At 60.0% G+C, this 56118-nt stretch carries 50 protein-coding genes, 1 tRNA gene, 2 rRNA genes and 1 pseudogene; 33 read left to right on the plus strand and 21 right to left on the minus strand.

Annotated elements, in window-relative coordinates; translation table 11 throughout:
* From GWQ29_RS13715 to GWQ29_RS13730, 4 genes are all read left to right on the plus strand, one after another.
* Positions 1–192: ribosomal RNA gene (locus GWQ29_RS13715) — 23S ribosomal RNA — on the plus strand; the annotation flags it as partial.
* A 128-nt stretch (positions 193–320) separates the two neighbouring features.
* Positions 321–435 (plus strand): 5S ribosomal RNA (gene rrf, locus GWQ29_RS13720).
* 97 nt (positions 436–532) lie between these two features.
* Positions 533–609 (plus strand) — tRNA-Asp (locus tag GWQ29_RS13725).
* Positions 610–1018: 409 nt separating this feature from the next.
* Positions 1019–1519, plus strand: coding sequence for an NUDIX domain-containing protein (locus GWQ29_RS13730; protein WP_275919643.1), 501 nt, complete (start codon positions 1019–1021; stop codon positions 1517–1519).
* Between the two features lie 57 nt (positions 1520–1576).
* Here GWQ29_RS13730 and GWQ29_RS13735 read toward each other — a convergent pair whose 3' ends face one another.
* Positions 1577–2866, minus strand: a complete 1290-nt coding sequence (locus GWQ29_RS13735) for an ATP-binding protein (RefSeq protein ID WP_275919644.1) — start codon at positions 2864–2866, stop codon at positions 1577–1579.
* Positions 2863–3543 carry a response regulator transcription factor gene (locus tag GWQ29_RS13740; RefSeq protein ID WP_125599806.1) on the minus strand — a complete coding sequence of 227 codons (681 nt, stop codon included), beginning with the start codon at positions 3541–3543 and terminating at the stop codon, positions 2863–2865. Before GWQ29_RS13740 ends, GWQ29_RS13735 begins: the two co-directional genes overlap by 4 nt.
* 149 nt (positions 3544–3692) lie before the next feature.
* On the opposite strand from GWQ29_RS13740, the gene GWQ29_RS13745 reads away from it, so the two are divergent.
* The 6 genes from GWQ29_RS13745 (at position 3693) to GWQ29_RS13770 (ending at position 13116) form a co-directional block, all read left to right on the plus strand.
* On the plus strand, positions 3693–4847 hold the full coding sequence (locus GWQ29_RS13745) for an efflux RND transporter periplasmic adaptor subunit (protein ID WP_275919645.1): 1155 nt from the start codon (positions 3693–3695) through the stop codon (positions 4845–4847).
* 2 nt (positions 4848–4849) lie between these two features.
* Positions 4850–6799 (plus strand): MacB family efflux pump subunit, encoded by a 1950-nt coding sequence (locus tag GWQ29_RS13750; protein ID WP_345893334.1) that lies wholly within the window; start codon positions 4850–4852, stop codon positions 6797–6799.
* Between the two features lie 280 nt (positions 6800–7079).
* Entirely contained in the window at positions 7080–9227 is a 2148-nt protein-coding gene (locus GWQ29_RS13755) for a prolyl oligopeptidase family serine peptidase (RefSeq protein ID WP_275919646.1), read from the plus strand.
* Positions 9228–9441: 214 nt separating this feature from the next.
* Positions 9442–11595 (plus strand): AsmA family protein, encoded by a 2154-nt coding sequence (locus tag GWQ29_RS13760; protein WP_275919647.1) that lies wholly within the window; start codon positions 9442–9444, stop codon positions 11593–11595.
* Between the two features lie 174 nt (positions 11596–11769).
* Positions 11770–12309 (plus strand): GNAT family N-acetyltransferase, encoded by a 540-nt coding sequence (locus GWQ29_RS13765; protein WP_275919648.1) that lies wholly within the window; start codon positions 11770–11772, stop codon positions 12307–12309.
* A 72-nt stretch (positions 12310–12381) separates the two neighbouring features.
* The gene (locus GWQ29_RS13770) at positions 12382–13116 is read left to right on the plus strand and encodes an SDR family oxidoreductase (protein WP_275919649.1); all 735 of its coding nucleotides are present in this window, start codon (positions 12382–12384) and stop codon (positions 13114–13116) included.
* Positions 13117–13176: 60 nt separating this feature from the next.
* On the opposite strand, the gene GWQ29_RS13775 is transcribed toward GWQ29_RS13770, so the two are convergent.
* Together GWQ29_RS13775 and GWQ29_RS13780 are read right to left on the minus strand one after the other, a co-directional pair.
* Positions 13177–14268 (minus strand): type I restriction endonuclease, encoded by a 1092-nt coding sequence (locus tag GWQ29_RS13775; protein ID WP_005318631.1) that lies wholly within the window; start codon positions 14266–14268, stop codon positions 13177–13179.
* Positions 14269–14541: 273 nt separating this feature from the next.
* Positions 14542–15010: pseudogene (locus tag GWQ29_RS13780) on the minus strand (hypothetical protein); the annotation flags it as partial.
* Positions 15011–15426: 416 nt separating this feature from the next.
* Here GWQ29_RS13780 and srlA point away from each other — a divergent pair.
* From srlA to GWQ29_RS13810, 6 genes are all read left to right on the plus strand, one after another.
* The gene (gene srlA, locus GWQ29_RS13785) at positions 15427–15984 is read left to right on the plus strand and encodes a glucitol/sorbitol-specific PTS transporter subunit IIC (protein ID WP_005318636.1); all 558 of its coding nucleotides are present in this window, start codon (positions 15427–15429) and stop codon (positions 15982–15984) included.
* Between the two features lie 20 nt (positions 15985–16004).
* Positions 16005–16994, plus strand: a complete 990-nt coding sequence (locus tag GWQ29_RS13790; RefSeq protein WP_219597837.1) for a PTS glucitol/sorbitol transporter subunit IIB — start codon at positions 16005–16007, stop codon at positions 16992–16994.
* A gap of 27 nt (positions 16995–17021) precedes the next feature.
* Complete coding sequence (locus tag GWQ29_RS13795) at positions 17022–17384, plus strand: PTS glucitol/sorbitol transporter subunit IIA (RefSeq protein WP_017413165.1); 363 nt, start codon at positions 17022–17024, stop codon at positions 17382–17384.
* Between the two features lie 81 nt (positions 17385–17465).
* Positions 17466–18245, plus strand: a complete 780-nt coding sequence (srlD, locus tag GWQ29_RS13800; protein WP_219597836.1) for a sorbitol-6-phosphate dehydrogenase — start codon at positions 17466–17468, stop codon at positions 18243–18245.
* Between the two features lie 82 nt (positions 18246–18327).
* Positions 18328–18684, plus strand: coding sequence for a transcriptional regulator GutM (locus tag GWQ29_RS13805; RefSeq protein ID WP_005318643.1), 357 nt, complete (start codon positions 18328–18330; stop codon positions 18682–18684).
* A gap of 88 nt (positions 18685–18772) precedes the next feature.
* The gene (locus GWQ29_RS13810) at positions 18773–19537 is read left to right on the plus strand and encodes a DNA-binding transcriptional repressor (protein ID WP_034523807.1); all 765 of its coding nucleotides are present in this window, start codon (positions 18773–18775) and stop codon (positions 19535–19537) included.
* 234 nt (positions 19538–19771) lie between these two features.
* Here GWQ29_RS13810 and glnE read toward each other — a convergent pair whose 3' ends face one another.
* The 6 genes from glnE to GWQ29_RS13840 all read right to left on the minus strand — a co-directional run bounded on the left by glnE (position 19772) and on the right by GWQ29_RS13840 (position 26843).
* Positions 19772–22654 carry a bifunctional [glutamate--ammonia ligase]-adenylyl-L-tyrosine phosphorylase/[glutamate--ammonia-ligase] adenylyltransferase gene (glnE, locus tag GWQ29_RS13815; protein WP_275919650.1) on the minus strand — a complete coding sequence of 961 codons (2883 nt, stop codon included), beginning with the start codon at positions 22652–22654 and terminating at the stop codon, positions 19772–19774.
* A 231-nt stretch (positions 22655–22885) separates the two neighbouring features.
* Positions 22886–23332: a GNAT family N-acetyltransferase gene (locus GWQ29_RS13820; protein ID WP_275907241.1), complete on the minus strand. Its 447-nt coding sequence runs from the start codon at positions 23330–23332 to the stop codon at positions 22886–22888.
* Between the two features lie 71 nt (positions 23333–23403).
* Positions 23404–24558: a chromate efflux transporter gene (chrA, locus tag GWQ29_RS13825; protein WP_275919651.1), complete on the minus strand. Its 1155-nt coding sequence runs from the start codon at positions 24556–24558 to the stop codon at positions 23404–23406.
* 98 nt (positions 24559–24656) lie between these two features.
* Complete coding sequence (locus GWQ29_RS13830; RefSeq protein WP_017411818.1) at positions 24657–25100, minus strand: NUDIX hydrolase; 444 nt, start codon at positions 25098–25100, stop codon at positions 24657–24659.
* Positions 25101–25395: 295 nt separating this feature from the next.
* A complete protein-coding gene (locus GWQ29_RS13835) occupies positions 25396–26400 on the minus strand; it encodes an NADP-dependent oxidoreductase (protein ID WP_275919652.1) in 1005 nt (334 codons plus the stop codon).
* Positions 26397–26843 carry an organic hydroperoxide resistance protein gene (locus GWQ29_RS13840; protein WP_275919653.1) on the minus strand — a complete coding sequence of 149 codons (447 nt, stop codon included), beginning with the start codon at positions 26841–26843 and terminating at the stop codon, positions 26397–26399. The genes GWQ29_RS13835 and GWQ29_RS13840 overlap by 4 nt, the downstream gene beginning before the upstream one ends.
* Positions 26844–26986: 143 nt before the next feature.
* Here GWQ29_RS13840 and GWQ29_RS13845 point away from each other — a divergent pair, with 143 nt between their 5' ends.
* The 3 genes from GWQ29_RS13845 to GWQ29_RS13855 all read left to right on the plus strand — a co-directional run bounded on the left by GWQ29_RS13845 (position 26987) and on the right by GWQ29_RS13855 (position 28138).
* Positions 26987–27412, plus strand: a complete 426-nt coding sequence (locus GWQ29_RS13845; protein WP_005318661.1) for a MarR family transcriptional regulator — start codon at positions 26987–26989, stop codon at positions 27410–27412.
* A 35-nt stretch (positions 27413–27447) separates the two neighbouring features.
* A complete protein-coding gene (locus tag GWQ29_RS13850; RefSeq protein ID WP_131730039.1) occupies positions 27448–27675 on the plus strand; it encodes a hypothetical protein in 228 nt (75 codons plus the stop codon).
* 145 nt (positions 27676–27820) lie between these two features.
* Complete coding sequence (locus tag GWQ29_RS13855; RefSeq protein WP_005318663.1) at positions 27821–28138, plus strand: hypothetical protein; 318 nt, start codon at positions 27821–27823, stop codon at positions 28136–28138.
* Between the two features lie 167 nt (positions 28139–28305).
* On the opposite strand, the gene GWQ29_RS13860 is transcribed toward GWQ29_RS13855, so the two are convergent.
* Positions 28306–28782 (minus strand): Lrp/AsnC family transcriptional regulator, encoded by a 477-nt coding sequence (locus GWQ29_RS13860; protein WP_005318665.1) that lies wholly within the window; start codon positions 28780–28782, stop codon positions 28306–28308.
* A gap of 308 nt (positions 28783–29090) precedes the next feature.
* Positions 29091–29714 carry a metalloregulator ArsR/SmtB family transcription factor gene (locus GWQ29_RS13865; protein ID WP_265463129.1) on the minus strand — a complete coding sequence of 208 codons (624 nt, stop codon included), beginning with the start codon at positions 29712–29714 and terminating at the stop codon, positions 29091–29093.
* 270 nt (positions 29715–29984) lie between these two features.
* Here GWQ29_RS13865 and GWQ29_RS13870 point away from each other — a divergent pair, with 270 nt between their 5' ends.
* Both GWQ29_RS13870 and GWQ29_RS13875 read left to right on the plus strand, forming a co-directional pair.
* Complete coding sequence (locus GWQ29_RS13870; protein ID WP_275910214.1) at positions 29985–31223, plus strand: MFS transporter; 1239 nt, start codon at positions 29985–29987, stop codon at positions 31221–31223.
* Between the two features lie 140 nt (positions 31224–31363).
* Positions 31364–32182 carry a Cof-type HAD-IIB family hydrolase gene (locus tag GWQ29_RS13875; RefSeq protein WP_275919654.1) on the plus strand — a complete coding sequence of 273 codons (819 nt, stop codon included), beginning with the start codon at positions 31364–31366 and terminating at the stop codon, positions 32180–32182.
* 143 nt (positions 32183–32325) lie between these two features.
* Here the strand turns inward: GWQ29_RS13875 and GWQ29_RS13880 are convergent, their stop codons facing one another.
* The gene (locus GWQ29_RS13880; protein WP_005318675.1) at positions 32326–32889 is read right to left on the minus strand and encodes a DUF2799 domain-containing protein; all 564 of its coding nucleotides are present in this window, start codon (positions 32887–32889) and stop codon (positions 32326–32328) included.
* Between the two features lie 205 nt (positions 32890–33094).
* Here GWQ29_RS13880 and GWQ29_RS13885 point away from each other — a divergent pair, with 205 nt between their 5' ends.
* Both GWQ29_RS13885 and GWQ29_RS13890 read left to right on the plus strand, forming a co-directional pair.
* Positions 33095–33934: a 2OG-Fe(II) oxygenase family protein gene (locus GWQ29_RS13885; RefSeq protein WP_275919655.1), complete on the plus strand. Its 840-nt coding sequence runs from the start codon at positions 33095–33097 to the stop codon at positions 33932–33934.
* A gap of 213 nt (positions 33935–34147) precedes the next feature.
* Positions 34148–35461, plus strand: coding sequence for a sodium-dependent transporter (locus tag GWQ29_RS13890; RefSeq protein ID WP_059112883.1), 1314 nt, complete (start codon positions 34148–34150; stop codon positions 35459–35461).
* Here GWQ29_RS13890 and GWQ29_RS13895 read toward each other — a convergent pair.
* On the minus strand, positions 35423–36190 hold the full coding sequence (locus GWQ29_RS13895; protein WP_275919656.1) for an ABC transporter substrate-binding protein: 768 nt from the start codon (positions 36188–36190) through the stop codon (positions 35423–35425). The two genes, GWQ29_RS13890 and GWQ29_RS13895, sit on opposite strands and share 39 nt — an antisense overlap.
* Positions 36191–36557: 367 nt before the next feature.
* Here GWQ29_RS13895 and GWQ29_RS13900 point away from each other — a divergent pair, with 367 nt between their 5' ends.
* Positions 36558–37871: a sodium-dependent transporter gene (locus tag GWQ29_RS13900; RefSeq protein ID WP_275919657.1), complete on the plus strand. Its 1314-nt coding sequence runs from the start codon at positions 36558–36560 to the stop codon at positions 37869–37871.
* 42 nt (positions 37872–37913) lie between these two features.
* On the opposite strand, the gene GWQ29_RS13905 is transcribed toward GWQ29_RS13900, so the two are convergent.
* From GWQ29_RS13905 to GWQ29_RS13925, 5 genes are all read right to left on the minus strand, one after another.
* Entirely contained in the window at positions 37914–39539 is a 1626-nt protein-coding gene (locus GWQ29_RS13905) for a hypothetical protein (RefSeq protein ID WP_275919658.1), read from the minus strand.
* A 112-nt stretch (positions 39540–39651) separates the two neighbouring features.
* Complete coding sequence (locus GWQ29_RS13910; protein WP_275919659.1) at positions 39652–40377, minus strand: DUF3142 domain-containing protein; 726 nt, start codon at positions 40375–40377, stop codon at positions 39652–39654.
* Positions 40347–42407 (minus strand): hypothetical protein, encoded by a 2061-nt coding sequence (locus tag GWQ29_RS13915; protein ID WP_275919660.1) that lies wholly within the window; start codon positions 42405–42407, stop codon positions 40347–40349. The genes GWQ29_RS13910 and GWQ29_RS13915 overlap by 31 nt, the downstream gene beginning before the upstream one ends.
* Before the next feature lie 111 nt (positions 42408–42518).
* A complete protein-coding gene (locus GWQ29_RS13920) occupies positions 42519–42983 on the minus strand; it encodes a hypothetical protein (RefSeq protein WP_275919661.1) in 465 nt (154 codons plus the stop codon).
* Positions 42984–43050: 67 nt separating this feature from the next.
* Positions 43051–44427 carry a PLP-dependent aminotransferase family protein gene (locus GWQ29_RS13925; protein ID WP_275919662.1) on the minus strand — a complete coding sequence of 459 codons (1377 nt, stop codon included), beginning with the start codon at positions 44425–44427 and terminating at the stop codon, positions 43051–43053.
* A gap of 116 nt (positions 44428–44543) precedes the next feature.
* Here GWQ29_RS13925 and GWQ29_RS13930 point away from each other — a divergent pair, with 116 nt between their 5' ends.
* From GWQ29_RS13930 to putP, 9 genes are all read left to right on the plus strand, one after another.
* Entirely contained in the window at positions 44544–45140 is a 597-nt protein-coding gene (locus GWQ29_RS13930; RefSeq protein WP_005318697.1) for a LysE family translocator, read from the plus strand.
* A 115-nt stretch (positions 45141–45255) separates the two neighbouring features.
* Positions 45256–45846: a LysE family translocator gene (locus GWQ29_RS13935; protein ID WP_059112876.1), complete on the plus strand. Its 591-nt coding sequence runs from the start codon at positions 45256–45258 to the stop codon at positions 45844–45846.
* 154 nt (positions 45847–46000) lie between these two features.
* On the plus strand, positions 46001–46699 hold the full coding sequence (locus tag GWQ29_RS13940) for an aspartate/glutamate racemase family protein (protein ID WP_275919663.1): 699 nt from the start codon (positions 46001–46003) through the stop codon (positions 46697–46699).
* A 122-nt stretch (positions 46700–46821) separates the two neighbouring features.
* On the plus strand, positions 46822–47928 hold the full coding sequence (locus GWQ29_RS13945) for a 1-acyl-sn-glycerol-3-phosphate acyltransferase (RefSeq protein WP_021139500.1): 1107 nt from the start codon (positions 46822–46824) through the stop codon (positions 47926–47928).
* Between the two features lie 302 nt (positions 47929–48230).
* Positions 48231–48701: a YhcH/YjgK/YiaL family protein gene (locus tag GWQ29_RS13950; RefSeq protein WP_275919664.1), complete on the plus strand. Its 471-nt coding sequence runs from the start codon at positions 48231–48233 to the stop codon at positions 48699–48701.
* Between the two features lie 216 nt (positions 48702–48917).
* Positions 48918–50117: an acetate kinase gene (locus GWQ29_RS13955; protein ID WP_275919665.1), complete on the plus strand. Its 1200-nt coding sequence runs from the start codon at positions 48918–48920 to the stop codon at positions 50115–50117.
* A gap of 133 nt (positions 50118–50250) precedes the next feature.
* Positions 50251–51501 (plus strand): mechanosensitive ion channel domain-containing protein, encoded by a 1251-nt coding sequence (locus GWQ29_RS13960; protein ID WP_265421977.1) that lies wholly within the window; start codon positions 50251–50253, stop codon positions 51499–51501.
* Positions 51502–51677: 176 nt separating this feature from the next.
* Positions 51678–52604, plus strand: a complete 927-nt coding sequence (locus GWQ29_RS13965) for a L,D-transpeptidase family protein (protein WP_275919666.1) — start codon at positions 51678–51680, stop codon at positions 52602–52604.
* A gap of 288 nt (positions 52605–52892) precedes the next feature.
* On the plus strand, positions 52893–54413 hold the full coding sequence (putP, locus tag GWQ29_RS13970) for a sodium/proline symporter PutP (RefSeq protein WP_265463115.1): 1521 nt from the start codon (positions 52893–52895) through the stop codon (positions 54411–54413).
* 45 nt (positions 54414–54458) lie between these two features.
* Here putP and GWQ29_RS13975 read toward each other — a convergent pair whose 3' ends face one another.
* Positions 54459–55061, minus strand: a complete 603-nt coding sequence (locus tag GWQ29_RS13975; RefSeq protein WP_275919667.1) for an NAD(P)H-dependent oxidoreductase — start codon at positions 55059–55061, stop codon at positions 54459–54461.
* Positions 55062–55197: 136 nt separating this feature from the next.
* Positions 55198–55575: a MerR family transcriptional regulator gene (locus GWQ29_RS13980; protein ID WP_275919668.1), complete on the minus strand. Its 378-nt coding sequence runs from the start codon at positions 55573–55575 to the stop codon at positions 55198–55200.
* Between the last annotated feature and the right edge of the window lie 543 nt (positions 55576–56118).

Raw genomic sequence — 56118 nt, forward strand, 5'->3', positions numbered from 1 at the left:
TGCCCGGTAGCTAAGTTCGGAATCGATAACCGCTGAAAGCATCTAAGCGGGAAGCGAGCCCTGAGATGAGTCATCCCTGACCCCTTGAGGGTCCTAAAGGGCCGTTGGAGACCACAACGTTGATAGGCGGGGTGTGTAAGTGCAGCGATGCATTGAGCTAACCCGTACTAATTACCCGTGAGGCTTAACCATACAACACCCAAGAAGTGTTCTGGGGCTTGTAACAGATACCAAGCGAACTACTAACTAATTCAGTGATAGTGATGAAGCCACGAGCGACATCATTACTCACGTCAGCTTTCTCAGATTGAAGTTATTTGCCTGGCGGCCATAGCGCCGTGGAACCACCTGATCCCATGCCGAACTCAGAAGTGAAACGCGGTAGCGCCGATGGTAGTGTGGCATTCGCCATGCGAGAGTAGGACACTGCCAGGCACCCAATTAGACAGTTGTGCAGACATTGCATGATTGGCCGAGAGGATGACACCTCATTGAAACGGCAGACAATTTAGCAAAAAGCTAACCAGACAGCGGAGCGGTAGTTCAGTTGGTTAGAATACCGGCCTGTCACGCCGGGGGTCGCGGGTTCGAGTCCCGTCCGCTCCGCCACTAATTTGAAGGCCTTCCCAATCGGGAAGGCCTTTTTGCTTTCTGGCATTTGCGAACGGGATAAGGAAACAAGGGGCAGCAGACAGGGCTGCGACTTGCCACTGGCAACTCGGTCCCTGCCTGCAGTCCCTTGTGCTTGAGCTGGACTGCGTCCATCTCCCCGTCCGCTCCGCCAGTAAATTGAGAAGCCCAGTCGAAAGACTGGGCTTTTTCTCGTGTATTTTTTGCCAATTTGCATCACAGCCAAGCTCCAACACAACAAGGCTTTCCCTCTTGGGAGGGCCTTTTGTATTTCGGCTCAGGGGCTCACTTGCTTGTAGTACCTGCCGAGCAGTGGGCTCTATGCAGGCTGATTTGAAGAGGTTTGCGGCATACAATGCACTTTGGTTTCAAATGGGAGGTGGCCTCTATGTTCTGCCCGCGCTGTGGTATCGAATCGCTGCAAAAACGCAGCGAGAAAGAGTTTGCCTGTGGTTGTGGTTTCCACTATTTCCAGAATGTGGCGTCGGCCGTGATGGTGGCGCTTTGCTGGCAGGATGAAGTGCTGGTTGCGGTGCGAGGGCGGGAGCCTGGCAAAGGACTGCTGGATCTGCCCGGTGGTTTCGTCGATCCCGGAGAGTCGCTGGAGGCCGCATTAGTTAGGGAGCTGAAAGAGGAACTGGGGCTGGATCTGGGGAGAGAGGCGCCTCGCTATCTCAGCTCCTTTGCCAACGTCTACCCCTATGACGATGTTGTCTATCACACCTGCGATACCGTCTTCATGCTGGAGCTGGCTCACAAGCCCGCCGTTACCGCGGCCGATGATGTGGCCGCTTGTGAGTGGCGAAAGTTGCGTGAGATCTACCTCACAGAGTTTGCCTTCCGATCCACGGGCGCAGCCATCGGCCAGCTGCAAAGGTTGCGGGGATGAGTGCCCGCCTCACCGCTCTCGAACGACGTGACCAGATGGCTGAGCTGGAATAAGGGGCTAGCCCGGCAGTGAGAGGGTGACTATCAAACCGCCGTTATCGCCATTTCTGGCCTCGACCCGGCCGCCCTGTGCCTGAATGGCTTTACGAGTGATGGCGAGTCCCAGCCCATAGCCCTTGCCTGCAGAAGGGGACCCGATCCGCACGAAGGGATCGAACATGCTGGAGAGCTTGGTCTCGTCCACCCCCATGCCCTGATCCGCCACCTCGATGGAGAACTCTCCCCCTTGCCTGTGCAGGGTCAGGGTGATGGATTGACCAGGGTGAGAGAAACGAAGGGCATTGCGCACCACATTGTCGAGCGCGCGGCGGATAAGCTCAGCCTGACCGCAGATGGTGTGGTCCACTGCCTCATCCACCTGTTGCCTTATCTCGACACCCATGTGCTGCGCCTCGTAGCGGGCATCGCTCACCACAGCCTCAACCAGGGCTTGCAGATCGTAATACTCCTCACAGTCCCGTTCGCCGTGGCTGGCGCGGGTGAGGGTGAGCAGTTCGCCGATCATCTTGTCCATGCGATGGGTTTCGAGCTGGATCCGCGCCAGGGATCCCTCGATCCTGGCCGGATCCTGTTGGGCCAGACCGATAGCCAGTTGCAGGCGTGCGAGGGGAGAGCGCAGCTCGTGGGAGACGTCGTGCAGCAGCTGTTCACGGCTCTCGACCAGCAGTTGCAACCGTTCGGCCATGGCATCGAAGTCACGGGCCGCCTCGCTGATCTCGTCGTGGCGTCGTCGCATCAGAGGATAGAGACGCACGCCCAGATCACCCTGGGCGAGACGCTCGAATCCCTGCCGAAACTGGTTCATGGGACGGGTCAGATGCCAGGCGAGCAGGGCGCTGAAGAAGAGACCGCCGAGGCCGCCTATCCACCACATGGGCAGAGGCATGTTGAGCCAGTCGTTGCGTCGCGGCGGCGGTGCCAGTTGTTGCTGCAGGCCGGACGTGTCGTAACCGAGCCAGTAACGCTGGCCATCGGCTCCTTTGACAGTGCGGGTAAGCAGATGGGGGAAAGGGGATTGGGCTGCTTCACTCTGCTGGATGTGCAAAAGCGGGCGTTCCCCTGCGGGCCAGCTGGTCGTCAGGGTGTTCAGGGCGGCGGGTCCCTTTTCTTGCAGCAGGGTCGCCGCCGAGTTCAGTTGCCGCCCGGCCAGCTGCCGCGCCATTCTCTCCTCTGGCGGCCCTTCATGGCTGTAGAGACTGAAAGCGACCCATAGCAGCTGGCTCATCATTATGATGGTGAACCAGAAGCCGAACAGTATCTTCCAGAACAGGTGGCCCTTGAGGATCATGTCAGCCGGTATCCTATGCTGCGCACCGTCTCTATGCCGATGGCCTCACCCGCCAGCGCCTGCAGCTTCTGGCGGATATTGCAGATGTGCACGTCGACGCTGCGATCATAGGGCTCGCGCGGGCGGCCCAGTCCGTGCAGGGATAGCTCATCCTTGCTGACTACCCGCTCCGGCGCCCGCAGCAGCAGTTCCAGCAGATTGAATTCCGTGGCGGTCAGCTCCAGTGGCTCGCCTTGCCAGTGACACTGGCGAGTGGCGGGGGAGAGGGTCAGTTCCGCCAGACGCAAACCGTCACTCTTGCCAGCTGGCGCCGGTGCAGGTTCGACTCGTCGCAGCACTGCCCTCAGCCTGGCGACCAGCTCTCTGGGGTAACAAGGCTTGGGCACATAGTCGTCGGCCCCCATCTCCAGTCCGATCACCCGGTCGATGTTGTCCCCCTTGGCGGTGAGCATGATGACGGGGATCTTGCTGTCGTGGCGGATCTGGCGCAGCACCTCGCTGCCGTTGATGTCGGGCAGCATGATGTCGAGCACCACGGCCACATAGTTGCCGGAAAGAGCGTGTTGCACACCGCTCTTGCCGGTCAGCACATGGGTGGTGACAAAGCCTTCGCCGCCCAGGTATTCACTCAGCATGGTGCCAAGCTCCAGGTCATCGTCTACCAGCAGGATCTTCATTGCTCTTCTCCCTCTCGAGTCGGCGCCATTTTCCCGTGTCTGCATGCGGCTGGCAGCTGCTTTTACGCAATCCTTACACTGCCCTGCAGGAGGCTTAACCGGGCATTGGGGTACATTGCGCTGGCTTGTTTCATCCAAGGATATCCCCGATGACCCGTACCCGTCTCTTCGTTGTCCGTCTGCTGCTGCCAGCTCTCTTGCTGATTGCGGTGGGCTGGTTTTTCAGCGCGACCGGTGCGGCGCCGGTGGCTTCCTATATCACAGCCACCGCCGAGCGGCGCGATCTGGAGCAGAGCGTGCTGGCTGACGGTACCCTGCAGGCCCAGAAGCTAGTGAGTGTGGGGGCGCAGGTCTCCGGCCAGATCAAGGTCTTGCACGTTGCGCTCGGGGATCAGGTTAAGCAGGGCGATCTGCTGGTCGAGATCGACGATCTCACCCAGCAGAACGCCCTCAAGGATGCCGAGGCCGCCCTCGACAATGTGCAGGCCCAGCTGGCCTCGCGTCGGGCGACCCTGCGCAACAATGGGCTGGTGTTCGAGCGTCAGCGCAAGGTGCTGGCTCGGGGGCTCGGTAGCCAGGCCGACTATGACAGCGCAGAGGCGACCCTGATCGCCACTCGCGCCGATATCCGGGCGCTGACCGCGCAGGCGGTGCAGGCCCGCATCGCCGTGGATACCGCCAGAGTCAATCTGGGCTATACCCGCATCGTCGCCCCCATGGCGGGCACCATAGTGGCCATTCCGGTGGAGCAGGGACAGACGGTCAATGCGGTGCAGAGTACCCCGACCATCGTCAAGGTGGCGCGGCTCGACACCATGACGGTGGAGGCCCAGATCTCGGAGGCGGACGTGATCAGGGTGAGCACGGGCCTGCCCATCTACTTCACCATACTGGGGGCGCCCGAGCACCGTTACGAGGCCAGGTTGCGCGCCATCGAGCCTGCGCCGGACTCCATCAATGATGACACCAGCAGTTCGACCACCACAGCCGTCTATTACAACGGCCTGTTCGAAGTGAGCAATCTGGAAGGCGCCCTGCGCATCGGCATGACGGCTCAGGTACACCTGGTGCTGGCAACCGAGCGCAATGCGCTGGTGATCCCGGCCATCGCCCTGAGCGGTGACAGGGTGCAGGTGGTGGATGGTGCGGGCAAGCTGCAGTGGCGTCAGGTGAAAGTGGGCCTCAACAACAAGGTGGATGCCCAGATCCTGAGCGGCCTCGAGGCGGGGGAATCCGTGGTGGTGAGCCAGTTGACGGCCCAGAGCCAGCAGAGCGGGCGCATGGGCCCGCCCATGGGGATGTGATCATGACCCAGCCACTGCTGCAACTGAGCGGGATCCAGCGTCACTTCGGCGAGGGGGATCAGCGGGTACAGGTGCTCAAGGGGATCGACCTGACCATAGAGAGGGGGGAGATGGTGGCCATCGTCGGTGCCTCCGGCTCCGGCAAATCGACCCTGCTCAACATTCTGGGTTGCCTCGACCAGCCGAGCGACGGTCACTACCGGGTTGCCGGTCAGGAGACCAGCAAGCAGGCCGCGGATCAACTGGCGGCGCTGCGCCGCGAGCATTTCGGTTTCATCTTCCAGCGCTACCACCTGCTGGGGGATCTCAGTGCCCGCGACAATGTGGCGTTGCCAGCCATTTATGCCGGTCTGGCTGCCGGTGAGCGACAGGCCAGGGCCGAGACGCTGCTGCGCAGGCTGGGGCTGGGTACGCGGCTCGACTACAAGCCGAGCCAGCTCTCCGGTGGCCAGCAGCAGCGGGTCAGCATAGCCCGTGCCCTCATCAATGGTGGTCAGGTGATACTGGCGGATGAACCGACTGGCGCGCTCGACAGCCACAGTGGCACAGAGGTGCTCGGCATACTGCATGCCTTGCATGAGCAGGGTCATACCCTGGTGATAGTGACCCATGACATGAGCATTGCCGAGCAGGCCGAGCGCATCATAGAGCTCAAGGACGGGGAAGTGGTGGCCGATCGCCGCCGCGTGCCGGCATCTGACTCCCAACCTTTCCAGAAGCCCCCCCGGCTTGGTCGCTCTGCATGGGGTGGCGGGCTGGACAGGTTTACCTCTGCCTTCAGGATGGCGCTGCGGGCCATGCAGGCCCAGCGGATGCGCACCTTCCTCACCATGCTCGGCATCATCATAGGTATCGCCTCCGTGGTTTCCGTGGTGGCGCTGGGGCGCGGCTCCCAGCAACAGGTGCTGGCCAACATCAATGCCATGGGCACCAGCACACTGGAGATCTTTCCCGGCAGCGGCTTCGGGGATAAGCGGGCCGAGGCGATACAGACCTTGCGGACCGAGGATACCGATGCCCTGGCCGGGCTCGATTATGTTCACAGCGTGACCCCCAGTCTGGCGACCAGCACCACGCTGCGCCGGGGCAGTCAGGCGGTCTCCGGCACGGTAAACGGGGTGGGGGATCAGTTCTTTCAGGTGCGCGGCTATCGGGTGTTGCAGGGCATGTTGTTCGATGCCGGCAGCGTGGCCAGTCTGGCGCAGGAGGTGGTGATAGACGAGAACAGCCGGGATCGACTGTTCGATGCGGGGGAATCACCCCTCGGGCAGGTGATCCTGCTGGGCAAGCTGCCGTGCCGGGTGATCGGTGTGGTGGCCCGCAATCAGAGCGGCTTTGGCAGCGACGAGAACCTCAATGTCTGGATCCCCCACACCACGGTCATGAAGCGGATGCTGGGTCAGAGCTATCTGCGCAGCATCAGCGTGCGGGTGCAGGATGAGGTTTCCCTGGCCGCCGCCGAGGATGGTCTCACCCGGCTGCTTCGCCAGCGCCATGGCAGCCAGGATTTCTTCGTGCTCAACACCGACAGCATCCGTCAGGCCATCACCAGCACCACTGCCACCATGACGCTGCTGGTTGCCATGATAGCGCTCATCTCCCTGGTGGTGGGCGGCATAGGGGTGATGAACATCATGCTGGTGTCGGTGACGGAGCGTACTCGCGAGATAGGTGTGCGGATGGCGGTAGGCGCCAGGGCCAGCGACATCATGCAGCAGTTTCTGATCGAGGCTGTGCTGGTCTGCCTGCTGGGGGGCGCCGCCGGAGTGCTGCTCTCCCTGCTGGTCGGCGTCTTGTTCGAGCACTTCAGCAGTCAGTTTGCCATGCGTTACTCTGCAAGCGCCGTGCTGGCTGCCTTCTTCTGCTCGAGCCTGATCGGCGTGCTGTTCGGTTTTTTCCCGGCTCGTCGGGCGGCGAGGATGGATCCCATCCATGCACTTGAGCGGGAGTAACCAGACTTTCGGCGCCTTCGTGCGCCAACTCATTCGCATCCGGGGGCGGGAGCTCATCCCTCTTCAACCCCCGGGTGCGGATTGGCCGGACGGCATGGACTGCCAGTCTGGCAAGCCTGAACTGTGTCATTGACGTGACACGCCCTGCTCTGCGCAGGTTTTTCAACCGGGCCCAGTGCCCGGTTTTTTTACGCCCTCCTTTACCGTATTGAGGGGGATGCGATGGACGCGGCTCTTTGTTAACCTGCCTGTTTCACCCGAACCGCAGGGAGCTGCATCGATGCGATCCATTGTCAGCCTGCTGGCTTTGTCACTGCTGTGTGCTTGCAGCAGCCACTCAACCCGAGAGGATGTCATGTCAGGGAAAGAGCGTCTTCACTACCCCGTCACCCGCCAGAGCGATCAGGTGGATCACTACTTCGGTCACGCCGTGGCCGATCCCTATCGCTGGCTGGAAGACGACCGCAGCGCGGAGACCGAGGCCTGGGTCAAGGCCCAGAACAGTGTCACCCGGGATTATCTGGCACGTATTCCGTTTCGCGATGCCATCAAGGACAAACTGGCCGCCTCCTGGAACTACGCCAAGGAGGGGGCGCCGTTTCGCGAGGGGCGCTACCACTACTTCTTCAAGAACGACGGCTTGCAGAACCAGAACGTGCTGTGGCGCCAGCAGGCGGGTAAACCCGCCGAGGTGTTCTTCGATCCCAATACCCTCAGCCCCGACGGCACCACGGCGCTGGATCAGCTGAGCTTCTCCCGGGACGGCCGCATCCTGGCCTATTCCTTGTCCCTGGCTGGCAGCGACTGGCGCGAGATCCACCTGATGGACGTGGAGAGCAAACAGCCCCTTGAGGCACCCCTCAAGGACGTGAAGTTCAGCGGCATCAGCTGGCTGGGCAACGAGGGCTTCTTCTACTCGAGCTACGACAAACCCGATGGCAGCGAGCTGTCGGCCAGGACGGATCAGCACAAGCTCTACTTCCACCGGCTCGGCACGGCGCAGCAGAATGACCGCCTGGTGTTCGGTGCCATCCCTGCCCAGCAGCACCGCTACGTGGGGGCAACCGTGAGCGAGGATGATCGCTACCTGCTCATCTCGGCGGCGGACTCCACCTCCGGCAACCGCCTCTATGTGAAGGACCTGAGCGAGGAGAACGCGCCGCTGCTGACGGTGCAGGGGGATCTGGATGCGGACGTGAGCCTGGTGGACAACAAGGGCAGCACGCTTTACTTGCTGACCAATCGGGATGCTCCCAACCGCCGGCTGGTGACTGTGGATGCGGGTAACCCCGGCCCCGCCCGCTGGCGTGACCTTATCCCCGAGCGCCAGCAGGTGCTGACGGTGCACAGCGGCAGCGGCTATCTGTTTGCCGAATACATGGTGGATGCCACCGCCCGGGTCGAGCAGTTCGACCATGACGGCACACGGATTCGTGAGGTGGCGCTGCCCGGTCTTGGCAGCGTCAGCGGCTTCAACGGCAAGCAGGATGATCCCGCGCTCTACTTCGGCTTCGAGAACTACGCCCAGCCGCCCACCCTCTACCAGTTCGAGCCAAAGAGCGGGGCCATCAGCCTCTATCGTGCCTCGGCGGCCCCCTTCAAGCCCGAGGAGTACGTATCAGAGCAGCGCTTCTACCAGAGCAAGGATGGCACCTGGGTACCGCTCATCATCAGCTACCGCAAGGGGCTGAAACTCGATGGCAGCAATCCCACCATCCTCTATGGCTATGGCGGTTTTGACGTGAGCCTGACCCCGAGCTTCAGCGTGGCGGTCGCCAACTGGCTGGATCTGGGAGGCGTCTATGCGGTGGCAAACCTGCGGGGCGGCGGCGAGTATGGTCAGGCCTGGCACCTGGCGGGCACCCAGATGAACAAGCAGAACGTGTTCGACGACTTTATCGCCGCGGCCGAATACCTGAAGGCTGAAGGCTATACCTCCAGCGACAGGCTGGCTGTGCGAGGTGGTTCCAACGGCGGTCTGCTGGTGGGGGCCGTCATGACCCAGCGGCCGGATCTGATGCGTGTTGCCTTGCCTGCGGTGGGGGTACTCGACATGCTGCGCTATCACACCTTTACCGCCGGGGCTGGCTGGGCCTACGACTACGGTACCAGCGCCGACAGCGAGGCCATGTTCGACTACCTGAAGGGCTACTCACCGCTGCACAATGTGCGGGCCGGTGTCAGCTACCCCTCTACCATGGTCACCACGGCGGATCACGACGACCGTGTGGTGCCAGCCCACTCCTTCAAGTTTGCCGCCACCTTGCAGGCCGACAACGCGGGGCCCAACCCCCAGTTCATTCGCATCGAGACCAATGCCGGGCATGGAGCAGGCACGCCGGTGGCCAAGCTGATCGAGCAGAGCGCGGACATCTACGCCTTCACCTTGTACGAGATGGGCTACCGGCAGTTGCCGCGTCTACCCTGACCCATGCGAGATGGGCTACTGGCCGTTGCCGACCAGACCATGACATCAGGGCCCTGCGGGGCCCTTTTCTTGTGGCCACTGAGCGACTCACGCCTTGTGCTCCCATGTCGCGACCATCCCTGTCTCGCCATTCTCCCGTTTTGTGTGGAGGGGGCCATCTACCCCGTCCCCGGTGGTATAGTCAGCCACAGGATCAGCATTCAAGGAGTCCATCGTGAAGAAGATCATTTACATCTTGCTGGGGCTGGCATTGGCCGCCCTGGTAGTCATCACAGCCCTGGTCAAGCTGATTGACCCCAATGAGTTCAAGCCACAACTGGTGGAGCAGGTACGCAAGAGTACAGGCCGCGAGCTGGTGATGGAGGGGGATATCGGCTGGCGTTTCTGGCCGAGTCTGGGTCTCTCCCTCGAGCGGGTGGCGCTTCGCAACCCGGCTGGTTTTGCCGAGCCGGATCTGGTGCGCTTCGAGCGGGGGGATGCCTCGGTCGCCGTGTTACCCCTGCTCTCCCATCGACTGGACATTGGCGAGGTGACCCTGACCGGTGCCCATCTGTTTATCCAGACCAGGGCCGATGGCAGCTCAAACCTGAACGATCTCATCAAGACGCCTGAGGCGGCGAAGGACAGCGAGCCCGCGCCAGGTGGCCAGAGCCAGCCCCCTGCGAGCAATGGCCAGACCTGGCAGATCACTTTGCAGGGAGTGGTGCTGGAGCAGGCCAGCGCTCTGGTGCAGGACGATCGCAACGGCACTCTCTCCCGGCTCGATCAGCTCGATCTTGCTCTCGGCCAGCTGACGCCGGGTCAGTGGGTGCCGGTGACCCTGGCCGCCAAGGGGGCGCAAGGCAAGCTTGCCTTCGATATCAAGGGGGAAGGAGAGGTCAAGCTGGCACAGGATGCGTTGGCCAGCGAGCTGAAAAACCTGAGTCTGAGCGGCAGCCTCAGCCAGCCGCAACAGCGGCTGGATAGCTTCTCGGTCAAGGCCGATCGGCTGGCACTGGGAGAGTGGAGCAGCCTCACCCTGAACCTGCAAGGCGCCCAGCTGGAAGGTGACCAACCGACTCTGGCCGGCTCGCTGGAGGGAACTCTCAAGGCGCGAGTAGACAAGGGTTTGCAACTGGTCGAAGTCTCGGATGCGAAGCTGGCGGCCAATCTGCAAGGTAAAGCACTGCCACGCCCGCAGATGAACCTCAAACTGGCTGGGTTTGCCCGCGCCGAGCTGGATCAGCAGAAGATCACCCTGAGCAAGCTGGTGATGAGCGCCGACGATGCCCTGCTCCGTGGTGAAGGGGCGGTGCGACTCGGTGCCGTGCCCAAGATTGAATTTGATCTCAAGGGCGACAAGCTGGATCTCGACAGCTGGCTCGGCGAACCGGCAACAGCCAAGGCAGCCGCTCCGGTGCAGCCCGCTGCGGCGAAAGTGGATGATAAAGGCGCAGTGCCCGCCAAGGCTGCCAAGGGGATCTCGACGGTAGAACCGGACCTGAGCGCGCTCAAGGCATTCGATCTTGCCGGGCGCTTGCAGCTTGATAGCCTGCGGTTGAAGGGGCTGGACTTGAGCACCGTCGATCTGCAACTTGCCCTGGCCGGTAGCCAGCTCACCCTCAAGCAATTCAGTGCCGGTGTGGCCGGTGGTCAGGTGACCGCCGAGGGTTCAATAGATGCGCGTCAGCAACCAGCCCGTTATCAGGTACACAAACGGGTGCAAGGGGTGAATGTGCGCCCGCTGCTGCAAACCCTGGCCCAGAGCGATCTGCTGGAAGGCAAGGGGGATCTCGAGGTGCAGGTGCAGGGCACTGGACTGTCTGAGCAGGCGCTGCGCGACAAGATGCAGGGCAAGGTGAGCCTCAAGTTGAGCGATGGTGCCCTGCATGGCATCAACCTGGCCGAGATGATCCGCGAGGCGCGAGCCACTCTGACCGGCAAGGGGACAGATCAGGTCAAGGAGGCACGCAAGACCGACTTCAGCGCCCTCACCGCCAGCTTCCAGTTGGCGAACGGCGTGGCGCGCAGCGACGATATCCAGCTGTTCGCCCCGGCCCTGCGAGTGCGGGGCCAGGGTCAGACGGCATTGGTGCCCCAAACCCTCGATTTTCTGTTCCTCACCTCCATAGTGGAGAGCAGCAAAGGCCAGGGGGGCAAGGGGGTGGATGAGCTGAAGGACATCACAATACCGGTACGCATCGGCGGCCACTGGCAGGCCCCTACCTATCGGCTGGATGTGAAAGAGTTGCTCACCAACAACAAGGTGCTGGAGGAGAAGGCCCGCAAGGAGGCCGAGCGCGGTCTCAAGAAGCTGTTGGGTGACAAGGCTGACAACGACGCTGTCAAAGGGGTGGCCGATCAGCTGCTCAAGGGGCTGTTCAAGTAGCAACTCCTTCCTGTTATTGCCATTCAGAGCCCGCCCCGTGCGGGCTCTTTGCTGCCGCTTGTCCATGCGTCGGAGGGCCGGCGGCAAGAGAGTCATGGCTGCTTCTGGTTAAAAATGGGGATGTACCCTTGTCCCAAAGGTGATATCACTGTTGTTTTGCCAAGGAGTAGATGAATGAGCCGAAGTGAAGTAGTGAGAGAGATATCCCATCCAGACTGGCCTCTGGTCTGGCAGATCTATGGCAGCAGCTTCCCGCACTACGAGCAACGCCAGCCGCAACATCAGCAGGTCAAGATGGCGGATCCTCACTTTCACTGTCAGCTCTTTTATCAAGGCGACTTGCTGCTCGGCTTTATCTTCTGGTGGGCCTGCGGCGAGCAGATCTATATCGAGCATCTGGCCATCAATCCGGCCCTGCGCGGCCAGAACCATGGCTCCCGCCTGCTTGCTGACTTCTGCGAGACGGCTGGGCGCTCCGTTATCCTGGAGATTGATCCGCCAGAGGATGAGATTGCCATCCGGCGGCTGCGCTTCTACCAGTCGCTGGGCTTTTGTCTCAACGACCATGACCATGTGCATCCGCCCTATCATCCTGACTATCAGGGGCACGAGCTGCGGGTGTTGAGCTACCCAGATCCCATCAACCTCTATGAGTACCAGCAGTTCAACCGGATGCTGGTGGCGCGGGTGATGGACCACGGCGTGACTGCCTGACCGGCATCCTGGTTGGCCTGCTATCGGACAGTATCGGAGACTGGCAATCAGGGCGAAGAACAAGGAGGTTCAATGAACAGGAATGTGCTGATCACGGGTGGCAGCCGTGGGATCGGGGCGGCCACTGCCCGCTATCTGGCGGGGCAGGGTTATCATATCTGCATCAACTATCGCCATGACCGGCAGGCTGCCGAGACGCTGGTGGCACAGATCCGGGCGCAACATCCGGTATCCTGCATAGCGGTGCAGGCGGATATCAGCGTCGAGGCCGAGGTGGTGCGCCTGTTCGAGGAGATGGACGAGCGGCTCGGGGTGATTACCCATCTGGTCAACAACGCCGGTATCTTGCAGCCACAGATGAAGGTGCTGGAGATGAGCGCCGAGCGTATCAACAAGACACTGACCACCAATGTGACCGGCTATTTTCTCTGCTGCCGTGAGGCGGTGCGCCGCATGACGGCGGGCTGCGCCATCGTCAATGTCTCCTCGGCTGCCGCTCGCCTCGGTTCGGCGGGTGAATACGTGGACTATGCCGCCTCCAAGGGGGCCATAGATGTGCTGACCAAAGGCTTGTCGCTGGAGGTGGCGGCGCAGGGGATCCGGGTCAACGGGGTACGCCCTGGCTTTATCTACACAGAGATGCATGCCGACGGCGGTGAACCCGACCGGGTGGAGAGGGTGAAAAACCAGATCCCGCTACAGCGGGGCGGTCAACCAGCCGAGGTGGCCGCCGCCATTGCCTGGCTGCTGTCGGACGAAGCTTCCTACGCCACCGGCACCTTTATCGATCTTGCCGGGGGGCGATAGGCATTTTGCGCAGACTTGGTTGAAGGAGGGGGGACGGAATTAATCCGCCCCCAATCAGGATTATTCGTAGACGGCAGTGGCCGTCAGTAGCTGGTCGGCAAAGGTAAATATTTCATCGATAGAGCTAATGGGATGCCTGGTTTCTTTTTTGTCGGCGTCAAACAAACCAATATATTTTTGCTTTGCATTGAAATGTAACCGGCATAGTGGCTTGCGGTTATTGTCATCGAGCAGTATGCCAAAGTAGCTTTGAGTATCTCTGGCTGCGATCCTGGTTACATCAAACTGTTGTCTCAAGATTGCTTTGACGACATTGAAACCTTCCATCTCTTCAATGGTGGTATCTACCTTTGATTTTTCCTCACTATTATCGACTTCATTGTTATCACTTGATAGGCCACTATCAAATGCAGGCTGGATAGCCGAGGAGCTAACTGTGCTACCAATTGCTGATTTTAACCGTGCATTGATGCTGTCATTGAGAAACTGACTGAGGGCTTTCTTGGTTATATCGGTAAAGGACTGCTTGACCCTTGCGGTAAGCACACCATCATAGATCCTGGATGCAAAGAACTTAACAAAGTCCTCTTCTGGCGAACCAAACTGCTCAGCCAGTAGTCTCTTGATTTGACTGAGATATTTTAGCTCTCCTGCTGCATCGACAACCGACTCTACATCAAAGGAGGTCTTGGTCAGCTTCAATACCTCAGGCACTATGTGTTCATCAATGTCTTCTAAATCGAGCGTTAGAAATGGTTTCTCGTCCATCTTGTTTGGTGCATCAAGGTCGGTATAAAACTCATATTGAGCACCATTGGTCAGGATGCCGATGCGGGCATTAGTGACAGAAAAATAACGAAAGAGTTGTCCCGAGTGCTTGGTTGACAGTTTCTCACTGTACTTTTTGCACTCAACCAGAATCTGAATCTGTCCATCCTTAAGAATGGCATAGTCAACTTTTTCCCCCTTTTTGATACCAGTATCTGCGGTGAATTCTGGAATTACTTCGGTGGGGTCGAATACATCATACCCCAGTACGCGGTTGAGAAATGGCATTACAAACGCATTCTTGGTTGCCTCTTCGGTCGTGATCATCGACGACTGTTGAGCAATCTTTTTGGCTAGGCTCTGTAACTGTTCTGAAAAATCCATTTTTATCTCCACATGGACACTGGGTGTTGGCATGGCTGAATTGACATTCCACTTTCACCATTTCGGGCTAGAAATCGGGTGATAACGTAGACATAGTTGATCTCCACTTATATTCAGAAAAGTGTCATACGATGCCAAGTTGTGAATGCTTGAAACAGGATCCAGCTCACCGCTATTGAGTATTATGTGAAGGAAACTCGGGTTCCGGGCTGATATTCATAATGAAAAGGGGCGCTGAAGCGCCCCTTTTCATTGATCCAGCCGAGCCTTGTTTCACTCCCCCAACAGCCGTTGCCAGACCGCCAGCACATGGCTCCGTTTGGTCAGCAACTGGTTGTCACCCACCTTGCGGGAGGTCTCCGGGAGATTGCGGTGATGACCCGGGTGGCGGATCTCCAGATAGGCGTGTGTCAGCCCTTTCGCCTGCTCCTGGGGTATGCCCCCCATGACAAACTCGGTCATGGGACGGGCTCGTACCAGCAGCCTGCTGGTACTGCTCACTGGCGCAGGTAGAACGGGCGTCTGTCGATGGGCTTGTGCCCGTCTTTGTCGATGTCGGGGTTGCTGCCGTGCAAGAACACCAGACCCGAGCCGTAGCCGAGCGCGATACCGCCGATCTTGCCATAAGCCACCACGGCGAAACCGCGTTGGTCTCTCACAGCCACTTCGGGCGAGCGTTTGCTCATCTTGGTCCAGCGGCCTGATTGGCCACCAGGGCATCAGCCGTGGCGCTCTCATACAGGGTTTGCAGGCTTCACTGCTCAGCTTGAAGCCCAATAAGTGCCCCCGTTTTTCAGTGAATTGCCATGTAGTTGAACGATGGGAGCTAGCTTTGATTTTCAATATGAAAAAATCGATAGATGTAGAATTGTTACTGTAACGATTCAGCTTGTTGTGTTTTACAATTTTTGAGATTGTCAGCCTTGGCTTGTTCGCCACAGGTGGCATAGTTAGCGAAATTCAAGGGTAAAAACGGAAAAAGTGCTACTGAAATCACACATTGAAAATCATTTTGTGAAAATCGCCTTTCATTGTGAAAGTATTGGGTTGCTGGGGTCGCACGCTATCAAGGAAGCAGCCAAACCCCCGTCACACAGCTGAAGTCATCCACATTCTGTGTGCCCTTATCAACCACTGGAGTTACTTGAGGACTACACCATGGATATCATTATTCATGCAGCGGAATGGTTCATTGGACTGTTCCATAAAGGAGGTGAGGTATTTGTCGGCATGATGACTGGCATTCTTCCCTTGCTCATATCCCTGATGATCGCAATGAATGCCTTGATTGCATTCATTGGTCAGGAACGAGTGGAACGCTTGGCCGCAAAAAGCGCTGGCAATCCCATTTCCAGATATTTGATACTGCCGGTCATTGGTACATTTGTTTTTATGAACCCGATGACCCTCAGTTTGGGGCGTTTTCTGCCTGAACGATATAAGCCATCTTATTATGCAGCAGCCTCCTACAGTTGCCATTCGATGAATGGTCTATTTCCTCATGTTAATCCTGGTGAGCTGTTCGTTTATCTGGGTATCGCAAGTGGGCTGACTCAGCTTGGTTTGCCATTGGCACCTTTGGCCATGAGTTATTTATTGGTTGGCATGATAAGTAATTTCTTCCGCGGCTGGGTAACAGATTTGACGACGGCATTTGTTGAGCGTCAGCAAGGGATTTATCTTAGTGGCGAAGTCAATATTAAAGTCACTGCTTAAGTTAACTCAGGAGTTTCATCATGGATAATGTACTCTATATAACAAAAGGCGCTTCGGGTTGGGGTGGTCCACTGATTGTGCCGATCAAGCCTGGCAATAAAATTCTGTATATCACGGCAGGTACCCGCCCCGATATTGTTGACAGAATGGTAGAGTTGTCCGGTATGGAGGCAGTGGATGGCTTCAAGTCTTCTGTACCCGAGGAAGAGATCGCAGTCGTCATCATCGATTGTGGTGGTACGCTGCGTTGTGGTCTCTATCCTAAAAAGAAAATTCCTACTGTGAATATTCATTCAACCGGCAAAAGCGGCCCAATGGCACAGTTTATCGTTGAGGATATTTATGTTTCAGGAGTCACGCCTGATAATATCAGGTTGCAAAATGCCAACGGGGATGTGTCTACAGAGGCAGCCCCACAGACTTTGGTTCAGAATGCAGACAAACCTCAATACGACAGTAGCAAAAAACTGAGTGAGCAAAGTGACAGCTTGCTTGCAAAAATAGGGATTGGCATGGGCGGGGTCATGGCAACCTTCTTTCAGGCTGGTCGGGAAACCATCAACACTGTCATCAACTCCATTATTCCCTTCATGGCATTTGTATCAATGTTGATTGGGGTAATACTGGCTTCTGGAATCGGTGATGTGATAGCGCATGCACTTATTCCGCTAGCTCAGAATCCGGTTGGTCTAATCATACTGGCACTTATTTGCTCTTTTCCGTTCCTCTCTCCCTTTCTTGGGCCTGGGGCCGTTATTGCACAAGTCATTGGTGTCTTGGTAGGAACCCAGATCGGTTTGGGTAACATACCGCCTCATCTGGCATTGCCCGCTCTGTTTGCTATCAACGCCCAGGCTGCTTGTGACTTCATACCGGTTGGGCTAAGCCTGGCAGAGGCAAAACCAGACACGGTACAGGTAGGTGTCCCATCGGTACTTTATTCCCGTTTTCTAACGGGAGCACCTACGGTTGCTTTTGCCTGGTTTATTTCATTTTTCATTTATCAGTAATCACGCTTGTAGAGAAGGACATAGACAATGCTCTATCGGACGCAAGTAACTCAAATTGGGGAATTCGCAACAGAATCACTCAATGAAAATATGATGATTATCTTCAATGATAATGCACCAAAGGATGTCGCTGACTATTGCTTCATTCATCCAGATGCCGAGTTGAATGGTGAAATTCTGGTAGGTGGACAATTTTTATTAGGCGCAATCAGCTATCCCATTACGGCGGTTGGCTGTGTAGTAAGCCACAACCTTGATGCATTGGGTCATATTACCATTCGATTTGATGGCGCTTCAGAAGCTGAATATCCGGGGACTGTCCATGTCAATGGCACATGCCCAAAGGCTCTGGAGATTGGCACAGAAATCATATTTACATCGAATCACTGAAAACTCACACCCCCTCTACACATTATTGAGTTTGGTCGCTCTGATGTAGAGGAGGGTGAGATACAACCTTGGGAGAATAACATGTCTAAAGTAGCGCTGATAGTTGGTAGCGGTAAAAGCCTGGGAGCTTTTCTGGCCAAAGGGTTGGCTGATGATGGCTATTGTGTGGTCGTCGCCGATCTGGATGGCGAGGCTGCCCGGAAAACAGCGGATGAAGTGGCTCATGACCATGGTGCAGAAAATGTCATGTCGATTCAGGCCAATGCCATTCAGGAAGAAGATGTCATCCGTATGGTAAACGCCATTGATGAGCGCTTCGGTCGTATCGATCTGCTGGTATACAATGCGGGAACGGCTACCGCTGCCAAGATCGACAGCTTTCCTCTCGCTGATTGGCATCGCTCACTGGATATCAACCTGACAGGTTATTTCCTTTGTGCAAAAGAAGTGGCGCGGATCATGATACGGGAGTCTCACGGTGGTCGTATCATCCAGATAAACTCCAAATCTGGCAAAGTGGGTTCCAAGCATAACTCGGCTTATTCAGCTGCAAAGTTTGGTGGTATAGGGCTGACGCAATCTCTGGCTCTGGATCTGGCAGAGCACAACATCACAGTGCATTCACTGATGTTGGGAAATTTGCTCAAGAGTCCCATGTTCCAATCGCTAAAACCCCAGTATGCGGTAAAGCTCGGCATTCCAGAGGATCAAGTGGAACAGGCTTATATCGATAAAGTTCCCCTCAAACGTGGCTGTGACTTTCAAGATGTACTCAATGTGTTGAAATTCTATGCCAGCGACAATGCTTCTTACTGTACTGGCCAGTCCATCAATATTACTGGTGGTCAGGTCATGTTTTAAGTCCATCATGGCTTGTCACCAGATATTTCGGCAGTGCATGAGGCACTGCCGTTTCACTTTGTTTTCGTCAGTGAGGTAACTAATGGATACGGTAAATGCCTTGATTTTTGTTGCATTGACTGCATGGATTTTGCAAATGGTCTTGGGATTTTTCCAATTAAAATCATTCAACCGTATGTTGCAGGAGCTGAGCCGAAAAGGAGTGGTCAGGATAGGCCGGACAGCTTCCCGTTGGCGGCCACGCACCCTGGTGGTACTCGTCCATGATGCAGAAGGCGTGATCCTTGATGCTCGCCTGATGAAAGGGATCAGCACCTTTACACGCCCCAAGCCACTAACCGCGTTATTGCACGCCAGTTTGCCCCTGAGTGAGCAGGATGTGACTGGGTTATCTCCCTCCATTCGGGAGGCGATAGCGTGCGCTTTATCAACTAAGTGACGTTTTTCCTGTACATTTGTTTTCATTTTGAAAAAATGGAGGTAGATTCCTGAACTGGTCAGACTTTTAATCACTGTGAGAATCCTGAATGTCTATAGAAACTCGACGCGATATGCTGGTTCGTTATCTACGTGAAAATGGCAGAACGTCAGTGAAGGAGCTGGCTGACTATTTCAACATCACAGGAGCCACAGTTCGTAGCGATCTTCGCTTTCTGGAGCAGGCACAGCTGGTGATGAGGCGGTATGGCGGGGCGGAGGCATTCAATGGTGCCGCTCTGGAAGACCGTACCATGGACGAGAAAACCACGCTCAATTTGAACATCAAGCAGCGTATCGGGGCCAAGGCTGCCAGCCTTGTGCAAAATGGTGAGTCCATCGTGCTCGACAGTGGCAGTACCACCTTGCAGATGGTGCCCTGGCTGGCTGAACATGTCGGGCTCAAGCTGATGACCAACAGCCTGCACATCATGAATGAAGCGGCTGCCCTTGAGAGTTCCCTGACATTGCTGATGCCTGGCGGCACCTATCGCAAACGCTCCGCTTCCTTTCATGGCAAGTCGGCCGAGCAGGCTTTTCGGGACTTCACCTTCGACAAACTCTTTATCGGTGCCGATGGTTTTGATGTTGAACAGGGGATCACCACCTTCAACGAGGCATATCAGGTGAGTCAGGCCATGTGCCAGTCAGCGAAAAAGATCATAGTGGTGACCGACTCCTGCAAATTTGGCCAGCGAACCCCCAACGTAGTCGTGCCGATCGACAAGATAGACATCATCATTACCGACCCCGGGATTAGCGATGCGGACCGTCAGGCACTGGAACGACAGGGTATCGAGATCTTGCTGGTTTGACGCCAGATTCAGGGCAATGGCCTCCAGAATATGCCTGAGAGGCAGGTATAGTCTCTCAGGGACGGAATCATGATTCCATCTATTGGCCTGTGTGCGCTTCTGAAGAGATACCGCTTATGCTGCCGACTTTTATCGAGCTGGCCGCAGGGCGATAGGGCCAGATGCCACCGACCATTCCGGAAAGTAAAAGGGGCGCTGAAGCGCCCCTTTTCATTGCTCCGGCCAAGCCTTGCGTCACTTCCCCAACAGCAGTTGCCAGACCGCCAGCACATGGCCTCGCTCGGTCAGCAACTGGTCGTCCCCCACCTTGCGGGAGATCTCCGAGAGATTGAGGCGATGGCCGAGGTTGCGGATCTCCAGATAGGCCTGTTTCAGCCCTTCCGCCTGCTCCAGGGTGAGCACTCCCGCCATCACGCACTCATCGAAGATACGCACGTTATCGGACCAGCGGGTCAGGGCCTCGGGTTCGCCGTTGGCGTGAGCCAGCACCAGATACTGGGCGATGAACTCGATATCCACCATGCCGCCGGGAGATTGCTTGAGATCGAACTCCCCCTCGCCGGCCTTGAGCAGGTGATCCCGCATCTTGTGGCGCATCTCGCGCACCTCTTTTGCGAGGATGGCGAGGTCTCGCTCCTTGGCCAGCACGGCGCGGCGGATCCTCCCAAACTCGGCGATGACGGTCTCATCGCCGTAGATGGGGCGGGCCCGCACCAGTGCCTGATGCTCCCAAGTCCAGGCCTCGCTGCGCTGATACTGCTCATAGGCGGTCAGCGACGAGACCAGCAGGCCCGAGTCGCCTGAGGGACGCAGTCGCATGTCGATGTCATAGAGGATGCCTGACGGAGTGCGGGTGCTGAACAGGTGCAGGATCCGCTGGGCCAGGCGCAGGTAGAACTGGCGGCTGTCGATGGGTTTGCGCCCGTCTGTGTAGCTGTTGGGATCGCCGCCGTGCAGGAATACCAGATCGAGATCCGAGCCGTAGCCCAGTTCTATGCCGCCCAGCTTGCCATAGGCCACCACGGCGAAACCGCGCTGGCCGGTCACAGTCACTTCGGGCGGCACTCCGTAGCGTTCGCTCATCTGGGTCCAGGCCTGATTGACCACCTCTTCGGTGATTGCCTCCGCCAGCCAGGTGAGGTGGTCGCTCACCTTCATCAGCGGCAGGGCGCCGGCGATGTCGGCTGCCACTATGCGCAAGAGCTGCACCTGCTTGAACTGGCGCAATGCCTCCATCTGCTGCTCGACGTCCTCCTCGGGGATGCGCAGCAGGAACTGGCGCAACTGGGGCTTGTATTGATCGAGTGGAGTCGGGTGGTAGAGGTGCTGGGGATCCAGCAGTTCATCCAGCAGTATGGGGTAGCGGGCCAGCTGCTCGCTCACCAGATGGCTGGCATCGCACAGCCGCACCAGCTGGCGCAGGGCGGCGGGGTTCTCCGCCAGTAGCTGCAGATAGGCGCTGCGGGTGAAGATGCGGGTCAGCAGCTCGCACACTCGCTCGAACAGGCGGGCAGGCTCACGGCTTGCCACCACCAGTCGCAGCAACTCAGGCATCAGCCAGTCCAGGGCGATGCGCCCCTGCGGGCCCACCTGGCGGCGCTTGTACTCCTCCTTGAAGCGCAGCAGGGCGGTGCAGAGCGGAACCGGATCCTGGACGCCCTGAGTGACGAGCAATGTCTCCAGCTCGGCAGCATCGAGCTCGGTGCGCCAGAGATCAAGCCAGAGCTGCTCCAGATGGGCGGGGGCCTCCTTCTCTTCGCCTACCACGGCGGCGAACTCCTGATGAACGGCGGCCATTTCCTCATCCAGATGGGCCATAAAGGCGCCCCAGTCCGTAAAACCCAGGGCGGTGAGCAGCCGCAACCGATCCCGCTCCTCGGTGGGCAGGGTCTGGGTCTGCTGATCGCCGATTTCCTGCAGTATGTTCTCGACCCGGCGCAGGAAGCGGTAAGCCACCAGCAAGCGGTCGCAATGCTCTGCCTCAAGGGCGCCGCACTGGGCGATGGCGGCCAGCGCCTCGGGCAGGTGGCGCACCCGCAGCGCAGGCTCGCGACCGCCGCGAATAAGCTGCAGCGCCTGGGCGATAAACTCCACCTCGCGAATGCCGCCGACCCCCAGCTTGATGTTGCCCTCCAGCCCTTTGCGGCGCACCTCGGCGGCGATCATCGCCTTCATCTGGCGCAGGCCGTCGATGACGCCAAAGTCGATGTAGCGGCGAAACACGAAGGGGCGCAGCATTTCGGCCAGCGTGACCCCGTGCTCGCACTGGGGGCCCAGTACCCGCGCCTTGACCATGGCGTAGCGCTCCCAGTTGCGGCCGTGGTGCTGGTAATAGTCCTCCATGGCGGCAAAGGAGATGGCGAGCGGGCCCGCATCGCCGAAGGGGCGCAGCCGCATGTCGACCCGAAATACCTGACCATCCTGGGTGGGCTGGTGGAGGGCATTGATCAGCCGCTGCCCCAGCTTGATGAAGAAGGGCTGGTTGGCCAGCTCCCGCCGTCCGCCGACTGTGTAGCCATTCTCGGGGAAGGTGAAGATAAGATCGATATCTGAAGAAAAATTCAGCTCGCCGCCCCCGAGCTTGCCCATGCCGAGGATGAGCAGTGGCTGCGGGTTGCCATCCCCGTCCATGGGGGTGCCCAGCTCGCCGCACTGCTTCTGGTAGAGCCAGTCGCGAGCGGAGCAGATGAGAGCATCCGCCAGCTTGGTGAGATGGATAAAGCTCTCTTCCACCGCCGCATGGCCCAGCAGCTCGCGCCAGGCGATCACCAGCATGCGGCTGCGGCGGAACTGGCGCAGGATGCGCTTGAGCGCCTCTTCATCACTCACATTGGCGAGCAGATCGGTCAGATCGCGCTGATAGGCGGGCCAGCGTTCGGACCGCTCGAGATCCCCCGAGGCGAGGATCTGAGTCACCAGTTCGGGCTGCTTGATGAGCGAATCGGAGACAAAATCGGAGAGGCCAAGCAGGGTCAGCAGGGTCTGGCGAATCGCCTCGGGCAGGGCGCCATAATCGGGCGCCAGCTCGATCAGCCGTTGCCACTGGCGCTCGGCCTGATCCTGCAGCAAGGGCGGAAGAGAGGAGGGGAGGGAGAGAGAAGCAAAATGCTGGGCCACGGTTGCCGTCCTTGTGGTTAACGGGTCTGCAGAGTGAATGAAAATCCTGGCAGCCAATCTAGCACTGTCGCGCGGCTCGTCACAGTACGACAGAGGTCAATTAGACCAGGGGGTTCAGTGACTTGCCCCAAGGACAATCAAGTCGCGGATACCCTCATCAGGCACTGTCACGCCCCTGCGTCACAGCGCAGGGGCGTGCTGCATGGCCACGAGCCGCCTGCGTGACAGAACTCAAGGGCGCAGATAAATCTCGGGATCGTACTTTTCCATCAGGCTGGCCGGTTTGCGCGGCGGTTCGAAGCCAAAACCGGCATAGAGGCCGTGGGCATCCGAGGTCGCCAGGCTGAGGCGGCGTAGCCCCTGCAATTGCGGGTGAGTCAGAATGGCCGCCACCAGCGCCTTGCTGTGGCCTCGGCCGCGATGAGCGGGCAGCACGAATACATCCGCCAGATAGCCGAAGGTGGCCCTGTCCGTGATGACCCGGGCGAAGGCCACCTGCTGGCCTGCCACGTAGCCACCGAAACAGAGGGAGTGGTTGATGGCTCTCTGTACCGTCGCCAGCGGAATACCGAGGCACCAGTAGGCCTCCTCGGACAAAAAATGGTGGATCAAGGGCACGTCTAACCGCCCCTTGTCGTCGCTTATTTCAAGTTGGGAGTGATTTTGTGGCTGCTGCATCCTGGCTCCTTGCCGTCACATGAATAAGAAAGGCCCCTGACGGGGCCTTCCAGTTTACTCAAATCGCGGCATCAGGCCAGCAGCATGGCGGCGCCCACCAGCAGTCCCGCAAGGGCCAGAATGGGCAGCTTCAAGACGCGCAACAGATAGAAGCCGATGGCGGCGAGTGCGAGATCGCTCGGGGCCTGCACGGCGCCCAGCCATACCGGCTGGTAGAGGGCGGCCAGCAGCAGCCCCACCACGGCGGCGTTGATCCCTGTCACTGCCCCTGCCAGCCGGGGGCGGGCCAGCCAGCGCTGCCAGCTTGGCCCCAGGGCCCACAGCAGCAGAAAGCCCGGCAGGAACAGCGCCAGGGTCGCCAGCAGGGCGCCAAGCAGTGGTGTCGCTGGCAGCAACTGGGCACCAAGGTAGCTTGCCAGCGTGAACATGGGGCCGGGCACCAGCTGAGCCAGACTGTAGCCGGTCAGGAACTGTTGTTGAGTGAGGGTATGGCCCACGCTCTCTTGCAACAGGGGCAGCACCACGTGGCCGCCACCGAATACCAGGCTGCCCGCCTGATAGAAATCGGCGACAAGGCGGCTGACGGAGCCGTGAGCCAGCAGTGGCAGGCCGATAAACAGCAGCGCAAACAGGATCAAGGCAGGCCAGTGGGGCGGGTGGGCGACAGGGGGTTGAGGCTGCGATGAGAGCGGCGTTGCCGGTTGCTGCGCACTGAACCGGGCACAGAGCAGGGCGGCGCCGAGCAAGAGGCCTAGCTGGGTCAAGAGCCCGGGTTGCCACCAGAGTACTGCGGCGGTGGCCACCATGACGCCCTGTTGCAACTGTGTCTTGCAGAACTGGCGGCTCATGGTGAGCACCGCATCCGCCACCACCACCAGTGCCAACAGCTTGAGGCCGTGCAGGGCGGCTTCCAGCCATACATTGGCGGTCAGCTGTCCCAGACCGATGGCGGCGGCCAGCAACAGTAGGAACGAGGGCAGGGTAAAGCCGACAAAGGCGGCCAGGGCCCCCGTCAGGCCGGCTCTGTGGCGCCCGATGGCAAAGCCGAGCTGGCTGGAGGCGGGGCCCGGCAGCAATTGGCACAGGGCCAGCAGCTGGGCAAACTCGGCCTGACTCAGCCAGCCCAGTCGCTCGACGAAGGTGCGTTGGAAATAGCCGATATGGGCGGCGGGCCCACCGAAGCTGACACAACCCAGCCATAGAAATTGAATGAATACCTGCCCCATGTCGTCACTCCCTTGTTGTCCTTGTCGAGCCGGTTGGGATGATATGACAAAGCGGTGACTTTTTTATGACAAATCAGGGGGCTGATGGCAGGCAATGGTCACTCTGTCGGCTGGCCTGGTTGTGGCAGGTAGCAACGACCGGCCAGCCAGCAGGCTATCGATTGGCGACTGGCATCGAAGTGGGGCTCTGGCAGGTTGCGGGGATCACACCATATCCAGCCCTCGCATTTTTCCGGCTCCAGCAGTTGCGGCTCGCCTTCCACCCGGGCCAGCAGGGTGACGGAGATGTAGTGCAACCCGCTCTCGCGCCAGGTCTCCAGGTTGTTGGTGACGGCGATGACGCTGGGCGCCGTGATGACAAAGCCGGTCTCCTCCGCCACTTCCCGGATCGCCGCTGACTCGAAGCTCTCCCCCAGTTCCAGATGGCCGCCTGCGATGGACCAGTAGGGAGCATGGCTGCCCTTGCGCTTGCCAAGCAGCACCTGGCCCTGACTGTTGGTCAGGATAACGCCGACACCGACGCGGGGGTAGAGAGTAGACATATACGAGGCTCCTTGCTGTGGTGATGTGGGACAAACGGGTTGGTCAAGATAACACTGTCATCGACCACCGACGCGGGGGTAGAGAGTGGACATATACGAGGCTCCTTGCGTGATTAGGTGGGACAACCGGGTTGGTCAAGATAACACTGTCATCGACCACTGACTCGGGGGTAGAGAGCGGACATATGCGAGGCTCCTTGTCGAAACGGGATTGCACCATAAAAAACGGGCCCACCTTAGGTCGGTTGGGCCCGTCATGCAAGTTGCTGGCTGTGTGATGGTCCAGTCCGGTGACTTAGTCCAGCTTGACCAGCATCTTGCCGGTATTGCGTCCTTCGAACAGACCGATGAAGGCCTGCGGCATGCTGGCCAGCCCCTGATAGATGGTCTCCTCGGCTTGCAGTGCACCGGCCTCGAATGCCGGGATCACCTCGGCCAGAAACTCGCCGTAGTGCTGCCAGTGATCAGACACGATAAGCCCCTGCATGGTGAGGCGTTTGCGGATCACCTGAGAGAGGTTGCGCGGGCCGCTCGCCTCGCCCTTGCTGTTGTACTGCTCAATGAGGCCACACAGCACTATGCGACCGTGTACCGCCATGTTGTTGAGAGCGGCATCCAGCATGGCGCCGCCCACGTTCTCGAAGTAGACGTTGATGCCTTCCGGGGCGAGCCGCGTCAGCTCGGCATCGAGATCCGGGGTTTCACGGTAGTTGATCACCTCGTCAGCCCCCAGCGTCTTGAGGTAGGCGACCTTGTCGGCCGAGCCGGTGGAGCCGATCACTCTGGCCCCCGCCCGCTTGGCGAGTTGCACCACCATGGATCCGACCGCGCCTGAGGCCGCCGACACCAGCACTGTTTCGCCGGCTTGCAGCTTGGCGATGCGGTTGAGCCCGACCCAGGCGGTCATGCCCGGCATGCCGAGGGCTCCCAAGAATAACTGGGCTGGCAGTGTTGTGTCGGGCAGGCGAGTCAGCTGATCGGCCTTGGCGACCAGTCTATTGCGCCAGCCCAGCATGCTGCTCACCCGATCACCAACAGCAAAGTCGGGATGGCGCGAGTCCTGCACAGTGCCGATGGCACCGCCATCGAGCGCACTGTGCAGGGCAAAGGGCGGCACATAGCTCTTGGCCTCTGTCATGCGACCGCGCATGTAGGGGTCCACTGACAGCCACTGGTTGGCGACCAGCACTTCCCCTTCCTGTAACTCGGGCAGCGCGACCTCGGCCTGGATGAAATCGTTCTGACTGGGCATACCGACCGGGCGGCGCAGCAGCTGAATTTGATGACTGAGCAGACTCATTGTTTTTCCTCCAGTTCGATATCGTTTAGCCGCAGGCGGGTGACGACATTGCCCCGCATGGCATTTGAGAAGGGGCAGGTCTGGTAGGCCAGCCGCACTAGCTGCTCGGCCTGCGCCATCTGTTCAGGCTGCGCTGCGGCGAGCGCCACGTCCAGCGTGATGGCGAAGTTGAAGCGGCCATCGGCCAGTGCCAGCAACTCGACGCTGGCCGTGACCGGTGCGCTGGTGATGGGCGCGCCGAGTTTCTGGGCCACGTGGATCAGGGCGTTGGAGAAACAGGCTGCGTAGCCAGCGGCCAGCAGTTGCTCCGGATTGTTGCCCTTGCCGTTGCCGCCGAGGGCGGTTGGCAGGGCCAGTGCCAGTTGCAGGCTGTTGTCCAGGGTGTGAACTTCGCCGTTGCGGCCCGCCTGGGCGATGGCCTGTGTGCGATAGAGTGTCTTCATGTCGGGTGCTCTTATTTGTTTTGTGTGCAAAGTAAAATCAGACTAGTCCTGAACGCGAAGGTTGGCAACTGTTTTGTGTGCAAATCATTTTTCCCTCCACCTTGCTGGGGTATACTGGCCCCACTTGCCAATGAGGTGCCCCCATGAGTGAATTGAAAAAGCAGGTCTGTTTTGCCCTCTACAGCGCCTCCAACGCCGTGATGCGCGCCTATCGGCCGCTGCTGGACAAATTGGACCTGACCTATACCCAGTATCTGGTGATGTTGTCGCTGTGGGCGCGGGATGAGGTCAGCCTCAAGGAGATTGGTCAGGAGACAGGGCTGGATGCGGGCACTCTGACCCCCATCGTCAAGCGGCTGGAGAGCAAGGGTTGGCTGACCCGCACCGTCTCCAGCGAGGACGAGCGGCAAAAATGCATCTGCCTGACCGAAGCGGGGCGCCAGCTGCAACGGGAGGTCAAAGCGTGTTGCCTGGCAGACAACTTGCGCAATCAGGTGGATCTGGCCGATGCTGAACTGGCCCAGCTCAAGCAGCTCTGCGATCGCATTTCGGCGCAGCTGGGGCGCTGAGTTCGGCCGACCCATACAGCTTGAGGATCCACCCCATGAAAATCCTGTTGCCCCTGTTTGTACTGTTGCTGACCGCCTGCAGCACAGGTTCTCGCTCTCCTTCGATGGCGATCGATGATGCCGATGCCTGGCAGGCCATCTGCAAGGATGGCACCCGGGTACGTGCCGTGATCGAAGAGGGGATCTGCGCAGATCATAGAGGCGTTGCCATGTGGACGAATAAGCCAAGAGCGGCCCGGATGGCAGAGGAAGCCGCCAAATAGTGTGATCTCGGCGCCATAAAATGACACAACCGGCCCATTGGCCGGTTTTTTTCGCGATCTCGCCTGCACTTTGCCACCTTGTTCATGGTGTGCTCACGCTTCTCTTCCCATACTGGCTCCACAGTTCCAAAAGAGGAGAGACAAGATGCAAACATCTTTGGTCGGGCTCTCCATTCTGTGGGGGCTAGCCAGTTTTGGTGTTCAGGGGGATTTCATCGAGAGCCGTGATTCCGTTGCGCCTTCCTGGCAAGCCGAGTCCAGAGTGGAGATGGAAGGTTATCTGATAGAGTCGCTGGGGGAAGATCGCTGGCTGTTCGACAATGGCAGCGAGAGTCTGCTGGTCTCCCTGCCCGAGGGGCAGTGGATACCGACCGGTGAGCGATTGCGGGTGAGCGGTGAGCCCCAGCAGGAGCAGGCTGGTTGGCTGCTGCAGGTGCAGGATGTCAGCCAGGTCGCGGTCTGATCAGACTCCGTATCAGGGCATTGAGTCGCGACATGAGCGAGTGCCAATAGATAGCAATCAATAAAGAGAGGAGGCCCCGGGGCCTCCTCTCTTCGTCAGGGGTCTCTCATGCTCCAATCCGCCTCACCTCGCGTGTCGAGGTGGACACATGGCAGCATGCTGATCCCTTACCCCAGATGGTTCAGCGGCAGTGCCGTCTTGTGCTTGATGCGGCGCAGCACAAAGCTGGAACGGACGCCGGTCACGCCCGGTATGTGGGTCAGCTTGTCCAGCAGGAAGTGCTGGTAGTGCTCCATGTCCCGCACCACTACCTTGAGCTGATAGTCGGCATCGTTGCCCGTGATGAGGTCGCACTCCAGCACTTCGGGCAGCTCCTTGATGGCCTTGTCGAAGTTCTCGAACCGTTCCGGCGTGTGTCTGTCCATGGAGATATGGATATAAGCGGTGAGGGTGAGCCCCAGCTGGCGGGCGTTGAGCAGGGTGACGTGGGTATCGATGAGACCGGCATCCTCCAGCGCCTTGACCCGGCGGGAGCAGGGGGAGGGGGAGAGCCCGACCAGTTCGGCCAGCTCCAGGTTGCTGATGCGGCCATTCTCCTGCATCAACTCCAGAATATGCCTGTCTATGCGATCAAGTTTCAGCATTCTCCGTTCCTCGTTGCAATTATTAATTCACTTTTACTAGATTAAGGGTGAACTATTGCAAAAACAACTGAAAATACATGCTACTTCGCAACCACTCACTGCACCGGGAGGGATACTATGGTTGCATCTTCCGGTGGCAAGACAGATACCCAACCCGGTCTCTGTGGTGAAGGACCTTACCGGGTCACACACCCCATCAGCCGTCCGACCTTATCGGGAAACGACGGGCTGGAACGAGAGCACCTCCTCCCCGAAGGCAACAAAGCAGGCATCCCGGCGCCTGCTTTGTTGTTTCTGGCATTCGGCGATCAAGGATTCGGCGGCGTGATGCGGTAGAGGCAGCGGTGATCCCCGTCCAGCAGGTATTGTTCCCGCTCCACCCTGGCCGGTGCCAGCAACTGGCGAAACATCTCCAGCTCGCTGCGACAAAACCCCCGACAGGCCCGCGCTGCGGCGCAGATGGGGCAGTGGCTCTCCCATAGCAACCAGCTGCCGTCCTCCTCCTGGCGCATATCTGCCATATAGCCCTCTCGCGTGCGCTGCTTTTTCAGCGTGGCCAGCCTGTCTGCCAGCGCAGGCTGGGTCAGCTGTGCCTGATAACGGCCCAGCTGTTGCTGCTCACGCTGCTGGATCAGTCGCTCCATGCCCACCTCGCCAAACAGCTGCTGGATATTGTCGATAAGCTGCAAGGTCAGTTCGCTGTGGGTATCGGGGAAGCGCTGCCAGGCCTGTTCGGTCAGATGCCACAGGCGCACGGGGCGGCCACGGCCGCGGGCTTCATCGCTAAAACCCACCCAGCCGTCGGATTCCAGCGCGATCAGATGTTGGCGAGCGCCCATGGAGGTCATCTGCAACTGCTCCCCCAGCGCGGCTGCGCTCTGGGGGCCGTGGCTCTTGAGCAGAAACAGTATCTTGTCGGTGCTGGCGTTCATTCGATGGCTCTCGTTATCGGCAGGTGCGCTCTGGGGGAGCTATGGCATTTTGAGCAGGAACAGGATCTTGTCGGTGCAGGTGTTCATTGAGGGCTTCCCGTTATCGACAGGTACGCCAAGGATCCAGGATATCGGAGGAGGATCTTGTCAGTACGGATGTTCATGGGGTCATTATGGATAGCGGCCGCTTTTAAATCAACAATTCACTTTACTTAATAATGCACCTTGCTCAGTATAAATAAACCAATAACTTTATTTAATGAGGCTGACATGGAAGGGATCAAGGGGCAGGCGACCCTCTGGGTATTGGTGATGACGGTGATACTGGCTATAGCGGGCTTCAGCCTGCCCTCGCCCGTGCTGGCGCCACTGATGCTGGATCCGGCGCAGGGCATGCTGACACCACAGGCGTCTGACTGGAGTCGCAAGGTGTGGCTGGGGGTCATCATGGGGCTCTACCCGCTGTTTCAACTGGTGGGATCCCCCAGGCTGGGCAGACTCTCGGACCGCCACGGCCGTAAACCGATCCTGATGCTCTGTCTGATCGGCGTGCTGGCAGGGTATGCCCTGATGGCGTTGGGGATCGTCTGGCGATCCTTGCCACTGTTGTTGCTGAGTCGGGTGGTGGAGGGATTCTTCAATGGCAACATCGCCATAGTGCAGGCCATGGCGGCTGACATGAGCACCACCAAGACCAAGACCCGCAACTTCGCCTGGATCAACATAGGCATGAACCTGGGCTGGGTAGTAGGGCCGATGATAGGAGGTTATGCGGCCGTGGTATCGGGGGATTACAGTCTGGCCGCCTGGCTGGCGGTGGCCATGACCCTGGTCAACCTGTTGCTGGTGCTCTGGTTGTTGCCCAATAAGGCCCCGGTTTCTCCCAGCCAGCAGGCGCCGTCGCTCTCTTCTCGTCAGCTCTTGCTGCAACCGGCTCTGTTGCCCTATTTCGTGCTGACCCTGCTCAGCTACGGCGCTGTGCAGCTCTATTTCACCTATTTCAACGTCTGGCTGGTGGAACGGCTGGCCTGGGATCCGGCCCAGTTGGCGCAGGCCTCGGTACTGGTGAGCCTTCCGATGATGGCGGGCTCCTGGCTAGGTGCTAGGTTCGCTCACCACTGGCGCGGCAGCAGCCTGGGGGTCGTCGGTCATCTGTTGATGGCGGCGGGCATGTTGCTCTTTATCCTGCCCAGCCACTGGTGGGGATTGACGCTCACCTTTATCCCGGCTGGCATCGGCATGAGCCTGGGGGTGCTGGCCATTTCAGTGGCCATCTCCAATCGCAGCCATGCCGAGCAGCAGGGGCAGGCGATGGGGCTCTACCGTGGGCTGAATGTGGCCGGCTCAATCCTGGCGGTCGTAGTGGGCAGTCTGGCATTGCTGGCGGGCACAGAGTGGCCCTTCTATCTGGCTGCGCTCTCAGGTGTGGTTTGTGCCATCGGTTTCTACGGTCTGCGCAAACGGGCCGATCGACGCCAGCGTCTGGCGAGCTGTGCCGAGCCGGGTTGAGGAGCCGTGGACGGGAGGGACCTGCAGTGTGCCCCGGTCAGATCACAGATTGGGGGCCCGGTCCCTGACAGGGCTTGCATCGGGGCGCCGGCTCTGGGACGGTAAGGCTCTTTGCTGATTTGTTTGAGGCTGGAGGAGCTATGAGTGAGTACAAGGCCATCGCGCTGGATATGGATGGTACCCTGCTGACCCGGGATCACAAGATCTCGTCTGCGACCCGAGCGGCGCTGGCCCAGGCGCGGGCCCACGGCATCAAGGTGTTGCTGGTGACGGGCCGCCACTTCATGACGGCGCGCCCCTTCCATCACGAGCTGGCCCTCGATACCCCCATCATCTGCAGCAACGGTGCCTACCTCTATGATCCGGCGCAGGAGAGGATCCTGGCGGGGGACCCGCTGGCGGTGGCCCCGCTCACCGAGCTGTTGGTTCAGGTCGAGGCGCAGCAGATGGGGGCCCTGTTCCACCTTAGCGAAGGGATCGGCTATATCGGCTGCGAGGATCACATCACCCGGATGCGCCACTGGTCGGCAAACCAGCCGGATCATCTCAAGATCTCCCTGCTGCCTGCGGACGATCTGGTCAGCTGGCTGAAAAATCCGATCTGGAAGCTGGAGCTGTTCAACCAGGATCCTGCCCTGCTGCATCAGTTCATGGGGGAGGTGGTCGAGGCCATGCCCTTTACCCGTGACTGGGCGGCGCCTTATGCGGTGGAGCTGGTGCAACCGGGGTGCAGCAAGGGCAACCGGCTGGCCCTGTGGGCCGAGAGCGAGGGGATTACGATGGAAAACGTGGTGGCGTTTGGTGACAACAACAACGACATCAGCATGTTCGAGCAGGTGGGGCTGGCGGTTGCCATGGGCAATGCCGCCGCCCATGTGCAGGCCCATGCCGACCTGGTGACCGCCGATCACAACGAAGACGGGATCGCGCTGGCGTTGCAGCGCTGGGTGCTGCCCTAGTAAGGATCCGCGGCCAGAGTAAAGGGGCCATCCAGGCCGGGAAATAGCCCGGGTGGCCTTTTCTTTTCGCATCCATGCCCGAAAGAGAAGGGGATCACCCGGGTCGGGAGGCTGTTCCCGCTGTACTCGGTGCAGCCCGAGTCTTAATTGCCGAAAGAGAACTGGATCACCCGATCAGGGAAGCGGATCCGGTTGTAGTCTCGGCGCAGTCCCTCGTAATGACGGATGGCCCGCTCGCGCTGGGCGCGGTAGTAGTCGCGCTGCTTGCTGTCGTTCTCGTTGCGGATCTGGCGCTCCAGCTGTTCGATATCCCGTTCTGTCTGCTGCAAGTCGCTCTTGATCTCGCTGAGCTGCTTCTCCAGCAGGTACTCCTTGCGACCACGATCGTACTGGGTGAGGAAGCTGGCATCGTTGGGACAGACTCCCAGATACTCATGGCCTGACTTGGCCTTGCTGTAGGCAAGTTCAGGAATGCAGTAGAGCTCAAGCCCCTTGGCATAGCCCCGTTTCCACTCGGCTTCATCCACCTTGAGGCCGTATTCGCCACAGGTCGATACATAGTCACGGGTCGCCTGACGGGTCTTGCCCTGCTCCCCATCCTGATAGCCCAGGTTGTACCAGCTCATGGCACGGCACTCCTCTTCCGACAGCGAGCTGCAACCGGCGAGCAGAAAAGGCAGGGTCAGCAACAGGATCTTGGGGGACATAAACGGGCTCCAGCGTGGATGATGGAGGCATTCTAGTGAGGATGCCGGGTCAGGACAAGGGAGGATCTCGGGTCTTGGCTGGCGCCGTTTTTTGACGTTTTTGTCACTATTTGCGACCGGCTGGGGCGGGAGGGGCGGCTCACTTTCCTTGTGGTCATGGGCGAGGTAAACTGCGCCATCTTTTAACTGGCGCGTAACAAAAACAATGAAAGTCCTGACCGTCGATTACCGCTCGCCCGATGCGGCGCAGCGCTTCACCGAATCCCTGCGTACCACGGGCTTCGGGGTGTTGACCCACCACCCCATCCCGAAAGAGCTGGTGCAGTCCATCTATGACAACTGGTATCGCTTCTTCATGAGCGTACAGAAGCAGGATTTCCTGTTCAACCGCGAGACCCAGGACGGCTACTTCCCGCCGTCTGTGTCCGAGGTGGCCAAGGGTCACAGCCAGAAGGACATCAAGGAGTACTTCCACCTCTATCCCTGGGGCCAGATGCCGGAAGCGCTCAGGGAGCAGGCGATGGAGTACTATCGCCTCGCCAACGATCTGGCCGCCGAGCTGCTGGGCTGGGTCGAGCAATACACCCCGAGCGACATCGCCGCTCACTACAGCTGTCCGCTCTCTTCCATGATTGAAGAGAGCCAGAAGACACTGCTGCGGGTGCTGCACTATCCGCCGTTCGACGGCACCGAAGCGCCGGGTGCCATCCGCGCCGCCGCCCACGAGGACATCAACCTGCTGACCATTCTGCCTGCCGCCAACGAGCCGGGCCTGCAGGTGAAGGGAGCCGACGGGGAGTGGATGGATGTGCCCTGCGATTTTGGCACCCTCATCATCAACATCGGCGACATGCTGCAGGAGGCCTCTCGCGGCTACTACCCCTCCACCACCCACCGCGTCATCAATCCGACCGGCGGCAGCGCCAGCAAGTCCCGCATCTCCCTGCCACTGTTCCTTCACCCGCGGCCGGACGTGGTGCTCTCAGAGCGTCATACCGCCCACAGCTACCTGATGGAGCGACTGCGGGAACTGGGGGTTATCTAGGCGTTCAATGCGAGTCCATGACAGTCAAAACCGGAGCAAAAATGCTCCGGTTTTTATTTTTCGGCACGATAACGCGTAAAACTGAATATTATTAGGTAATGATGCCAATAAATCGTTTTTTAGCCCGATAAGCGGCGTTGTGATTGCGTGGCCTTGACCGTACTCTGAGCGCCGTTTTGGGCCCAGCTCGTGGGCACCTGTATTGGAGTTCTTATGAAGCAGTCCCAATGGTCATCCCGGCTTGGTTATATTCTGGCCGCCGCAGGCTCCGCCGTCGGTCTCGGCGCTATCTGGAAGTTTCCCTACGTGACCGCCGCCAATGGTGGCGGTGCCTTCCTGCTGGTCTTTTTGCTGTTCAGTTTCACCCTGGGGGTGGCGGTGCTGATGGGAGAGACACTGCTCGGCAGCATGAGCCGCCGTGGTGTGGTGGGGGCGTTTAGCGCCCTGATGGGCAAGCGCTGGCGCTGGGTCGGGGCCATGGGCCTGCTCTGCAGCCTGCTTATCTTCAGCTTCTACAGCGTGGTGGGCGGCTGGACCCTGGGTTACACCGGCATGGCGCTGGCGGGTAGCCTGCAGCACGGAGACGGCGCCGCCCTGACCGCCCGCTTCAACGACTACGTCGGCGATCCGCTCTGGCCCGTGTTGACCCACCTGCTGTTTGCCGCTCTCACCTGGTGGTTCGTGCAGGGGGGCGTGCAGCAGGGGGTGGAGCGTACCTTGCGCTGGATGATGCCGGCCCTGTTCATCATGATACTGCTGCTGGTGGCCTTCGGTCTTACCCTGCCCAATGCCATGGCCGGAGTACGCCACTTCCTGATGCCGGACTTCAGCAAGCTCGGCATGTCCGGCGTGCTCGATGCCATGGGGCTGGCCTTCTTCTCCCTCTCCATCGGGCTCGGCATTCACACCACTTATGGTGCCTACTTGCCTTCCAGCGAAGGCGTGGGTCGTTCCAGTCTCTGGGTGGTACTGCTGGCGAGCCTCATCGCCGTGCTGGCGGGCTTGATGATTTTCCCCGTGCTGGCGGCGACCGGCATAGATCCCGCCTCCGGCCCTGGCCTCACCTTCATGACGATGCCGGCGGTGTTCCAGCAGTTGCCGTTTGGTCAGGGACTGGCGGTGATCTTCTTCTCCCTGCTGGTGGTGGCGGCGCTCTCTTCGGCCATCTCGCTGCTGGAGCATCTGCAGTGCTTCATCTGCGAGAGCCTGGGCTGGTCACGCCGCGCGGCCTGCAGCCTCATTACTCTGCTGGTGATGGTGAACGGCATTCCCGTCAGCCTGTCGTTCGGCCCCTGGGCGGATGTGACCCTGTTTGGCAAGAACATCTTCGAGCTGCTGGATTTTGTCACCTCCAACCTGATGATGCCCATGTTCGGGCTGGCGCTCACCCTGTTGCTGGGCTGGAAGCTGGGTCAGCGAGCGCTGCCCCAGGGCTTGGCGCAGCACTGGCGGACCCTGGTGATGGGCTGCTGGCGCTGGCTGGCACCCTTATTGATCGGCGGGATCCTGTTGCGCGGCTTGATGTGAGGTTCGATTTTGATGGGGGGGCAGCATGCCCCTCCCACTTTTCAACCTGACCTTGTCGAGCGCGGACTGCCAACGGGCTATGACGGCATCATCCTGATCCCTGGAAAAGGCGAGGTAGAGCCATGACTCATGAAGGACTACCCCCGAGTTTGTCACGCTGCTATGTGATAACCCTCGCTGTGCCAAGGTGGCATCCAGCACCATTTCGCCTACCGGAAATGCATCAATTTTGCCCAGTACCAAGCGTTGCAAGGCTTCCTCAACCGATTGGTAGCGCACCAGATTGGTATATCCCTCGCGGGTGAGTCGTTCGTCATCGGCATTACCGAGTACAACCCCGACCCTTGGCAAATGACGCAAATCGTCGAGGCTCTTCAGTTTGTGTCCGGGTGACGGGGGCTGATAGATGATCACTTTGTTCCGAAACAGTGGTCCTACCCATTTAAAGAAGGGTTCTCTCTCGGGTGCCCACTGGGTAACAAACAGCGCATATCCCGGCTCCAGTCTGGTCAGTGCCAGGGCCCGTTTGAAGGGGTAAATCCGGATGGGATACGTTTCTCCCAGTTCATCTTGAATTTGCTGGATCAGGCGAACTGCAAGCCCGTCGAGCTTGCCATCATGATGGTGAGTGAAGGGGACGAGTTCATGGCTGAGCAGGGTCAGCGAGGGCTGTGCCGACAGTGTCAGGCTGAGGCTGAAGAGTGCTCCGATGAGTAGAGTTCGTTTCATGCTCTGTCCTGTTGCATATGCTGAATCAAGTGGCCGCAGGGGTGACATTATCATGGTCAACAGGGCGTCCCTGATTGATAAATATAGGGTTTTCAATGGGAGTTGAAAAATTTTATTTCTCATTATGTCAATTTTTCTTGCCATGGTTTAGGCTGTGGCTCCTTTTTGGCGTTCAGGTCATCCTATTCATGTCACCCGTTTTCGCGCTGTCAGGCCGATTTTGCCGCTCTCAGGAGAGGTGACCTTGCACGCGCAGTTTGTCTGAATGTTCATTGCAAAGGTCGCCGCCAGGCGGCCTTTTTTGTGGTTGCCCGTTTAATGTTTACCCATGGAGTATCGATGTGATGTTGTGTTCCCCGGAGGTTGTATGAGCCAGGTTCAGTGGTCTTCCCGTCTCGGTCATGTGCTGGCGGCGGCCGGTACGGCGATCGGCCTTGGCGCCATCTGGAAGTTTCCCTATGTGACGGCCACCAATGGTGGCGGTGCCTTCCTGCTGGTGTTCCTGCTGTTCAGCTTCACCCTGGGGGTAGCCGTACTGGTGGGGGAGACATTGCTCGGCAGCCGCAGTCAGCGTGGTGTGCTCGGTGCCTTCCACAAGCTGGTCGGCCCGAACTGGCGCTGGATGGGTTACATGGGGATCCTGTGCGGCTTCTTCATCTACAGCTTCTACAGCGTGGTGGGCGGCTGGACCGTGGGATATGCGGCGCTGGCGGTGGCGGGCAAGCTCAACCTGAGCGAGGGCAGCGCCCTCACCGCCCTGTTCAACTGTTATGTCAGTGACCCCTGGTGGCCCGTGCTGACTCATCTGGTCTTTGCCGGACTGACCTGGTGGTTCGTGCAGGGCGGCATTCAGAAAGGGGTGGAGCGGGCACTGCGCTGGATGATGCCGGCGCTGTTCATCATGATGTTGTTGCTGGTGGGAGTGGGTCTCTCCATGCCGGGTTCCATGGCCGGGGTGCGTCAGTTGCTGGTGCCGGACTTCTCCATGCTGACCGGCCAGAGCGTGCTGGATGCGCTGGGGCTGGCTTTCTTCTCCCTCTCCATTGGCCTCGGGGTGCATACCACCTATGGTGCCTACCTGCCGAGCAGCGATGGTGTGCTGCGCTCCGGGGTCTGGGTGGTGACGCTGGCGAGCCTTATCTCCGTGCTGGCGGGTCTGATGATCTTCCCGGCGCTGGCCTCGACCGGTATCGATCCCACTGCCGGTCCCGGCCTCACCTTCATGACAATGCCCGCCGTGTTCAGTCATCTGCCGTTCGGTCAGGGGCTGGGAGTGGTCTTCTTCCTGCTGCTGCTGGTGGCGGCACTATCCTCTTCCATCTCCATGCTGGAGCATCTGGTGCGTTTTACCACGGAGGAGTGGGGTTGGTCACGGCGCGGTGCCTGTCGGGTGCTGACCCTGCTCATCATGGTGTCAGGTATTCCGGTCAGCCTCTCATTCGGCCTCTGGAGCGAGCTGACCCTGTTTGGCAAGACCATCTTCGACTTGCTCGATTATCTGACGTCCAACCTAATGATGCCGCTGTTCGGCCTGGTGCTGACTCTGCTGCTGGGCTGGCGACTGGGGGACACTATACTGCCCGCCGGTCTGTCACCCGTGCTGCGGCTCGGCCTGCTCTGGTGCTGGCGACTGGTTGCGCCGCTGCTGATCGCCGGTATTCTGGTGCGGGGTCTGTTTTAAGAGGGCTTCTTGCGAGGTCCGCCAGCCCGGCCATCACCGGGCTCAGTTGGGCGGGGAGGAGGATGACTTGGGGTGCAGGTGTGATCGGATCTGCAGCAAGGTCTTCTGATACGCATCGGCATGGTGCTCCATGAAGGTGGCGCTGTGGTTCAGGCGCCGCTCCAGCCGATCAACCAGCAGTGCCACCTTGGGTGCCGGCATGCCGGCAGGCCAGCACAGCTGCAGCAACTCCAGCAGTTGCCAGGCATCCCCCGGCAGTGCCGGGAACTCTTCCTGCAGCGTCAGGGCGTATTGCACAGCCAGCTGATGCTGACCCGATACGCTGGCCCGTTGCCGCTCCTGACGCAGATAGGTCAGGCGCTCTTCACGGCGGTCCAGTTGCAGTTTCAGGTCGATGACCACCTGCGTGAACAGTCGCTGGAGCAGCGGTGATGGCGCCACTCTGGCCTGGTACTGGCCGAGCTTTGCCAGATAGCGCTGGGCGTGGTGGGGCAGGCCGCAAAACTGGCTGACGGCAAAGCCGAGCAACTGGTTGAGATGATTGTCCCGCGCCGCCTCCGGCGGGTGTTTGGCCAGCAGCACTATGGCGTCATCAAAGCGATAATCCAGACCCAGCATAAGGGCCTGCAACAAGGCAGCCTCGTGGGCCCGCAGTGTGGTGGCCTTGCTGAGATAGTCAAACTCCTGTTGCAGGGCACTGATCCTGGCTGCCGTGGGGTAGTGCCAGAGCACGGCCAGACTGGCATTCAGGACGAAATTCTCGATAGACAGGCGGAACCTGTGCTCACTGAAGAATCGCAGGCTGAGCGCGTTGGCCTGTTCGAGCGCCTTCCCTTCATCTTTCAGCAGCAGAGCCAGCAAGATGGCCGCCTGGCACCACTCGGGTGACCAGGACTGTTTTTGCAGCAGCTTGCCGAGTACCTCCCAGGCCGATTCCCACTGCGCCTCGTGCATCAGACAGGCCAGCATCAGCTCCAGCTGGATTGTCGGCGGCAGCCGTTCCTGATTGCGGGTCAGGTCCTTGCGGGCGCTGTCCAGCTTGTTCAGCCCCAACAGAGCGTGGATCAGCCCCTTGCGCGGCCACCAGGCGTCGTGCTCAGTGGTACACATGGCATAGTGCTGGGTAGCATGGAAGTGATCCTGCTCCTGCAACAACATGTAACCCTTGACCCTGTCCAGCAGCGGGCCCAGCGCCTTGTTCTTCTGGTGCTGATAGAGCAGGTCTTCGCACAGGGAGCAGGCGAGGCGCCACTCCCTGAGTTTCATCGGTGCGGCCAAGTGGCGGGTCAGCCCGGTCAGCAACACCAGTTCGTGCAAACAGCGCGTCAGCTGATCCGTGTTGAAGGGCATGGATAGACGCAGTGGAAAATAGAGATCGGAAGGGGGGTACTGAAGCAATTCATCGTCCCCATCCAGCAACAAGAGTACGCAGCCAGGTTCGAGCAGCCCCAGATAGTGGGCCTCCTGCAGCAGGCGGATCCCCTCATGGGCCTGATGACGAGATTGGCGGCAAATGATGGCGTCGAACGGCTGCTGGCGTATCAGGGCGGGCAGTGTGGTGAGCTCTTTGCAATAGGTCAGTTGGGATGGCGTGACGCCATGGTCACTCAGTCCTTGGGAGAGGGCCGAGCTGAGCATGGCATCGTCTGCGATCAAAAGGATCTGCATCCTTGGCGCTCCCTTGCTGGTTCACGATATGAAAAAGTATGGCATGGGATGGAGTCAAAAAGAGCTTCCACTATTGTCTGTAAATTGTACTCGGGTCAATACCCCGCCGGGGTCAAGGAGGGGGCGGATTGATCAGAAACACCACAGCTCCCCCATAGGCGGGGACCTGTGCCAATCTCGCTTCCCAGGCGGGATCCCACTCTCCCCCCTGCGCCAGCCCCAGCTTGAATGGCAGTGTCAGCCGGTGCAGCGTCTGCAGATAGCGGGCATAGCCGGGTTCGGTATGACGGCCCCGATAGGTCTGCACCACCAGCTCGTCGACCACAGCTGTCAGGGCATTCAGCTCCCTGATGTCACCGGTGCGGGTCCAGTCCAGCAAGCCTGTGATGCTGATGGCGTAGCGAGCGGGCAACTGTTGTCGCAGCTGACGCAGGAAGTGCCCATAGTCGGCCAGCTGGTGGGTGCGGGCATCGAAATCTATCTGGACGCCGCGCACTTCATTGCCCTTTCGCTGCCAGGCCGCCAGCTGGTTTTGCAAGTTCTGCAACAGGGTGTCATCCCAGTCGAGCCGTTCCACCCGATAGGCGAGCCAGAGTTCGCCCACCGGCAGCTTGCTCGGCGCTATGCCCTGCCCCTGAAAGCGCAGGGGCAGGGCCGGGTTCAGGGGGCCTATCTCCCCTTGATGCAGATAGAGGCGATCTGCCTGCTGCAACACGGGTTGGGGTCTGACCCCGGCCCACAACCAGAACTGGCGGTACTGGCTTGCCTCGACGCTTGCCCTGGCCTCGGTGCCGAGCAGGATCAGTATCACCAGTAATATTTGAGCTGTTTTGCCCACTGGCTTGCCCCGTGTTGCTGCTTGAGGGTGTTGAACCAGGCCTTGCGCTGGCTGACGGGCAGATCCTGACTGCCGCAACCGTTGCTGCCGCTCGGGGCGTAGCAGTTGATGGCGCGATAGAGGGCGTAGGCCTTGTCGTCCTTGGCGGCTTTGGGATTGGCGATGACCTGCTGATACCAGTCGAGGCGGCTGCGCTGCTTGCCGGCAAACAGGTCCTGGCTCCCCGCCAGGGTATCGGCTCCCGGTCGATGGAGCAGGGGATCCCAATCCAGCCCTTGTGCCAGGAAAAACTCGCCCAGGCAGTTGAGGGCTCTGGGCGTACCAGGCGCCTTGGCGAGGGTGGCGACCACCTCGGTCAGGGCGGGGCACTGATAACCCTGGCTGCCTTGCCAGTTGAACGGTGCCGCAGGGGGAGCGCCCGCCACATCTTGCAGGAAGCCCTGGTAGTCGCCATGGGTCAGCTGCTTGTAACTCAAGGTGTAACTGGCGCGCTGACGTAGGGGCTCGGAGGCGGTTTCATCCCGGGCCATGCGGCGCAGCAGAGGCGCCGGTGCCACATACTCCAGCAGCGGGATGCGGTAGTGATCGCTCTTGATGGGGCTTTCCTTGGCAAACACCTGTTCCAGCTGGCCTGCCCGTTCCAGGGTCATGGCCAGGGCAAGCTGCAACAGCTGATCCTGCAAGGGGGTCGGCTGGTTGGCGAGCAGGGCGCGCCACTGCTGTTCGGCGTTGGCCCACTGCTGCTGGGCAGCCAGTGCCATCCCTTTCAATACCTGCTGGCTGAAGGCCAGATGATTCAGGGGGCCGTTGGCCAGCGCAGGGGCGGCAGCGACCACGGCGGCATAATCCTTGGCGAGATAGTAGCGGCTGGACTGCTCCAGATAGGCCAGCCAGGGGGCGTGCCGGGCAAACTGGGAGGCTTGCTGGCCGATCTCGGCGGCGAGCAGCGGCTGCCACTCATCCCAGCTGTCATGGATCCGCAGCCGGCGCAGATCCTGCACCAGGGTCAGCATGGGCATGGTTGCCGAGCCGGTGAAGCCGGGTTGCATCAGCAATTTGAGATCGATCTCGTTGACCAGATCCGGCTGGCTCTGCTGCTGGCTCGCCTGCAGATAGTGACTGGCCAGCAGCTCGTTATCCCCCTTGAACCAGGCAAGTCGACGCAACAAGCCGGTGGCGGAATCCAGATAGCGCCCCTGTGGGTAGCGGGTGCGGTAGTCGGTGATGAGCTGCTCGCAGCGCTGTAGCTGAGCCTGATCGATCCGACTGCGGTCCAGGCTGCCCCAATCGTCGAAGGCGCTTTGCTGTGACTGGTTGAGGGCGACCCGGATCTTCATGTAGTCGGCCGTCTCCTTGAGCCAGGGCTGGTCCTGTTCGGCGAGGATGCCAAACAGCGCATCCGCCTGTGCAAACTCCCCCTGATAGAAGTGCTGGCTGGCGGTCAGGTAGTCGGCAAACCCCTTGGCGGCGGCGGACAGCGGCGCCGTCTGGCTTTCGCCCTGGGGCATGCTTTCTGCCGCGTCCTGCGCCTGGCCGCACTGACCCAGCATGGCGAGCCGCTGGCTTGCCAGCTGGCTGCGATCACTGGCGGTAAGGGCGGGCGTTTGCACCAGTGCCTGCAAGAAGGCCTCGGCAGAGACTGGATTGTTGCTGATACAACGCCCCTCGCTCCAGCTGCCGGCCCGGGTGATGGCCGCTTCAGTGGTGGCGGCCTCTATGCCGAGCGACGCGGCCAGCGCCAGCAGGGGATCCGGTCCGGCAGGTGCGGTATCGCCAGCGGCCGGGCTTATCAGCTCATCGACCCGAAATGGCAGAGGCAGAGCCCCACCGGGCAGGGAGAAAGCCTGCTCATCGGCCAGCAGCAAGGCCAGATTGGTACGGGTGTCGTTATCGGGGGAGAGAAATGGCAGTCCGTTCAGATGGCACTGGGCTGCTGTCAGTTGCAGGGTGAGCGGCGTTTCGCAGCCATCCGGGCCACAGGCCAGCACAGGCAGGCTGCACAGCGCCAGCCACAGGGGAGTCAGTTTCATGAGGGCGGTTTCCGGCCAAGGGAGTCAATAGAAGGGGATGGAGGCAAGCTACAAGATGTGGGGGCGCCTTTCAACTGACCATAGGGGGCGCCTGGATTGAGCAAAGACGGTTTATTGCAGGCCGGGCCCACTGGCTGAGAAGGGGCAATCGCGCTGGTGGATCAGGCGGGAGCCCTGAGCGTCGCGTCCCTGCCAGCTGAGCGCAAGCTGACCCAGACGACCCAGATGGCGCAACTCGAACTCATAATGCAGGCAGGGATTGTCGAGTGGCAGGGTCGTCATGCCATCCGGCAGCCGGTAGTGATAATTGAGCCGTGGCCCATCCTGTAACTGGCGACGCTCGAGCCGTGCTCCTGCTACCTGAGGGGAGGCTGCAACCAGATGGCGGCGCAGGCTCAAGGGGGCATCGATTGCTTTCTGGTAATGGAGGCCGTTCATGGCGGCCAGCTCCTCTTCCAGCCGTTGCAGCTCCCCCTCCAGCCCGCTCAGTGCCGTGCCCAGCTGTTGATGACCAGGTGCAGCGCAGCCCCCCAGCAGCAGGGTGACAAGCAGAAGCGAGACGCGGGTCGGGTGCATGGGCTCTCCTTTGTGCGCCCGGGACTTGGCGCGCCGGGCCGGATAGTGGCTGACTGATGGTGGCTGACTATAGCAGGGGATTGGTGGGCGGCGCGGCGCGCAGCAGCTGTGCCAGCCGCTCCAGTCCCTCGGCGACACGGGCATCTGTGGCCGGTTGGCTCAGGCTCAGCCGTACCCCTTGCGGTGCGGCGAACTGGCCGGCGGCGAAGTGTTCTCCGCTCGCCACCCCGACGTCAAGGGCGTTGGCGGCCTCGGCGAATTCCTGACTGCGCCACGGTTCCGGCAATGGCAGCCAGGCGTGCATGGAGCCCGCCTGCCAGTGAGCCCCCGGCAACAGGTGGCGCAACAGCTCGCCGCGACGTGCCAAGATCTGCCGCTGCTGCTCGACCAATGGCATTATCTGGCGCTGGCTGACCAGCTTGCAGGCCAGCTCGATCAAGAGGGGGCTCACCATCCAGCTCGACAACCGCATCGCCTGGGCGAAGGCGTTGCGCAGGGCGGGCGGCGCCAGCACGAAGCCGACCCTCAGGCCGCCACAGGCGATCTTGGCCAGGCTGCCCAGATAGATGACCCGCTCCGGCGCCAGGTTGACCAGGGGGGCCACGGGGATACTGGGCAGCAGGCCGTTGACGTCATCTTCGATGATCAGCAGGTCATGGTGGCGTGCGATGGCGACGACGGCCTCGCGCCGTGCCTGGCTCATGATGGCGGTGGTGGGGTTTTGCAGGGTCGGGGTGAGGTAGAGCAGCTTGGCCCGCCGCGTGCGGCAGGCAGCCTCCAGCGCGGCGGGGATCAACCCCTCCTCGTCCATCGCCAACCCCACCACCTGGTTCTTCAGCTGGCGGGCATTGCCCAGCATGCCGGGGTAGCTGAGGCCTTCACACAAGATGGTCTCCCCCACGCAGCCGGTAGCCAGCAGAGAGAGCATGATACCGTGCTGGGCGCCGTGGCTGAACAGCAGGCGATCCTCGCTGCCGTGCACCCCCTGCTCGGCCAGCCAGTCGATGAACAGCTGGCGCTGACCGGGCTGGCCCGCCTCCTTGTCATAGCCGAGCAGGGCATTGAGATCCCCGTCGGCCACTTCCTCCAGCATGGGGCGAATGATGGCGGCCCTGTCCAGTTGTACCGGCAGGTTTTGCCACAGCTCGATGCGATGTCCCTCTTCCTTGCGGATCACCCACTCATTGGCCGGATCCGTGCCTGTCCCTTTGACCCAGGTGCCGTGTCCCACCTTGGCAGCCAGCAGGCCGCGCCGCTCCGCCTCGCCATAGGCACGGGTGATGGTGCCGACGGTTACTCCCAGCCGATCTGCCAGGGCCCTGTGGGTCGGCAAGCGGGTCCGGGGTGGCAGGTCGCCACTGAGAATGGCCTGCTCTATGGCTTTCACCAGCTTGAGATAGAGGGGGCCATCGAAGGGGGTCAGGTCCGGGGTCCAGATTGTCATGGTGACAATAAATCCATTGATCCAAAATTGTCCTCAATATAGCGTGAAAGCCAACCTGTTCACAATCAAATACACCACATTGTATCGATACAATGTAGCAATAAAGGAGTCACAAGATGACGATGGAATGGTATGTCACCCTGTTCGGCTTTGCCGTGCTCACCTGCGGTACGCCGGGCCCCAACAATCTGATGCTGACGGCATCTGGCGCCAACTTCGGGGTGCGCCGTACCCTGCCACACCTGACCGGCGTGGCCGTGGGTCAGCCAGTGTTGCAACTGGTCATGGCATTGGGGCTCTATCCCCTGTTCGAGAGCTGGCCTCTGTTGCGCTTGGGGCTGCAGATCTTCGGCAGCCTCTATCTGCTGTGGTTGGCATGGCGCATCGCCGTGGCCGGTGCCCCCGGTGATCCGGCCCGGCGTGCCCGTCCGTTAACCCTGCTGGAAGGGCTGGGCTTTCAGTTTCTCAATCCCAAGGCCTGGATGATGGCCATCTCCGCCATCAGTCTGTTCAGTCTGCCAGGTGCCAGTTACTGGCCTAGCCTGTGGGGGATCATGCTGGTGTTTCCGCTGGTGGGCTTCCCGGTCTGTTTTGTCTGGGTCTTGTTCGGTCACCAGTTGAGCAACTGGATCAGCACGGATCGGGGCTGGCGGCGCCTCAATGGCTCCCTTGGTGTGCTGACGGCGCTTTGTGTGGTGATGCTCTGGTATTGAGCGCGCACCGCTGGCAGGCAAGAAAGAGCCATTTCTGACTTGTCGCCACTGGGCTGGCTCTGCATATTAGAAGGCTTGCCGTATATCGGACGCTTTGTATCACCAAGAGGTTGAGATGGATCTGAACTGGTTGCTTCCCCTGGCGGGCTTTGCCCTCATCACCTGCGGTACGCCGGGCCCCAATAACATGCTGCTCACCAGTGCCGGTGCCGCCCAGGGATTTCGCCGCACTCTTCCACTGCTGGTGGGGGTGGTGGGGGGGATCAACCTGATGATCCTGGCCACGGCGTTGGGGCTCGGGGTGATGTTTGAAAAGGTGCCGCTGCTGCATGACGGCCTCAAGCTGATTGGCTCGGCCTATCTGCTCTGGCTGGCCTGGAAGGTGGCGACCGCCAGTGGCCCGGCCGAGGGCAACCGACCGCTCATTCCGGCCCATCAGGGCGCCATGCTGCAACTGCTCAACCCCAAGGCCTGGATGATGGCGCTCTCCGCCATCAGTGGCTTTACCCTGGCGGGGGAGGCTTACTGGCCCTCGGCCAGCTGGGTGCTCGGCATCTTTTTTGTGACCGGCCTGTATACCGGTGCCTTTTGGGTGCTGTTCGGTGCCCAGGTGCGCCGCATCATCCGCACCGCCACAGGCTGGCGTCGTTTCAACCTTGGCATGGGGCTCGCCACGGCAGCCTGCGTGCTGATGATCTGGATTTAGGCGTCCAGGATCCCTTGACGTGTCGGCCCGGCCGCGACAGACGTCAACAGACCCTGGACCTTTGGCCTTACCTTCTGTCTTGTTGGCCCTTCGGGGCCTTTTTTATCTCGCTGGCAGCGCCGTACTGCACTGGCACTGCATTAAAGGAGTCCCCATGAAATGTATCGGTCTGCTGGGTGGCATGAGCTGGGAATCCACCGTCAGTTACTATCAGGCGTTCAACCGGGACGTGCGGGCACGGCTCGGCGGCCTGCACTCGGCGCGGGTGCTGCTGAGCAGCGTCGACTTTGCCGAGATAGAGCGGCTGCAGCATGCCGGTGACTGGCCCGCGACCGCCAAGCTGCTGGCTGCCGAGGCGCGCAAGCTGCAGGCTGGCGGCGCCGATTTTCTGCTGATCGGCACCAACACAATGCACAAGGTGGCGCCCGAGATTGAGGCTGCCATCGGCATCCCTGTGCTCCATATCGCCGATGCCACTGCCCGCCAGTTGCTGGCGGACGGGGTGCAAAGAGTCGGCCTGCTGGGCACCCGTTTCACCATGGAGCAGGATTTCTACAAGGGGCGGCTGCAAACCCTGTTCGGGCTCGACGTGCTGGTGCCGGGCGAGGCGCAGCGGCAGCGGATACACAGCATCATTTATGACGAGCTCTGTCTGGGGGAGATCCGCGAGTCATCGCGCGCCGAGTATCTCGCCATCATCTCCGGGCTGGCCGAGGCGGGTGCCCAGGCCGTGATCTTGGGATGCACCGAGATTGCCTTGCTGGTGGGTGACTCAAAAGCAGCTGTTCCGCTCTATGACACCACTGCGATTCATGCCGAAGCGGCGGTGACACTGGCATTGCAGCCTGATTAACTGGTCAGATCTCACTATTCGTACTCGCTCCATACCCCTTGCCATAAAAGCGTGTAAAATTGCGCCCTGAATTTCCCGGCCAACTCGGTTGGCCGCGACTCCTTACACGCAAGGCTGACATTGTGACTGAAGTAGATAGATTCGCGGACATTCGCCCCTACCGCGATGAAGAAGTGCCGGCAGCCATAGAACGGCTGATCCAGGATGATGAATTTATCGGCGCCATCGCCAAGTATCGTTTCGGTTCCCTGATGAGCTGGCTGGGCTGGGCCATTCGCCCGCTGATCCGCCAATTTCTGCGCTACAAGTGGTCCAAGGTGACCACCATCCATCAGGTGCAGATGGGGGTGACCCGTTACATGTCCCGCATGATCGCCACCTCCACCAAGGGCGTGACCTTCTCCGGCCTCGAACACCTCAAGAAAGAGCAGGGTTACCTGTTTGTCTCCAACCACAGGGACATCGCCATGGATCCGGCGTTCGTCAACTGGGGGCTGCATACCCATGGTTTTGATACGGTGCGCATCGCCATCGGTGACAACCTGCTGCGCAAACCCTGCGCCACCGAGCTGATGAAGCTCAACAAGAGCTTCATCGTCAAGCGCTCCGCCAAGGGGCCGCGGGAGATGATGAAAATGCTCGGCGAGCTGTCCGCCTATATCGGCCAGTCGGTGCACGAAGGCCACTCCATCTGGATCGCCCAGAAGGAAGGGCGCGCCAAGAATGGCGATGACAAGACGGATCCCGCCATCCTCAAGATGTTCTATGTGGACGGCAAGAAGCAGAAAATCGACTTCGTCGACTACATGCGCAGCCTCAACATAGTACCGGTCAGCATCAGCTATGAGCTGGATCCCACCGACAAGGCCAAGGCGCGCGAGCTGTACGAGAAATCGGTCAACGGCAGCTACGAAAAAGGCGAGTTCGAGGATATCGAGAGCATCGTTGCCGGCATCGTCGGCCAGAAGGGGCGGGTACATGTCTCCTTCGGCGCCCCCATCAGCGAGGGTTTCAGCGATCCGGACGAGCTGGCGGCGCTGATCGACAAGGCAATCTGGGGCAATTATCGCCTCTTCCCGGGCAACTACCTGGCCGCAGATGTGTCCGGCAAGGCCAATACCATAGAGCAGGCGGCCTTCCTTACCCGTCAGTCAGAGGTGCCACAAGAGCACAAGGCCATCTGGCGAGCCATGTATGCCAAGCCGGTGGAAAACGCCCGCAAGGCTTGAATGACACCGGTTGTGTGAAAAAAACGGGAGCAGATGCTCCCGTTTTTGCGTCTGGTCAAAGTCGACGACGATGGAGTAGTGAATAATATTGTTTCAGCTGGTACGATCACCGGACGAATGCGTTTTCGTTTCTTGGCAAGCAGCGGATGAGTGTGTAACAGTGACCTCAGACGCTCGGCACGAGCAAATAGACGCTTCCTGTCTGCATGGATTGCAGATGGTGCGACACAAGGACCTGAACAGGGTCCTTTTTCATTTTGCGGCAAAGATGCCGCCTGAATACACCTAAGGATCCGCTCGCCATGATCACCGGCAGTCTGAATACCCTGCAGCGAACGCCGCTGCCCGCCCCGCTGGCCCGCATCATGGTCGAGGTGGTGAAAAGCGTCGACCACTGGCTGAGTGCGCCGCTCGGCAAGACAGAGATCGACGGCCTCACGCTGTTCTGTCTGGTGAGCGAAGAGCTGACCGAGCCGGCAGCGGATCGCCGTGGCGAGTTCCATCAGCAGTATCTGGATATACAACTGCTGCTGCGCGGGGAAGAGTGGATAGGTGTCGGGCCTCACAGTTACGTCAATGACGGCGCTGATCATCCCCACCCCGATCTCTGGCTCGTCGACGACGAACAGACCAGTTATCTGGCGTTGCAGCCCGGCGACTTCGCCATCTTCTGGCCGGGAGAACTGCATCGCCCTCTCTGTACCCCCAACCAGCCGGCTTACGTGAAGAAGCTGGTGGTCAAGGTGCACAAAGATTTGCTGGCCGGCCTGTAGCCGTCAGCACGGCAGCTCAACGGGTGCGCGGCACCCTTCGGGTCCACACCGACCCATGATGAATCGAGTGCACAGCGTCTTCGGGACCCGCACTTAACGTATTGAAAAATTGGGCGCACTTTCCTGCGACCATAAGCCCCCGGCAGGGGAATCCCATCCATTGTTGGATGACACGACACTGTCGGCATAAAGCCGAAGCACAGGAAGATGTAGAACATGAGCAAGTTGGTATTGATCCTTAACTGCGGTAGCTCTTCCCTGAAATTTGCCGTAATGGACGCCGAAACAGGTGAGGACATGCTGTCCGGCCTGGCCGAATGCTTCAATCTGGATGATGCACGTATCAAATGGAAACTCCACGGGGTCAAGGGCGAAGCCATGCTGGGAGCGGGTGCCGCTCACCAGGCTGCCCTCGACCATATCGTGGGTCATATCCTGCCCCAGGATCCCTCTCTGGCCGAGCAGCTGGTGGCCATCGGCCATCGTATCGTGCACGGTGGCGAGCAGTTCTCCCGCTCCGTTCGCATCGATGATGGCGTGATCGCCGGCATTGAAGCCGCCATTCCGTTCGCCCCCCTGCACAACCCGGCGCACCTCATCGGTATTCGTGCTGCGCTCAAGGTCTTCCCGCAGCTTGCCGAGAAGAACGTGGCCGTGTTTGACACCGCCTTCCACCAGACGCTGCCGCAGGAAGCCTATCTCTACGCGCTGCCCTACAAGCTCTATAAAGAGAACGGCATCCGTCGTTATGGCGCTCACGGCACCTCTCACCGCTTTATCGCAGAAGAGACCGCCAAGGCGCTGGGCAAGCCGCTGGCCGAGCTCAACATCATCAACTGCCACCTGGGCAACGGTGCTTCCGTCTGCGCCATCAAGAACGGCGAGTCCGTCGATACCTCCATGGGTCTGACCCCGCTGGAAGGGCTGGCGATGGGCACCCGTTGCGGTGACATCGACCCCGCCGTCGTCTTCTTCATGCACGATCAGCTCGGTTACAGCGTGGACGAGATCAACCACACCCTTACCCGCGAGTCCGGTCTGCTGGGTCTGACCGAGGTGAGCAGCGATTGCCGCTATGTCACCTCCAACTATGCGACCGACGCTGGCGCCAAGCGTGCGCTGGATGTCTTCACCTACAGAGTTGCCAAGTATGTTGGCGCTTACGCTGCTGCCATGGAGGGTCGCCTCGACGCCCTGGTGTTCACCGGCGGTATCGGTGAAAACGCCGCCATGGTGCGCGAGATGGTGCTGGATCGCCTGGCCCTGTTCGGCTTCAAGGTAAATAAAGAAGCCAACAATGCCGCCGTGCTCGGTGGAGAAGGCCCCATCACGGCTGAAGGCAGCCGTCTGGCGCTGGTGATGCCCACCAATGAAGAGCTGGTCATCGCCCGCGATGCCCTGAGTCTGGTCGGCTAACGCCCCTCGCTCCGAGACAACGCCCGGCCTGCGCCGGGCGTTGTCGTTTCAGGCTTCCGGCTGAGCGACTTGTCATTTGACATGGGGTGGCAGATACGTACCCTGACGGCTGTTTCACGTGCAGGAGGTAGGGATGAAGGTGGTATTTTTTAACTGGCTGGCGAGCATGGGTGTTGAAGTCAGCAGCATGATGGCGCTGGTGATCGCCTTGGGCTTTATCGTCCTTACCTCGCTGATATTGCATGTGTTGTTGCACCGCGTGTTGCTGGTGCGGCTGGTGGGTATCCTTGGCAAGACCAAGCAGGTGTGGCTGCCATCTCATCTGCAACAGCGGCTCTTCTACCGCTTGGCGTTCGTGTTGCAGGGAGCCGTTATGCTCGGTCAGGCGGAGATCTGGCTGCCGAGCGGCTCCGACAGTTTGCAGCTGATCGAGATGGCGACCCAGTTCTGGATCCTGCTGTTCCTGCTGCTGGCCCTGTTTGCCCTGCTCGATTGCCTGCTGTCGGTGAGTCGTTACACCCGGCTCGGGCGAGACTTGCCCCTGCGCGGCATCTTCCAGGGGGTGAAGCTGGTGGCCAGCATACTGGTCGGTATCCTGATGATCGCCCTGCTGCTCGGCAAGTCACCGCTCTTCCTGTTCAGCGGCCTGGGTGCCATGACAGCCGTGTTGATGTTGGTGTTCAAGGACCCCATCCTCGGCCTGGTGGCGGGGATCCAGCTCTCCGCCAACCGCATGCTCAGCGTCGGCGACTGGTTGCAGATGGACAAGTACGGTGCCGACGGCGAGGTGACCGATATCGGACTCACCACCGTCAAGGTGTCGAACTGGGACAAGACCATCACCACCATCCCCACCTATGCGCTCATCTCCGACTCCTTCAAGAACTGGCAGGGGATGACAGAATCCGGCGGCCGCCGCATCAAGCGCAGCGTCAATATCGACATGACCAGCGTGCGTTTCCTGACCGCGGATGAGCAGATGCAGCTCAAGCAGGCCCAGCTGCTGGCGCCCTACCTGGGCCGCAAGGAGCAGGAGTTGAGCGCCTATAACCAGCAGCTCAGCGATGCCCTCAGTTGCCCCATCAACGGGCGCCACCTTACCAATCTCGGGACCCTGCGCGCCTATCTGGACGCCTACCTGCGGGCCCATACCGGTATTCGCAAGGACATGACGCTGATGGTGCGCCAGCTGGCACCGACTACCGACGGTCTGCCGCTGGAAATTTACTGCTTCACGGCGACCACGGCCTGGGCGGATTACGAAGGGATCCAGGCCGATATTTTCGACCATATCTTCGCCATCATTGAGCAATTTCATCTGCGGTTGCATCAATCTCCCACAGGTTACGATATGCGTGCCTGGCAGAGGGGACAAACGGAGTAAGACACGGGTCGAGGTGGCAGGGGAAACGCCATATTAATCATCGACCCGTATCCAGTTGTCAGTTGAAATTTGGTGTGCAGAGGAGAAAAATGGCGGCCTTCTCTTCGCGCCCCTGATCCCTCTTGAATCAGCTGTCAGCCCTGAGACGTCAATCAAGTCATCATCATGGGAAAGTTATGAAGCTCCTTCGCAATAGTGCGGCTGCTCTGTGCTGCAGCCTTGTACTGGCCGCCGCGCCTGTGTTTGCCGTTCAATACGATCTGCCCGGGGCCAACAGCCGTCTGGTGGGCGAGAATATGGAATACGTGGTGCCGGCCGCAGAAAACGGTCAGCCGCTGGAGGCCGTGGCCGCCAAATTCCAGCTGGGGCTGACCAATATGCTCGAAGCCAACCCCAAGGCGGATCCCCTGCTGCTGCAGGCGGGCGAGAAGCTGGTCATCCCCCATCAGCTGATACTGCCCGATGCCCCCCGCGAAGGCATAGTGCTGAACGTGGCCGAGATGCGCCTCTACTACTACCCGAAAGGCAAGAAGGTGGTGGAAGTGCTGCCTATCGGTATAGGCCAGCTCGGCACCGACACCCCGGAAAACTGGGTGACCAGCGTGCAGCGCAAGAAGGCGGGCCCGACCTGGACCCCTACGCCTAAGATGCACGCCGAGTATGCCGCCCGTGGCGAGAGCCTGCCGGCAGTCTGGCCCGCTGGCTCGGACAACCCCATGGGGCTGTTTGCGCTCTACATCGGCAAGATGTACGCCATCCACGGTACCAATGCCCAGTTCGGTATAGGCCTGCGGGTGAGCCACGGTTGCGTGCGGCTGCGTAACGAAGACATAGAGTACCTGTTCAAGCAGATCCCGGTCGGCACGAGAGTGCAGTTCGTCAACCAGCCCATCAAGGCCACCGTCGAGCCCGATGGTCGCCGTTATCTGGAAGTGCACCAGCCCCTGTCTCGCAGCGAAGCCGAGTTCAACTCCAGTCTGCCTGCTCCGCTGCCCATGACCCAGGCCGCGACCCGCTTTATCGCCCATGCCGACAGCGACTCCCAGCTGGTCAAGCAGGCGCTGGAGCAGCGCAGCGGCATGCCGATCGCCATCAATCGCTGATCCTGTCGTTCATTGTCTCAAGCCCCGATCTGTGGTCGGGGCTTTTTTTGCGCTCATGCCGCCTGGCGCCAGGGGACGAGGGGAGCAGACAAGCCCTTGCTGTCTCAGGATAAAATCCGGCCTATCTCTCCCTGAGTGGTTCGTTAGTTAGAGATGAAACGTTTATATTGTGTTTTTTATTTGTTAAAAGTGGTTGAGGTCATGGGATCTGCTGATTAAGCTAGGGCGGTTTTTTAAGGAAGAGCCCGTCGTCAGAACGGGTACACACGTCACCTAATGGAGTTTTGAATGACAGCCAGCACCCCCATGCTTATCACCTTTCTGGTGTATATCCTCGGGATGGTCTTGATCGGTTTTATCGCCTATCGCGCCACCCGCAACTTTGACGACTACATTCTCGGCGGCCGCCGAATGGGGAGCTGGGTCACCGCCCTCTCCGCCGGGGCCTCCGACATGAGTGGCTGGCTCCTGATGGGCTTGCCGGGCGCCGTTTTCATCGGCGGTATTTCCGAGAGCTGGATCGCCATCGGCCTCACCATAGGGGCCTATCTCAACTGGCGCTGGGTGGCTGGTCGCTTGCGGGTTCACACCGAGAAGAACCGCAACGCCCTGACCCTGCCGGACTACTTTACCTACCGTTTCGAGGACAAGAGCCGGGTGCTGCGCATCCTCTCCGCCCTGGTGATACTGCTGTTCTTCACCATCTATTGCGCCTCCGGCGTGGTGGCCGGTGCCCGCCTGTTCGAGAGCACCTTCGGCATGAGCTATGAGACCGCCCTCTGGGTCGGCGCCGCGGCCACCATCACCTACACCTTCTTCGGCGGCTTCCTCGCGGTGAGCTGGACCGATACGGTGCAGGCGACCCTGATGATCTTCGCCCTGATCCTGACGCCGGTATTCGTCATCATCGCCGTTGGCGGCATCGACACCGCCATGGTGCAGGTGGCGGCGCAGAACGCCAGCAACCTCGACATGTTCAAGAACCTGGACTTTATCGCCATCATCTCGCTGATGGCCTGGGGCCTGGGCTACTTCGGCCAGCCCCACATACTGGCGCGCTTCATGGCGGCAGATTCTCACCACTCCATGGTCAGTGCCCGCCGCATCAGCATGACCTGGATGGTATTCTGCCTCGGCGGCGCCGTGGCCATCGGCTTCTTCGGCCTCTCCTACTTCTCCACCTTCACCGAGCAGGCCGCCGGTGTCACCGGCAACCCGGAGCGGGTCTTTATCGAGCTCTCCAAGATACTGTTCAACCCCTGGATTGCCGGTGTGCTGCTCTCCGCCATTCTGGCGGCCGTGATGAGCACGCTAAGCTGCCAGCTGCTGGTCTGTTCCAGCGCCATTACCGAAGATCTCTACAAGCCTTTCTTGCGCAAGAACGCCTCCCAGCAGGAGCTGGTGTGGGTGGGTCGTGCCATGGTACTGGTGATTGCGCTTATCGCCATTGCCGTGGCCGTGAACCCGGAGAACCGGGTACTGGGGCTGGTGAGCTACGCCTGGGCTGGCTTCGGTGCCGCCTTCGGTCCCGTTGTGCTGCTCTCCGTGCTCTGGTCGCGCATGACCCGCAACGGCGCCCTCGCAGGCATGTTGGTCGGTGCTATCACAGTCATCGTCTGGAAGCAGTTCGGCTGGCTGGGGCTGTATGAAATCATCCCGGGCTTCCTCTTCTCCGCCCTGGCGATTGTGGTGTTCAGCTTGCTGGACAAGGCGCCCTCCAAGGCCATGGTGGATCGCTTCGACGAGGCCGAGCGCGAGTTTCAGACTCCGCCGCCCGCCAGCATGAGCGAGCCGGTCGCCGTCAACTGAGTCGGCCACCGCCAATAACAAAAAGCCCCGCGATGCGGGGCTTTTTCATGTGCGGCGACTTAGCCGGCGCACATCGGCGCGGGCCGCAGCGCTGGTCTCTGTCAGCCAGCGGGCCCTGTCCTGCTCGCGAGCTGTGTGCATGGGCCCCAGGTACTGGTGGTGGGTGAGCCGGATGCCGCACAGCCCCAGTACCTGCTTGTCGAGGATGCGCGAGGTGGGATCCCCCAGCCACCAGCGGTAGTACCAGACAGGGCTGTCCATGGTGAGCAGCAGGCGCGCCGTCTTGCCCGCGAGCAGACGCAGGGGCTGGGTCTTGCCCTTGACATATTGAAAGGCGAAGCCGGAGAGCAGGGTGCGATCCAGCAGGCCCTTGAGACGGGCTGGCATGCTGCCCCACCAGAGGGGGGAGACGATCACCAGATGATGGGCGGCACTCAGGCTCTGCTGCAACGCCAGCAGATCCGGCTCCAGCGGCGGCATAAGGTCATAGCCATGGCGCAAGTCCGGCTCGAAGGCCAGCTCCCCCACGTGCAGCAGTGTGACTTCTGCGCCTGCCTCCTCGGCGCTGCGGGCATACTCGCGGGCCAGGGCATGGCAGAAGCTGTCGGGTTTGGGATTGCCGTTGATGACAAGCAGACGGGGTGGCATGGTCAGGGCTCCTGATGGGGTGAGCCCGCATTAGACCCTCTGTCCCATGGGACAGAGTCAAGGGGCGCAGCGGCCCTCTTTGATGAGGTCGATGATCAGGGCGACTGGCTTGCCATCGAAAGGCGCTTGCCCGGGCTTAGTCTTGCTGGAGGATGGGCGTGCGGCAGGGATGCTGTTGCAACAGTGCAGCGCACTGGGTCAGGGCTTGATGCTGGCGCTGTAAACGGGCCTGCTCCGCGCCGATCTGCGCCAGCTTGTCGGCGATAAGGCGTTCCACCTTCTGCCAGGGAAACTGCGCCATGTCGGTCAGGCCGGCCAGCAGGGATCTGAGCTCGCTGAGTTTGCAACCAAACTGCTGGGCCTGACGAATGATCTGGACCCATTCCAGATCTTCCGCCCGGTAGACGCGATACTTGCCGCACCGCCTGGGTTCGGGCAGCAGCTCCATCTGTTCGTAGAGGCGGATCGCCTTGGGAGTGGTGCCCGCCAGCCGGGCAAATTCGCCGATATACATGCTGCTGCTCGCAAAGGTTGTTCGAGTTGGGGCTTACTATAGGCCAGTGGCGGGCGGGATTGAATACCCGTGGGGGAGGGGCGCCCCATCGGCGCAGTGATTTGCGCAGCAGCGCTCCGTATGTGGCTTTCCCCATCGAATGGGAGGGCTTTGCCCTCGACGGGGTTTCGCCCGCCCTTCTGGCCGGGGCGAGTGACTTTGAAAAGACCCACTTTTTATTGCAAGTAAGACCAAAGGTCTTCTCCCCCGGCAAGCCGCCCGCTTCGCAGATTCCCTCGCCTCCTTCATCGGGTCGGACGGATCGCTGCACACGGGACTTTGGCCTTCGCCATCCATGGCTTTGGCCAAAGCCCGCTTCGAACATCCCTGTTCTCGCGCCATATCGGGGTCGAGCAGTGCTCACCCTGATCCGATCTGGCCCATCTGCCGCCTGCGGCTGCGCCGTCGTCCATGACGGCGCTCCTGACCCGCTAAACTCGGCTCGGCGGCTTGCAGGGGGGGGCAACAATACCGTGCCCGCCTGTGGCGAAGGAGGCTGGTGTC

Source organism: Aeromonas sp. 2HA2 (assembly GCF_029237345.1).
GTDB lineage: Bacteria > Pseudomonadota > Gammaproteobacteria > Enterobacterales > Aeromonadaceae > Aeromonas > Aeromonas salmonicida.

Excerpts from the sequence above, each read along its gene's own strand:
- GWQ29_RS13730 (WP_275919643.1), top strand. The coding sequence starts at position 1,019 with ATGTTCTGCCCGCGCTGTGGTATCGAATCGCTGCAAAAACGCAGCGAG.
- GWQ29_RS13735 (WP_275919644.1), bottom strand. The coding sequence starts at position 2,866 with ATGATCCTCAAGGGCCACCTGTTCTGGAAGATACTGTTCGGCTTCTGG.
- GWQ29_RS13740 (WP_125599806.1), bottom strand. The coding sequence starts at position 3,543 with ATGAAGATCCTGCTGGTAGACGATGACCTGGAGCTTGGCACCATGCTG.
- GWQ29_RS13745 (WP_275919645.1), top strand. The coding sequence starts at position 3,693 with ATGACCCGTACCCGTCTCTTCGTTGTCCGTCTGCTGCTGCCAGCTCTC.
- GWQ29_RS13750 (WP_345893334.1), top strand. The coding sequence starts at position 4,850 with ATGACCCAGCCACTGCTGCAACTGAGCGGGATCCAGCGTCACTTCGGC.
- GWQ29_RS13755 (WP_275919646.1), top strand. The coding sequence starts at position 7,080 with ATGCGATCCATTGTCAGCCTGCTGGCTTTGTCACTGCTGTGTGCTTGC.
- GWQ29_RS13765 (WP_275919648.1), top strand. The coding sequence starts at position 11,770 with ATGAGCCGAAGTGAAGTAGTGAGAGAGATATCCCATCCAGACTGGCCT.
- GWQ29_RS13770 (WP_275919649.1), top strand. The coding sequence starts at position 12,382 with ATGAACAGGAATGTGCTGATCACGGGTGGCAGCCGTGGGATCGGGGCG.
- GWQ29_RS13775 (WP_005318631.1), bottom strand. The coding sequence starts at position 14,268 with ATGGATTTTTCAGAACAGTTACAGAGCCTAGCCAAAAAGATTGCTCAA.
- srlA (WP_005318636.1), top strand. The coding sequence starts at position 15,427 with ATGGATATCATTATTCATGCAGCGGAATGGTTCATTGGACTGTTCCAT.
- GWQ29_RS13790 (WP_219597837.1), top strand. The coding sequence starts at position 16,005 with ATGGATAATGTACTCTATATAACAAAAGGCGCTTCGGGTTGGGGTGGT.
- GWQ29_RS13795 (WP_017413165.1), top strand. The coding sequence starts at position 17,022 with ATGCTCTATCGGACGCAAGTAACTCAAATTGGGGAATTCGCAACAGAA.
- srlD (WP_219597836.1), top strand. The coding sequence starts at position 17,466 with ATGTCTAAAGTAGCGCTGATAGTTGGTAGCGGTAAAAGCCTGGGAGCT.
- GWQ29_RS13805 (WP_005318643.1), top strand. The coding sequence starts at position 18,328 with ATGGATACGGTAAATGCCTTGATTTTTGTTGCATTGACTGCATGGATT.
- GWQ29_RS13810 (WP_034523807.1), top strand. The coding sequence starts at position 18,773 with ATGTCTATAGAAACTCGACGCGATATGCTGGTTCGTTATCTACGTGAA.
- GWQ29_RS13820 (WP_275907241.1), bottom strand. The coding sequence starts at position 23,332 with ATGCAGCAGCCACAAAATCACTCCCAACTTGAAATAAGCGACGACAAG.
- chrA (WP_275919651.1), bottom strand. The coding sequence starts at position 24,558 with ATGGGGCAGGTATTCATTCAATTTCTATGGCTGGGTTGTGTCAGCTTC.
- GWQ29_RS13830 (WP_017411818.1), bottom strand. The coding sequence starts at position 25,100 with ATGTCTACTCTCTACCCCCGCGTCGGTGTCGGCGTTATCCTGACCAAC.
- GWQ29_RS13835 (WP_275919652.1), bottom strand. The coding sequence starts at position 26,400 with ATGAGTCTGCTCAGTCATCAAATTCAGCTGCTGCGCCGCCCGGTCGGT.
- GWQ29_RS13840 (WP_275919653.1), bottom strand. The coding sequence starts at position 26,843 with ATGAAGACACTCTATCGCACACAGGCCATCGCCCAGGCGGGCCGCAAC.
- GWQ29_RS13845 (WP_005318661.1), top strand. The coding sequence starts at position 26,987 with ATGAGTGAATTGAAAAAGCAGGTCTGTTTTGCCCTCTACAGCGCCTCC.
- GWQ29_RS13850 (WP_131730039.1), top strand. The coding sequence starts at position 27,448 with ATGAAAATCCTGTTGCCCCTGTTTGTACTGTTGCTGACCGCCTGCAGC.
- GWQ29_RS13855 (WP_005318663.1), top strand. The coding sequence starts at position 27,821 with ATGCAAACATCTTTGGTCGGGCTCTCCATTCTGTGGGGGCTAGCCAGT.
- GWQ29_RS13860 (WP_005318665.1), bottom strand. The coding sequence starts at position 28,782 with ATGCTGAAACTTGATCGCATAGACAGGCATATTCTGGAGTTGATGCAG.
- GWQ29_RS13865 (WP_265463129.1), bottom strand. The coding sequence starts at position 29,714 with ATGAACGCCAGCACCGACAAGATACTGTTTCTGCTCAAGAGCCACGGC.
- GWQ29_RS13870 (WP_275910214.1), top strand. The coding sequence starts at position 29,985 with ATGGAAGGGATCAAGGGGCAGGCGACCCTCTGGGTATTGGTGATGACG.
- GWQ29_RS13875 (WP_275919654.1), top strand. The coding sequence starts at position 31,364 with ATGAGTGAGTACAAGGCCATCGCGCTGGATATGGATGGTACCCTGCTG.
- GWQ29_RS13880 (WP_005318675.1), bottom strand. The coding sequence starts at position 32,889 with ATGTCCCCCAAGATCCTGTTGCTGACCCTGCCTTTTCTGCTCGCCGGT.
- GWQ29_RS13885 (WP_275919655.1), top strand. The coding sequence starts at position 33,095 with ATGAAAGTCCTGACCGTCGATTACCGCTCGCCCGATGCGGCGCAGCGC.
- GWQ29_RS13890 (WP_059112883.1), top strand. The coding sequence starts at position 34,148 with ATGAAGCAGTCCCAATGGTCATCCCGGCTTGGTTATATTCTGGCCGCC.
- GWQ29_RS13895 (WP_275919656.1), bottom strand. The coding sequence starts at position 36,190 with ATGAAACGAACTCTACTCATCGGAGCACTCTTCAGCCTCAGCCTGACA.
- GWQ29_RS13900 (WP_275919657.1), top strand. The coding sequence starts at position 36,558 with ATGAGCCAGGTTCAGTGGTCTTCCCGTCTCGGTCATGTGCTGGCGGCG.
- GWQ29_RS13905 (WP_275919658.1), bottom strand. The coding sequence starts at position 39,539 with ATGCAGATCCTTTTGATCGCAGACGATGCCATGCTCAGCTCGGCCCTC.
- GWQ29_RS13915 (WP_275919660.1), bottom strand. The coding sequence starts at position 42,407 with ATGAAACTGACTCCCCTGTGGCTGGCGCTGTGCAGCCTGCCTGTGCTG.
- GWQ29_RS13920 (WP_275919661.1), bottom strand. The coding sequence starts at position 42,983 with ATGCACCCGACCCGCGTCTCGCTTCTGCTTGTCACCCTGCTGCTGGGG.
- GWQ29_RS13925 (WP_275919662.1), bottom strand. The coding sequence starts at position 44,427 with ATGACAATCTGGACCCCGGACCTGACCCCCTTCGATGGCCCCCTCTAT.
- GWQ29_RS13930 (WP_005318697.1), top strand. The coding sequence starts at position 44,544 with ATGACGATGGAATGGTATGTCACCCTGTTCGGCTTTGCCGTGCTCACC.
- GWQ29_RS13935 (WP_059112876.1), top strand. The coding sequence starts at position 45,256 with ATGGATCTGAACTGGTTGCTTCCCCTGGCGGGCTTTGCCCTCATCACC.
- GWQ29_RS13940 (WP_275919663.1), top strand. The coding sequence starts at position 46,001 with ATGAAATGTATCGGTCTGCTGGGTGGCATGAGCTGGGAATCCACCGTC.
- GWQ29_RS13950 (WP_275919664.1), top strand. The coding sequence starts at position 48,231 with ATGATCACCGGCAGTCTGAATACCCTGCAGCGAACGCCGCTGCCCGCC.
- GWQ29_RS13955 (WP_275919665.1), top strand. The coding sequence starts at position 48,918 with ATGAGCAAGTTGGTATTGATCCTTAACTGCGGTAGCTCTTCCCTGAAA.
- GWQ29_RS13960 (WP_265421977.1), top strand. The coding sequence starts at position 50,251 with ATGAAGGTGGTATTTTTTAACTGGCTGGCGAGCATGGGTGTTGAAGTC.
- GWQ29_RS13965 (WP_275919666.1), top strand. The coding sequence starts at position 51,678 with ATGAAGCTCCTTCGCAATAGTGCGGCTGCTCTGTGCTGCAGCCTTGTA.
- putP (WP_265463115.1), top strand. The coding sequence starts at position 52,893 with ATGACAGCCAGCACCCCCATGCTTATCACCTTTCTGGTGTATATCCTC.
- GWQ29_RS13975 (WP_275919667.1), bottom strand. The coding sequence starts at position 55,061 with ATGCCACCCCGTCTGCTTGTCATCAACGGCAATCCCAAACCCGACAGC.
- GWQ29_RS13980 (WP_275919668.1), bottom strand. The coding sequence starts at position 55,575 with ATGTATATCGGCGAATTTGCCCGGCTGGCGGGCACCACTCCCAAGGCG.